Source organism: Actinoplanes flavus (assembly GCF_017592555.1).
Lineage (GTDB): Bacteria > Actinomycetota > Actinomycetes > Mycobacteriales > Micromonosporaceae > Actinoplanes > Actinoplanes flavus.
In genome coordinates, this window is record NZ_JAGFNS010000004.1 from 231,481 (window position 1) to 289,151 (window position 57,671).

The 57,671-nt window shown below is 70.3% G+C and carries 46 protein-coding genes and 3 pseudogenes (1 of these 49 running past the window's edge); 26 read left to right on the forward strand and 23 right to left on the reverse strand.

Going from position 1 to position 57,671, the window contains the following annotated elements; genetic code table 11:
- Window positions 1-630: 630 nt before the first annotated feature.
- A complete protein-coding gene (locus J5X75_RS08280; RefSeq protein ID WP_238487523.1) occupies window positions 631-999 on the forward strand; it encodes a response regulator transcription factor in 369 nt (122 codons plus the stop codon).
- Window positions 1,000-1,017: 18 nt separating this feature from the next.
- Here J5X75_RS08280 and J5X75_RS08285 read toward each other — a convergent pair whose 3' ends face one another.
- The 5 genes from J5X75_RS08285 to J5X75_RS08305 form a co-directional block, all read right to left on the reverse strand.
- Complete coding sequence (locus J5X75_RS08285; protein ID WP_208466717.1) at window positions 1,018-2,697, reverse strand: ATP-binding cassette domain-containing protein; 1,680 nt, start codon at window positions 2,695-2,697, stop codon at window positions 1,018-1,020.
- Entirely contained in the window at window positions 2,694-4,343 is a 1,650-nt protein-coding gene (locus J5X75_RS08290) for an ABC transporter ATP-binding protein (RefSeq protein WP_208466718.1), read from the reverse strand. Before J5X75_RS08290 ends, J5X75_RS08285 begins: the two co-directional genes overlap by 4 nt.
- Window positions 4,344-4,456: 113 nt before the next feature.
- Complete coding sequence (locus J5X75_RS08295; protein WP_208466719.1) at window positions 4,457-4,606, reverse strand: SapB/AmfS family lanthipeptide; 150 nt, start codon at window positions 4,604-4,606, stop codon at window positions 4,457-4,459.
- An 11-nt stretch (window positions 4,607-4,617) separates the two neighbouring features.
- Window positions 4,618-7,218 carry a class III lanthionine synthetase LanKC gene (gene lanKC / locus J5X75_RS08300; protein WP_208466720.1) on the reverse strand — a complete coding sequence of 867 codons (2,601 nt, stop codon included), beginning with the start codon at window positions 7,216-7,218 and terminating at the stop codon, window positions 4,618-4,620.
- A 167-nt stretch (window positions 7,219-7,385) separates the two neighbouring features.
- Window positions 7,386-8,045, reverse strand: coding sequence for a Bax inhibitor-1/YccA family protein (locus J5X75_RS08305; protein WP_208466721.1), 660 nt, complete (start codon window positions 8,043-8,045; stop codon window positions 7,386-7,388).
- A gap of 391 nt (window positions 8,046-8,436) precedes the next feature.
- Between J5X75_RS08305 and J5X75_RS08310 the strand changes: the two genes are divergently transcribed.
- Window positions 8,437-11,214 (forward strand): AfsR/SARP family transcriptional regulator, encoded by a 2,778-nt coding sequence (locus J5X75_RS08310; protein ID WP_208466722.1) that lies wholly within the window; start codon window positions 8,437-8,439, stop codon window positions 11,212-11,214.
- Between the two features lie 785 nt (window positions 11,215-11,999).
- A pseudogene (locus tag J5X75_RS08315) lies at window positions 12,000-12,539 on the forward strand (transposase family protein); the annotation flags it as partial.
- A gap of 309 nt (window positions 12,540-12,848) precedes the next feature.
- On the opposite strand, the gene J5X75_RS08320 reads toward J5X75_RS08315, so the two are convergent.
- From J5X75_RS08320 to J5X75_RS08345, 6 genes and pseudogenes are all read right to left on the reverse strand, one after another.
- Window positions 12,849-14,087 carry an IS701 family transposase gene (locus J5X75_RS08320; RefSeq protein ID WP_208466836.1) on the reverse strand — a complete coding sequence of 413 codons (1,239 nt, stop codon included), beginning with the start codon at window positions 14,085-14,087 and terminating at the stop codon, window positions 12,849-12,851.
- Between the two features lie 355 nt (window positions 14,088-14,442).
- Window positions 14,443-15,224, reverse strand: a pseudogene (locus J5X75_RS08325) (transposase family protein).
- A 136-nt stretch (window positions 15,225-15,360) separates the two neighbouring features.
- A complete protein-coding gene (locus J5X75_RS08330) occupies window positions 15,361-15,711 on the reverse strand; it encodes a hypothetical protein (protein ID WP_208466723.1) in 351 nt (116 codons plus the stop codon).
- A gap of 268 nt (window positions 15,712-15,979) precedes the next feature.
- Window positions 15,980-16,507 (reverse strand): SMI1/KNR4 family protein, encoded by a 528-nt coding sequence (locus tag J5X75_RS08335; protein WP_208466724.1) that lies wholly within the window; start codon window positions 16,505-16,507, stop codon window positions 15,980-15,982.
- 105 nt (window positions 16,508-16,612) lie between these two features.
- A complete protein-coding gene (locus J5X75_RS08340) occupies window positions 16,613-17,233 on the reverse strand; it encodes an SUKH-3 domain-containing protein (RefSeq protein WP_208466725.1) in 621 nt (206 codons plus the stop codon).
- A gap of 339 nt (window positions 17,234-17,572) precedes the next feature.
- Entirely contained in the window at window positions 17,573-18,262 is a 690-nt protein-coding gene (locus J5X75_RS08345) for a hypothetical protein (RefSeq protein WP_208466726.1), read from the reverse strand.
- A 336-nt stretch (window positions 18,263-18,598) separates the two neighbouring features.
- Between J5X75_RS08345 and J5X75_RS08350 the strand changes: the two genes are divergently transcribed.
- From J5X75_RS08350 to J5X75_RS08375, 6 genes are read left to right on the forward strand one after another with little or no spacing between them, the layout of a single operon-like run.
- Window positions 18,599-19,696: a CgeB family protein gene (locus tag J5X75_RS08350; RefSeq protein WP_208466727.1), complete on the forward strand. Its 1,098-nt coding sequence runs from the start codon at window positions 18,599-18,601 to the stop codon at window positions 19,694-19,696.
- A complete protein-coding gene (locus tag J5X75_RS08355; RefSeq protein WP_208466728.1) occupies window positions 19,693-20,697 on the forward strand; it encodes a thymidylate synthase in 1,005 nt (334 codons plus the stop codon). Before J5X75_RS08350 ends, J5X75_RS08355 begins: the two co-directional genes overlap by 4 nt.
- Entirely contained in the window at window positions 20,694-21,209 is a 516-nt protein-coding gene (locus J5X75_RS08360; RefSeq protein WP_307797984.1) for a nucleoside-diphosphate kinase, read from the forward strand. Before J5X75_RS08355 ends, J5X75_RS08360 begins: the two co-directional genes overlap by 4 nt.
- A complete protein-coding gene (locus J5X75_RS08365; protein WP_208466730.1) occupies window positions 21,206-22,450 on the forward strand; it encodes a hypothetical protein in 1,245 nt (414 codons plus the stop codon). The genes J5X75_RS08360 and J5X75_RS08365 overlap by 4 nt, the downstream gene beginning before the upstream one ends.
- 26 nt (window positions 22,451-22,476) lie before the next feature.
- Window positions 22,477-23,112, forward strand: a complete 636-nt coding sequence (locus J5X75_RS08370) for a 3'-5' exonuclease (RefSeq protein WP_208466731.1) — start codon at window positions 22,477-22,479, stop codon at window positions 23,110-23,112.
- Window positions 23,113-23,136: 24 nt separating this feature from the next.
- Window positions 23,137-23,916 carry an aldo/keto reductase gene (locus tag J5X75_RS08375; RefSeq protein WP_208466732.1) on the forward strand — a complete coding sequence of 260 codons (780 nt, stop codon included), beginning with the start codon at window positions 23,137-23,139 and terminating at the stop codon, window positions 23,914-23,916.
- A gap of 677 nt (window positions 23,917-24,593) precedes the next feature.
- Here J5X75_RS08375 and J5X75_RS08380 read toward each other — a convergent pair.
- Window positions 24,594-25,469 carry a phosphotransferase enzyme family protein gene (locus tag J5X75_RS08380; protein ID WP_208466733.1) on the reverse strand — a complete coding sequence of 292 codons (876 nt, stop codon included), beginning with the start codon at window positions 25,467-25,469 and terminating at the stop codon, window positions 24,594-24,596.
- Between the two features lie 39 nt (window positions 25,470-25,508).
- The gene (locus J5X75_RS08385; protein WP_208466734.1) at window positions 25,509-26,786 is read right to left on the reverse strand and encodes a hypothetical protein; all 1,278 of its coding nucleotides are present in this window, start codon (window positions 26,784-26,786) and stop codon (window positions 25,509-25,511) included.
- A gap of 497 nt (window positions 26,787-27,283) precedes the next feature.
- On the opposite strand from J5X75_RS08385, the gene J5X75_RS08390 reads away from it, so the two are divergent.
- From J5X75_RS08390 to J5X75_RS08400, 3 genes and pseudogenes are all read left to right on the forward strand, one after another.
- Window positions 27,284-27,994 carry a GOLPH3/VPS74 family protein gene (locus J5X75_RS08390; protein ID WP_208466735.1) on the forward strand — a complete coding sequence of 237 codons (711 nt, stop codon included), beginning with the start codon at window positions 27,284-27,286 and terminating at the stop codon, window positions 27,992-27,994.
- A gap of 32 nt (window positions 27,995-28,026) precedes the next feature.
- Window positions 28,027-29,531: pseudogene (locus tag J5X75_RS08395) on the forward strand (APC family permease).
- Window positions 29,528-30,133, forward strand: a complete 606-nt coding sequence (locus tag J5X75_RS08400; RefSeq protein WP_208466736.1) for a GNAT family N-acetyltransferase — start codon at window positions 29,528-29,530, stop codon at window positions 30,131-30,133. The pseudogene J5X75_RS08395 and the gene J5X75_RS08400 overlap by 4 nt, the downstream one beginning before the upstream one ends.
- A 100-nt stretch (window positions 30,134-30,233) precedes the next feature.
- On the opposite strand, the gene J5X75_RS08405 is transcribed toward J5X75_RS08400, so the two are convergent.
- The gene (locus J5X75_RS08405) at window positions 30,234-30,977 is read right to left on the reverse strand and encodes a hypothetical protein (RefSeq protein ID WP_208466737.1); all 744 of its coding nucleotides are present in this window, start codon (window positions 30,975-30,977) and stop codon (window positions 30,234-30,236) included.
- Between the two features lie 138 nt (window positions 30,978-31,115).
- Window positions 31,116-31,337 carry a type II toxin-antitoxin system HicA family toxin gene (locus tag J5X75_RS08410; protein WP_208466738.1) on the reverse strand — a complete coding sequence of 74 codons (222 nt, stop codon included), beginning with the start codon at window positions 31,335-31,337 and terminating at the stop codon, window positions 31,116-31,118.
- 444 nt (window positions 31,338-31,781) lie between these two features.
- On the opposite strand from J5X75_RS08410, the gene J5X75_RS08415 reads away from it, so the two are divergent.
- Together J5X75_RS08415 and J5X75_RS08420 are read left to right on the forward strand one after the other, a co-directional pair.
- On the forward strand, window positions 31,782-32,243 hold the full coding sequence (locus J5X75_RS08415) for a hypothetical protein (protein WP_208466739.1): 462 nt from the start codon (window positions 31,782-31,784) through the stop codon (window positions 32,241-32,243).
- A gap of 116 nt (window positions 32,244-32,359) precedes the next feature.
- A complete protein-coding gene (locus J5X75_RS08420; RefSeq protein ID WP_208466740.1) occupies window positions 32,360-32,935 on the forward strand; it encodes an ATP-binding protein in 576 nt (191 codons plus the stop codon).
- Here J5X75_RS08420 and J5X75_RS08425 read toward each other — a convergent pair whose 3' ends face one another.
- Complete coding sequence (locus J5X75_RS08425; protein WP_208466741.1) at window positions 32,936-33,508, reverse strand: transglutaminase-like domain-containing protein; 573 nt, start codon at window positions 33,506-33,508, stop codon at window positions 32,936-32,938.
- A 16-nt stretch (window positions 33,509-33,524) separates the two neighbouring features.
- Between J5X75_RS08425 and J5X75_RS08430 the strand changes: the two genes are divergently transcribed.
- A complete protein-coding gene (locus J5X75_RS08430; RefSeq protein ID WP_208466742.1) occupies window positions 33,525-33,827 on the forward strand; it encodes a hypothetical protein in 303 nt (100 codons plus the stop codon).
- A gap of 7 nt (window positions 33,828-33,834) precedes the next feature.
- Here J5X75_RS08430 and J5X75_RS08435 read toward each other — a convergent pair whose 3' ends face one another.
- On the reverse strand, window positions 33,835-34,803 hold the full coding sequence (locus J5X75_RS08435; RefSeq protein ID WP_208466743.1) for a DUF1152 domain-containing protein: 969 nt from the start codon (window positions 34,801-34,803) through the stop codon (window positions 33,835-33,837).
- Between the two features lie 48 nt (window positions 34,804-34,851).
- Between J5X75_RS08435 and J5X75_RS08440 the strand changes: the two genes are divergently transcribed.
- Window positions 34,852-37,179, forward strand: a complete 2,328-nt coding sequence (locus tag J5X75_RS08440; RefSeq protein ID WP_208466744.1) for an SDR family NAD(P)-dependent oxidoreductase — start codon at window positions 34,852-34,854, stop codon at window positions 37,177-37,179.
- On the opposite strand, the gene J5X75_RS08445 is transcribed toward J5X75_RS08440, so the two are convergent.
- Complete coding sequence (locus J5X75_RS08445) at window positions 37,173-38,336, reverse strand: serine hydrolase domain-containing protein (protein ID WP_208466745.1); 1,164 nt, start codon at window positions 38,334-38,336, stop codon at window positions 37,173-37,175. The two genes, J5X75_RS08440 and J5X75_RS08445, sit on opposite strands and share 7 nt — an antisense overlap.
- A 126-nt stretch (window positions 38,337-38,462) precedes the next feature.
- On the opposite strand from J5X75_RS08445, the gene J5X75_RS08450 reads away from it, so the two are divergent.
- The 4 genes from J5X75_RS08450 to J5X75_RS08465 all read left to right on the forward strand — a co-directional run bounded on the left by J5X75_RS08450 (window position 38,463) and on the right by J5X75_RS08465 (window position 44,166).
- Window positions 38,463-39,698: an alpha-amylase family glycosyl hydrolase gene (locus J5X75_RS08450; protein ID WP_208466746.1), complete on the forward strand. Its 1,236-nt coding sequence runs from the start codon at window positions 38,463-38,465 to the stop codon at window positions 39,696-39,698.
- 80 nt (window positions 39,699-39,778) lie between these two features.
- Window positions 39,779-40,150 carry a YciI family protein gene (locus J5X75_RS08455; protein WP_208466747.1) on the forward strand — a complete coding sequence of 124 codons (372 nt, stop codon included), beginning with the start codon at window positions 39,779-39,781 and terminating at the stop codon, window positions 40,148-40,150.
- Window positions 40,147-41,343 carry an RNA polymerase sigma factor gene (locus J5X75_RS08460; RefSeq protein ID WP_208466748.1) on the forward strand — a complete coding sequence of 399 codons (1,197 nt, stop codon included), beginning with the start codon at window positions 40,147-40,149 and terminating at the stop codon, window positions 41,341-41,343. Before J5X75_RS08455 ends, J5X75_RS08460 begins: the two co-directional genes overlap by 4 nt.
- Window positions 41,344-41,385: 42 nt before the next feature.
- A complete protein-coding gene (locus J5X75_RS08465; protein WP_208466749.1) occupies window positions 41,386-44,166 on the forward strand; it encodes a hypothetical protein in 2,781 nt (926 codons plus the stop codon).
- 20 nt (window positions 44,167-44,186) lie between these two features.
- Here the strand turns inward: J5X75_RS08465 and J5X75_RS08470 are convergent, their stop codons facing one another.
- Entirely contained in the window at window positions 44,187-44,645 is a 459-nt protein-coding gene (locus tag J5X75_RS08470) for a MaoC family dehydratase (RefSeq protein ID WP_208466750.1), read from the reverse strand.
- A gap of 116 nt (window positions 44,646-44,761) precedes the next feature.
- Window positions 44,762-48,739, reverse strand: a complete 3,978-nt coding sequence (locus J5X75_RS08475; protein ID WP_208466751.1) for a tetratricopeptide repeat protein — start codon at window positions 48,737-48,739, stop codon at window positions 44,762-44,764.
- A 231-nt stretch (window positions 48,740-48,970) separates the two neighbouring features.
- Between J5X75_RS08475 and hppD the strand changes: the two genes are divergently transcribed.
- From hppD to fahA, 4 genes are read left to right on the forward strand one after another with little or no spacing between them, the layout of a single operon-like run.
- On the forward strand, window positions 48,971-50,176 hold the full coding sequence (gene hppD / locus J5X75_RS08480) for a 4-hydroxyphenylpyruvate dioxygenase (RefSeq protein ID WP_208466752.1): 1,206 nt from the start codon (window positions 48,971-48,973) through the stop codon (window positions 50,174-50,176).
- Between the two features lie 18 nt (window positions 50,177-50,194).
- A complete protein-coding gene (locus tag J5X75_RS08485) occupies window positions 50,195-51,391 on the forward strand; it encodes a homogentisate 1,2-dioxygenase (protein ID WP_208466753.1) in 1,197 nt (398 codons plus the stop codon).
- The gene (locus J5X75_RS08490; RefSeq protein ID WP_208466754.1) at window positions 51,388-52,152 is read left to right on the forward strand and encodes a hypothetical protein; all 765 of its coding nucleotides are present in this window, start codon (window positions 51,388-51,390) and stop codon (window positions 52,150-52,152) included. The genes J5X75_RS08485 and J5X75_RS08490 overlap by 4 nt, the downstream gene beginning before the upstream one ends.
- The gene (gene fahA / locus J5X75_RS08495) at window positions 52,149-53,348 is read left to right on the forward strand and encodes a fumarylacetoacetase (protein WP_208466755.1); all 1,200 of its coding nucleotides are present in this window, start codon (window positions 52,149-52,151) and stop codon (window positions 53,346-53,348) included. Before J5X75_RS08490 ends, fahA begins: the two co-directional genes overlap by 4 nt.
- 50 nt (window positions 53,349-53,398) lie before the next feature.
- Here fahA and J5X75_RS08500 read toward each other — a convergent pair whose 3' ends face one another.
- The 3 genes from J5X75_RS08500 to J5X75_RS08510 all read right to left on the reverse strand — a co-directional run bounded on the left by J5X75_RS08500 (window position 53,399) and on the right by J5X75_RS08510 (window position 55,979).
- Complete coding sequence (locus J5X75_RS08500; RefSeq protein ID WP_208466756.1) at window positions 53,399-54,175, reverse strand: ABC transporter permease; 777 nt, start codon at window positions 54,173-54,175, stop codon at window positions 53,399-53,401.
- The gene (locus J5X75_RS08505) at window positions 54,172-55,119 is read right to left on the reverse strand and encodes an ABC transporter ATP-binding protein (protein ID WP_208466757.1); all 948 of its coding nucleotides are present in this window, start codon (window positions 55,117-55,119) and stop codon (window positions 54,172-54,174) included. Before J5X75_RS08505 ends, J5X75_RS08500 begins: the two co-directional genes overlap by 4 nt.
- Window positions 55,120-55,346: 227 nt before the next feature.
- Window positions 55,347-55,979 carry a PadR family transcriptional regulator gene (locus J5X75_RS08510; RefSeq protein WP_208466758.1) on the reverse strand — a complete coding sequence of 211 codons (633 nt, stop codon included), beginning with the start codon at window positions 55,977-55,979 and terminating at the stop codon, window positions 55,347-55,349.
- Window positions 55,980-56,112: 133 nt separating this feature from the next.
- Between J5X75_RS08510 and J5X75_RS08515 the strand changes: the two genes are divergently transcribed.
- Window positions 56,113-56,766, forward strand: coding sequence for a response regulator transcription factor (locus J5X75_RS08515; RefSeq protein WP_208466759.1), 654 nt, complete (start codon window positions 56,113-56,115; stop codon window positions 56,764-56,766).
- A 12-nt stretch (window positions 56,767-56,778) separates the two neighbouring features.
- Window positions 56,779-57,671, forward strand: partial view of a sensor histidine kinase gene (locus J5X75_RS08520; protein ID WP_443607139.1) — the 5' portion only. 289 nt of this gene lie beyond the right edge of the window; the window shows 893 of its 1,182 coding nt (coding positions 1-893); the start codon lies at window positions 56,779-56,781; its stop codon lies beyond the right edge, outside the window.

The following is a 57,671-nucleotide window of genomic DNA, read 5'->3' on the forward strand; positions in this document are numbered from 1 at the left end:
GGGGTGCGCGCGGGGGGGCGGGCCGGTTTGCGGCCGGGCCGCGGAAGCGGGCCGATCGTGGATCGGCCCGCTTCCGCATTTCCGGGCCGGAAGGAATTCCGGCGGGCAGCGCAATCGGATTGCCGACAACCGGCCCCACCGGTCTGGATATCCTCGATCCGGTCTCCTTTATCTGATTACTTTCCGTGCCGCAAGCTTTCCTGCGGTGCGATGTGCGACTCGCCAATAGCGACAGTCGAACACATGCGGTCACTCATAGATGACGGTAAGTTGCAAAGTTGTAAACGCAGGCGGCCGGGCTTGGGGGGTATGGGAAGTCACCTGCCTCGACCTGGTCGGTCGCCGTCAGCTTTGTTTCCTGATCCCGATCTCGGAGATAGGCCTGTGATTCGCGTCACCATTGCGCACAGAGGCATGCTCATTCGCCGCATGCTCGCCCAGGTTCTGGACAGGGAGAGCGACATGTGCGTTGTTGCTGAACTGGACAGCTGTGAGGAGATTACTCCGGCAGTCCAACGAGAAGCGCCGCACGTCGCCGTTCTCGATTACGCGATCCAGGAGAAGTTCGCCATATGCGACACCTGTGCGACATTGAACGAGGTCGTTCCCGAATGCCGGATACTCGTCATTATGGACCGGGCGACCCCCAGTCTTCTGGGCGCGGCCCTGGCCCGGATGGTGCCCCGGGTCGGACTGCTCACCACCGATGCGTCCCCGGCACAGTTCATCGACAGTGTGCGCCGGCTGTCCCGCGGCCAGAGCGTGCTGGACACGGACATCGCCGTCGCCGCTCTGACCGCGACCGCACACCCACTGACCGACCGCGAGCGTGACGTGCTGCTGCTGGCCGCCGACGGCACGCCTGCCAAGGACATCGCGGCCCGGCTCTTCCTCACCGACGGCACCGTTCGCAACTACCTGTCACGCATCACGGCGAAGACCGGCGGGCGGACGCTGGTCGAGGCGATTCGGCGCGCCCAGGAGGCCGGCTGGGTCTGACCGGCCGCCGGGACCCGCTCACCCCGACGGGGTGAGCAGGTCCCGGTAGAGCGCCGACGACCGGAGCACCTGCTCGTGGGCGCCGAGCACGGCCGAACGGCCGTCGAGGACCAGCACCCGGCGGGCCCGCAGCGCCGAGCTGGCGCGATGCGCGATCACGATGAGCGTTCCGCCCCGGGCCGCGAACGCCTCCTCGGCCCGTCGCTCAGCGGCCGGATCCAGGTGGCAGGTGGCCTCGTCGAGGACGGTCACCGGTGCGGCGGCCAGATAGGCGCGGGCGAGCGCGAGCAGTTGCCGCTCGCCGGCCGACAACCGCTCCGGGCTCACCGGTGCGGTCACGCCACCCAGCCGGGCCACCAGCTGATCGGCGCCCACGGCCCGGAGCGCGGCGGCGATCTCCGCGGGGCCGGCGTCGGGACGCAGGTAGGTGACGTTCTCGTGCACCGTGCCGGTGAAGATGTACGCCTCCTGTGGGATCAGCACGCGTGCGCTGGAGAGTTCCCGCGGGGGCGCCTGCCGTACCGGCACGCCGCCGAGCTTGATCTTGCCGGACCCCGGGTCCAGCAGACCGCAGATGAGCCCGGCGAGCGTCGACTTGCCGACCCCGCTCGGCCCGACGACGGCCAGGTGGTCCCCGGGCGGCACCCGCAGATCGAGGCCGCGCAGAACCGGTTCGGCGTGTGGCCCGTACGCGAAGGTCACACCGGTGAGGACGATGTCGTGTCCGGTGGGGGGCCGCGACAGGGCCGGAGCGCTGGACGACGGCACGGCGCCGTCCAGGATCCGGCCGAGCGTGATCACCAGCCGCAGACCGCTGCCGCCGACCCCCTGCACGAGGGTGCCCAGCGCCGGTTGGAGCCCGCGTAGCACGTAGGTCAGGCCACCGACCACGGTGCCCGTGGTGAGACCGTGGGCGACCAGCGCGGGGGCGGCGGCCAGCAGCGCCACGAGCGGCAGCCAGCCCCCGAGCGCGTACGCGACGGTGCGCACCGCGGCCATCCGGGCCAGCGCGCGTTCGGCGGCGGCCTGTTCACGCACCGGCGTGTCGACAAGGGCCGCGCCGTGTGCCTCACCGCCGAGCGAGCGGAGGTCGCGGATGCCGGCCAGCACCATGCCGGAGACGGTGGCCAGCCGTTCGTCGGCGGCGATGTAGGCCCGCTGGCGGGACGCGGCCAGGCCCAGCGTGCCGGCGAACGCCGCGACGCCGAACAGGAACAGCGGCAGGATCAGGGCGACGATGACGGGAGCCAGCGCGAGTACGCCCATGAGCGCCGCCAGCGTCGTGACGAGGAAGGTGCGGATGACCACGATGAGCCCGGCGTACGAGTCACGGATGATCTCCACCTGATGGGTGACCCGGGCTACCGCGCCGTCCTCGGGGTGCCCGGACATCCGGCGGCTCAGCGCCCCGTGCACCACCATCCGGACCAGCCGGTCACGGAACGGCTCGACCAGGTCGCCGAGGTGCCGGTACACCTGGCGCGCGCCCACGGCGCCCATCGCCGCGGCCAGCATCAGCGTCGCCAGCCAGGCCAGCCCGGTCACCGGCCGCCCGGCGAGGAAACCGTCGTCCAGCGCCCGGGCCACGGCCAGGCCGCTGACCGCCGTCGGAAGAGCCTCCGGCACGGACCACGCGGCCAGCGCGGCCAGCGGCCGGCGGGGCAGGGACGACACGCACAGGCGCAGCTCCCGCCTCATCCGAACACCTCCCGGTAGGCCGGGTCCGTCCAGAGCGAACGGTGCGTGCCGACGGCGCGTACCCGGCCGGCATCGAGCCAGACCACGGCGTCGGCCCGCGCCGCTACCGAGCCGCGGTGGGTGATGATCACCCGGGTGCGGCGGCCGTCGTCGCGGTCGAGTGCCTGCTGGATCCGCATCTCGGTGACGGCGTCCAGGCTGGAGGTCGCGTCGTCGAGGACCAGCAGGCGGTCCGCGCCCCAGGCGCGCGCCAGTCCCAGGCGCTGTGCCTCGCCACCGGACATGGGCGCCCGCGACAGCGGCGTGGCGTACCCCTCGGGCAGTCGGCTGATGAAGTCGTGTGCCTGCGTCGCCCGGGCCGCCGATTCGGCGTACCGGGCACCACGGTCCAGCGAGATCGCGTCGCCGAGCGTCGATCCCACCAGTGCCGGCCGCTCGAACGCGCACCCGATGGCCTCGCGCTTGGCGGCGTGCCCCAACGAGGGCAGCGGTACCCCGTCCAGGGACACCGTCCCGGAGTCGGGATCGCGCAGCCGGCACGCGAGCGCGGCGAGAACCGACTTGCCGGAGCCCGAGCGGCCCACCACGGCGACCGAGGTGCCCCCGGGGATGTCGAGCTCGACACCATCGAGCACGGTACGTCCGGCGTCGACGACCGTGACGGCGTCGAACCGCAGCGTGCCCGTGCCGGGCGGGAGCCCGGCGGCGCCGTGCTCCAGCGGATCGACGGCGAAGACCTCGGCCAGCCGGCCGACCCCGGCGCGGGCCCGGGCCAACCGGCTCAGCACTCCGGTCAGGGTGCCCAGCCCCGCCCCGAGCATCGCGTACTGACTGGCCGCGAAGAGCTCGCCGGCGCTGATCCGGCCCGCGTCCAGGGCCAGGCCGCCGGCGGCGAGCACGGCGACCAGCACCAGCGGTCCGGCGATCCCCGCCTGTGCGCTGGCCCGCGCCAGGGCGCGCCAGGTGAGCAGCCCCTGAGCGTGCAACTCGGGCAGCGGATCGAGAATGCGCCGGCATTCCCGCTCCAGGGTGCCGGCGGCCGCGATGGTACGGGCACCGGTCAGCGACTCGCCCAGTCGTGCCGCGATGGTGCCCTGGACCCGCTGATAGCCGGACAACAACCGGGAGGTACGCCGGGCGAAGACCACCAGCACGACCGCCACCAGCGCCACGCCACCGAGGAAGGCGACCGCGAGCCAGGGGTCGATGACGGTCAGCAGGACGAGGCTGCCCACCGGTGGCACCAGGGCGGTGGCCATCAGCACGGCACCGGGGCCGGCTTGCGCGGCCTCGGGGGCGTTTCCGGACGCGCGGCCCACCAGGTCACCCACCTCGAACCGGCCGGCGCCCCGCGCGTCCAGCCGGAGCATGTGGCTCACCAGGCGCCGGCGCAGCCAGGCGGTGGTGTCCGCGGCACAGGCGCCGGCGATGAACGCGTCGGCCACGTCGACGAGCACCCCGACCATGATCAGCGCACCCGCCCAAAGGAGCCAGCGGCGGTCGTCGCCGCCACCGATCACCGCGTCGACCGCCCGGCCGAGCACGGTGGGCAGCGCCAGCGTGCCGGCCGAGCCGGCCAGCGCGGTGAACGTGATCAGCGGGAGCCAGAGCCGGCTCCGCCACACCACGGCGCCGAACGTCAACATGTCTGTTCCTCTCCCCGGGACGATGCGTGCACCGCCGAGCCGTCTGCCGCGGGATACGGCGGGGCGGCCGCGAACGGAAGATCCCGTTCGCGGCCGCTGCCTGCCGGGAACCGTCAGTGGCAGGTGACCAGGCTCAGCGAGCTGGCGGCGCAGACGACGAGGCTCGCCGTGCTTTCGACGCCGCAGCCGGCACTGCTGCTGCTTCCGCCGCCGGTCTCCGGGCCGCCGGTCATCTCCAGGCCCTGCAGGTCGAGAAGTGCCATCTGTTCCTCCTTCAGAGGATCGGGGATACCAACCCGTGCCGTCCGGACACGGGAACCTGTGACCGCGCCGCCTTGGCGGGCGGGATCAGCGGCAGGTGGATCGCGGCGCCCGAGCGCGCCGCGCCGACGGCGAGCAGTACTCCCGCGGTGCCGGTGGCGACATCCATCGACAGCCGCAGCAACTGGTCGCCCGGGAAGGCGAGCCCGTCGGCGTAGGGCATCGCGTGCCAGCCCAGGCCGCGCACCTGGGCGGCCACCGTGGGGTCGGTACGCGGGTCCGCGGAGCGGCCGGCCAGGTAGAGGACGATGCCGGCGCGACCGGCGAACACGCCGGACTGGATGTACATGCGCGCCTGCGCGGCCTGGTGGACGGCCTCGGCGGCGGTGGCGAACTCGTCGTCGGACCGGCGGTCGAGGTACTGGTCGAGGGCGATGCCGATGCCGATGCTGCCGGCGGCCAGGTAAGGCATGGTGCGCCAGCCCTCGTCGACCTCCATCGCGCCGTTGTCGCGGGTGACGCAGCGTCGCAGGTCCTGCCGCAGGGCGACCGCGGCCCGGTCCAGATAGTCCCGGTCACCGGTGAGGTCGTAGGCCCTCATCAGCAGCAGGGCCGGTCCCGACGAACCGCGGAACAGCCCGGCGTAGGGGTTCGCCAGCCCGCTGGTGGTAGGAACCGACTCCACGTCCCCGAGCCGCTCGCCGACCAGCTGTGCCGCCCGTAGAGCCAGCTCCCGCAGGACGGCATCGCCGGTGTTCTCGGCGAAGTGGGCCAGGTTCAGGCCGATGCCGGCCAGGCCGCCCATCAGGTCGAGGCCGAGACTCTGCCAGTCGTCGCTGAGGCACATGTCCAGCAGATCCAGTGCCTGCTGACGGTGGCCGAGGTGGTCGAGGGTGAACGCGACCCCGTGCAGGCCGTCGTACAGCCCCAGCATCGTCCCGTGCGGCGGCTTCTTCACCCGGTCCAGCAGCCATTGCTCCAGTTCAGGTTGCCGCGGCGCGCCGGTCACCGCCAGGGCGTGCAGCACGCCGGCGGCGCCGTAGGCGAGCCCGAGGCCGTTCAGCCGGAACTGCTCGATGTCGCCCGGGAAGAGCCGGTCGTCCCGCTCCGGGGAGGCGGCGGCCAGGATGCCGCGCACCATGCGGTCACGCAGATCCGGCCACTCGTCGTCGAGGGCCATCGATGGCAGCGCCCGCGGCGACGGCGACGGCGGGGCGATGACCTTCACCGCCTCGGCGAGAAATCCGTCGGGTAGCGGGAAGTGCTCGGCGATGATCTCGGCGAAGTGGTGCGCCTTGTCCCGGGAGAGCCACAACAACGGGGTCATCGGCAGGAACAGCGCCAGCCGCAGGCACGCCAGGGCGTACCGGTCGACGTCGGCGCCGGTGGTGCCCGACGGCGCGGCGAAACCCTGGTTGCCCAGGCCCGGACGGGCATTGTCGGAGACGAGCGAGGTCACCTCGAAGTCCAGCAGGGTCACCGTGTCGTCATCGTCGATCATGATGTTGAACAGGTGCAGGTCGCCGTACACCACGCCGCGTTCGTGAATGCCCCGCAGCGTCGTCTCGATCTGCCCGTGCACCTTCACCGCCCATTCGGCGTACGCCGCGAAGTCGTCCGGGACCGCACCGACGTCGATCAGCGGGTAACGCCGCACCAGAGCGCGGTGCAGTGGCCTGCCCGCCACGTGCTGCATCGCCATGAACCGGTGGTCGCCGACGTCGAACACGTCGTACACCTCCGGCACGCCCGGCACGCCGGCGAGCTGCCGCAGCACATCGTGCTCACGGTTGATCCGGCCGACCGCGTCCGCGCCGGTGCTGTCCAGGCCGGCGTGCGGGCGGCCCTCCTTGAGCACCACCTGCCGGCCGGTCCGGGTGTCGCGTCCGAGGTACACCCCGCCGCCGTTGGAGAAGTGCAGCACGCTCTCGATGGCGTAGGGCAGGTCCGCGACCGTGACGGCGTTACGGGCGGCCAGGTGCGGGCCGAGGAAACCGGGCACGGTGATCCAGGGCGGCACGTAGAAGACCGGGTCGCGGCGGTCGGGCACCAGATCGCCCTTGTCGTCCGCGATGGCCAGCACCACCTGGCCGCCGTCGGCGACGCAGTACCGGGAGGCGAACCCGCCGTAGCGCACGTACAGAGGTCCGTCGCCCCAGCGTAGGTCGCTGAGGATGTACGGGCCGGGCTCGCCGTGGAGCAGCTCGCCCAGCTCGGTCAGGACGCGCTCGCAGGCGTCCTCGTCCGGCGGGTAGATGGTGACCAGCTTGCCGCTGTACCCGCGCGGGGCGTACTTCGAGCTGCGCAGCCAGAGAGCGGGACCGGAGCGCAGGAACTTGAACTCCAGACCCCGCGGCACGCAGTAGTCCCACACCTTGTCGAGCACGCGTTCCGCGTTGTCGAGGCAGGCCGAAACATGGATCTTCCACCCCTGCATCGGCAGGTCCAGGTTCTCGGGGAGGAAGACCAGCCAGTCGTCCTGCTCCTCCCGGCGCCAGCCGGCGGGAAGCGTACGGCCGGCGGTGGAGAACGAGACGCCCGCGTTGGCCGCGGACCGGAGCGCATCGTAGAACACCGGGCTGGCCATGCAGAACGCCTCGTAACGGCTATCCATCGCGTTGACCCCCTCGATCCGCCGGCATCTCGCCAATGACGATGCGGCAGTGGGGGAGACATCACTAGGCGTCTATCTCACAACCTGTACCCGGGTTCCGCGGCGGCGGCGTCGGGATTGTGTGACCAGCTGATGTGATTCGTGCGTTTGTTTTGCATGAGCGCAGGTCAGCGGTTGCCGCCGCGGAAGATGCGCAGGAAGAAGAGGAACACGTTCAGGATGTCCAGGAAGATCGACGCCGCCAGCAGCGGGGCCGAATCGATGTCCCGCGAGCGCCGCAGCCGCTGGAAGTCGAACATGATGAACCCCGCGAAGATCACCAGGCCGAGGATCGAGTAGATCAGCGCGCCACCCGGGATGTTCACGAAGATCAGTACGATGCCGAAGACCAGCAGGCCGACCAACGCCCAGAAACACAGCCGGGCCAGCGCCGACAGGTCCCGGCGGGTGGCGTACCCGGCGGCTCCGAAACCGGCGACGAACAGCGCCGTCGCCGCGCCCGCCTGCCACAGCGCCTGCGGGTCGGTGTTCGCGTAGTAGACCAGCGTCGGCGCGAGCGCGACACCCATCAGCAGCCCGAACGCCCCGAGCAGCGCGACCGTCGTCTCCTTCGACTTGCGGACCGTGAACTGCATGGCGATCAGAGCCGCGAACGACGCCAGATAGGCCATGAACGCGGCGAAGCTCGGCAGGTTGCGGCCGAGGTAGGCGCCGAGCGCGAACAACGCGGTGGTGCCCGCCACGTACCCCATCGTCTGCGCGAACAGGGTGTGGGCGCGATCCCGGGTGGCCATCGCGGCCGGACGGTACGGATAGGCCTCGTCCATCGGAAGTCCTCCGCGGTCGTAGTCGTCTGGCCCTACTCTGGCCCCGCGCGATCATCCTGACCTCCTTCGCCAGGGATGAGATCCGGCGTCACCTACGGTCGCGGACCTTCACGTGCTTGGTGCAGTGCCCGGCTCGCGCCGCCGCTCCGGTGGAGAGATCCGGGTAGCGGTCCCGGGACCGTGAACAGGACCGAGCCACCCCCGTTTCATGTGGCCCGGTCCGTCCCCGGTTCCGGCCTTTCCGCTGGCCGGTTCGATCGTGTGACACCAAGCGTGACTCAGCGCTGTTAATGAACTGTTGTCGCCGAGGCCCGCCGGATGTGAGGCTGGTCGTCGGGCGAGTGACGGCATGCCGTCGCGGCTTGAAGACGTTCGAGGACGGGAGGCCGCGGTGGAGGTCCGCCTGCTGGGTCCGGTGGAGACATGGGCGGACGGCCGGCCGGTCGAACTCGGTCCACCGCAGCGACGGCACACGCTGGTGGCCCTGGCGGTCGATGCGGGTCGCCCGGTCACCATCGACGCTCTCGCCGCCCGAGTGTGGGACGAGCCGCCACCGGCGGCGGCCCGGATTCTGCAGGTGCACATCACGCATCTTCGGCGGCTGTTGGCCTCCGCCGCGGGCACGCCACCCGCCCGCCTGCTGCGTCGCTCCAGCGGCTACCTCCTCGACATGGCGCCCGAACGAGTCGACGCCCACCGGTTCGCCGAACAGGTCCGATGCGCCCGTGGCGCCGACCCGTCCACCGCGCTGACGCTGCTACGCGCCGCCCGGGAACTGTGGCGGGCCGAGCCGCTCGGCGGGCTGAAGGGGAGCTGGGTGGAACGGACCCGGCACGCGTACCGGGAGCAGTACCTCGCCGCCACGATGGCTTGGGGGCTCGCCGAGTTGCGGGCCGGTAATCCGCTCGTGGTGATCCGGCCACTGGCTGAGCTCGCCATGGATCACCCGCTGACGGAGCCGCTGGCCGATGTCGTGATTCGGGCTTATGCCGCCGTTGACCGGCCCGCCGAGGCCTTGGCGTATTACGCCACGTTCCGCCGACGGCTCGCCGACGAGTTGGGTGCCGATCCGAGCGCGACGCTGCAGGCCCTGCACCAGGCCATTCTGCGTGGCGAACCGGTGACGCCGCGGGACACCATCGAGGTGGCAGCCAAAGCGCAGGTCACTGTCGTCGTGCCGGCCCAGCTACCGGCGGATGTTCCCGGGTTCGCCGGCCGTGCCTCGGCCCTGCGTGCCCTCGACAATGTGCTGGCGGAGACCGCGATGGCGGTCGCGGTGGTGTCCGGCACCGCCGGAGTGGGCAAGACTGCCCTTGCCGTGCACTGGGCGCATACGGTGCGGTCCCACTTTCCGGACGGTCAGATCTTCGTGAGCCTGCGCGGCTTCGACCCCACCGGACAGGCCGTCTCCCCACAGGAGGCACTCCGCAGCCTGCTCGACGGGCTGGGTGTCGCCCCCGAGCGGGTGCCGGCCACCCTCGACGCGCAGGCCGCCCTGTACCGCAGCGTGGTGGCCGGTCGGCGGCTACTGCTGGTGCTGGACAACGCCCGCGACGTCGAGCAGGTCCGGCCATTGCTGCCGGGCACCGCTACCGTTGTCGTCGTAGTGACCAGCCGGGCGCAACTCACCGGTCTGCTGGCCAACGGGGCGTCCGCCGTACCTCTGGGTCTGCTGTCCCGGGGGGAAGCCGAAGAACTGCTGACGAACCGGCTCGGACCAGGGGTCGTCGCCCAGCGCGACGCACTCGACCAGGTCATCATGGCCTGCGCCCGGCTGCCACTGGCGTTGAGTATCGCCGTGGCCCGGACCCGGCAGACGAACTTTCCGCTGACCGCGCTCGCCGCCGAACTCAGCGAGGCCAGTGACCGGCTGACCGCGTTGGACGTCGGCGATCCGGCCGGTGATGTCCGGACGGTGCTCTCGTGGTCGTACGCTGCCTTGAGCGAATCCGCCGCCGAATTGTTCCGGCTGCTCGGACTCGTCGTCGGACCCCACTTCGACGTCCCCGGGTTGATCAGCCTCTCCGGGTTGCCGGAGCGGGACCTTCGCAGGCCCCTGCGCGAGCTGACTCGGGCGAGCCTGGTGACCGAAGACGCTCCAGGCCGCTACAGCCAGCATGACCTGCTGCGCGAGTACGCCGCCGAACTCGCCCGCCGCGACGATTCGGAGGACGTACGCCGGTCCGCTGCCGTCCGCCTGCTCGATCACTACCTGCATACCGCGTACGCAGCGGATCGCCTGCTCAACCCGCCCCGCGAACCCATCGTCCTGCCCATGGGCCAGCCGGCAGCCGGCGTGTGCCCGGAGCGGTTCACGGACCTCGGCGACGCGATGGCTTGGTACGGCGAGCACCACACCGTCCTGCTGGCCGCCCTACGGCACGCCGCGACGGTGGGACTCGACCGGCTCACATGGCAGCTTGCCTGGTCGATGGACACCTATTTCTCCCGGAAGGGTCAACTGCACGATCAGGTCGAGGCCTGGCAGATCGCCATCGAGTGCGCGTGCCGTCTCGGTGAACTGCCGGCCCGCGCCTACGGGCACCGTAACCTGGCTCAGGCCGACACCAGGCTCGGCCGATACGGCGAGGCGCACGGCAACCTGAGTCGCGCGCTGGAACTCTTCACGAAGGCGGGCGACCGCATCGGCCAGGCCCGCACCCAGCACCACCTCGCCTACCTGTGTGGCCAGCAGAAGCAGCCCGCGACGGCCCTCGATCATGCCCGGCAGGCCTGGGCGCTCTACGCCGGCACCGACGACCGGACAGGGCAGGCCGAGGCTCTGAACGCGATCGGGTGGTACCACGCGCTGCTCGGCGAGTTCGAACAGACTCTGACGTACTGCCGGCGGGCACTGGAGATCTTCGAGGCGGACGGTGACCTGCACGGCGCCACCGGCGCCTGGGACAGCCTGGGGTATGCCCACCACCACCTCGGTCACCTCACCGAGGCCATCGACTGCTACCAGCACGGCCTTACGTCGGCCCGAAGCCTGGACCACGACCTGTTCGTCGCCGAGTTGCTGGTGCACCTTGGCGAGTCCCACCTTGCGGCCGGGCAGCCCGCTGCAGCGCGCATCGCGTGGACGGAGGCGGACCGACTGCTGACAGCGCTCGACCACCCGGGCGTCGCCAGCGTCCAGGAGTCGCTGCGGCGGCTCGATGACTGAGCCGCCGCAGCCGATCGGGTGAAATGACGTATTGCTCGAAAGATGCTGAGGAGCGCAAGCGCTTGGGGCTGACGCGGAAGCAGGTACGCGCGGGCGCCGGTGCCCGGATGCGGATCATCTTCGACGGCGGCAGCGACGTCCGGCAGATCGCCTGATTCGCTGTCCCGCTTGTTCTTCGAGCGGCGGTCGGTTGGCCGTCATCACTGCCTACGCTGGACTGGTCAAACGTCCCGGCAGAGGGTCACCGCCAACGGTGACCGGGTGGTTCGCATGGTGCAACGTTCGGCCCACCACTTCCGACCAGGGAAGATAGCCGAACATCGGCGTCTTCCGTGGGCGATGTGAGGCAGATGTGGGGCACGGTTGTGTCCCACATTGCCGCGTTGTGGTGATCGTTAGGGTTCGGATCTTGAACCGCTGGTTGAGAGTCTGCTCTTGTCAAGGAGTAGCAACTTGATCAACCAAGACGATCCTGAGGTTGGCGTACTGGGGGCGGCCTCGCAGGCTTGATGGACCAGCTCATGACGTCCGCGGGCTCGGTGTGATGCCTTCCTGACAGATTCCTCCGATTACCGCGTCCTCGACGAGGTCATCGGGCACCCAGCGATCCGCGACGGGACGCCGGGTGCACGACTCGACGGGTTTGTCCGAGCCGGAGCCCCGGCGGTGGGGGGGGGGGGGGGGGGGGGGGGGGGGGGGGGGGGGGCGGGGGGGGCGGGCGGCCGGAAGCGACCCGTGGGGGGGCCGGTGGCCCCCCGCGCTCCCCCCCCCCCCCCCCCCCCCCCGCCACCGTCGACGACCTGAACACCGTCATGACCAGGATCCGGCAGCTGGCCTACGCCATCCTCGACGGCACGCTGATCCCCATCGACCGAGTAGCCGACCAGAAGCCCTACTACTCCGGCAAGCATCGCCGACACGGCGTGAACATACAGGTCATCGCCGACCCGGCCGGCCGGCTGATCTGGGTCAGTGCCGCCTTGCCCGGCTCGGCTCATGACCTGACAGCGACCCATACCCACGGCGCCATCGACGCGCTGACCAGCGCAAAGGTAATGATGTTCGCCGACAAGGCCTACCAAGGAGCCCGCGGCAGCATTCGGACCCCGTTCAAACCCCACCGCTACCGGCCGAAACTCTCCGCCTTGCAGAAGAAGGTCAACCGCGCACACGCCCGGATCCGCGCCATCGGTGAACGCGCCAACGCGACCCTCAAGACCTGGAAAGTCCTCACGAAACTACGCTGCAGCCCACACCGGGCCACCGCGATCGCGCAGGCCATCCTCGTCCTGCACCACGTCGAGAACCCGCTCTACGCAGGATGAAATGGCTCACTGCTCCATCATGGTGGAGTTCGTACAAATGAGGGGAAGGGTGACCGTGGTTAACGGGTCGGGGCATGAGTCGACTTGGCCGGGTCAGCGATCCAGCGATGGAGTGATGCGGGAGTACGTGGGAACGGTAGAAGCCGAAGGGCAAGAAACTGTCCACGTTAGAGTCAATGCTCTTTCACTTCAAGAGGCGTACGACCAAATTTCCGAGGAGTACAAGGACTGCATCGTATCTGTTTGGAATGAAGAGGACGCGAAAAGGCGCCGTTAAGAATCTCTAGTACTCCAGCAGGAGATCCGTTTCTACGGTTCTGTGAGGGCTTGGCGGGCGTAGTGGCTGGTTCTCGCTGTGGCTTGATGGCGGCGGCGGAAGATGGACCAGGCTATGAGGTCCGCGATGCGGCGGGCGGGCTCGATGATCAGGGCGTGAAAGAGCCGGCGGAGTTCGTTGGCGGTGATCGCGATCATGTCCTCTGCGTTGGTGGTGCTGACGGTGGCTGCGGCGGCCAGGAACGCGTGAGCGGCGATGACCAGGGTGGTCCAGCGGTGCCAGGCTCGCCAGCGGCGATGTTGATGCTGGTCGAGGCCGAGACCGGTCTTCGCGGCCTGGAACGACTCCTCGACTCGCCACCGAGATCCAGCGACAGTGACCAGCTGTTGCAACGGGACGGGTTGCGGTGACCAGCATCGGTAGAACGCCAGTTCACCGGTGCTGCGGGTGCGGCGGATCAGCAGCCAGTGGTGTCCGGCGTGCTGGTCGGCGGCCAGCGGCAGGGTGATGAACGCCCAGTCGTAGTAGCGGTGGCCTTTGGCACCGTCACCTGCGGAGATCCGCTGCCATGCGTGTTTGGGGAGTCCGGCTGCGATCTGGTCGGCACGGTGTTTGCCGAGGCCGGTCGGCACGTGGTGCGAGCAGGCGACCGCGAGGACGTAGCCCAGGCGGCGGCCGCGTAATGCGGCGGCCAGGTGTGGGTCACCGCCGTAGGCTTCGTCGCCGGCGACCCACCGACACGGCAGCCCGCCGGCGAGGGCGGTGTCGATCAGGCGGCGCGCCAGCTGCGGTTTGGTGGCGAAGGTGACGGTTTCGGGCACGCCTGCCTCCGCCCGCCGGCCGGGGTCCTCTGCCCAGGATCTCGGCAGGTAGAGGGCAACGTCGACCAGGGTGTGCCCGAGCGGGGAGGCATACGACAGGTGCACCGCGAGCTGGCAGTTCTCGATCTTCCCGGCGGTGCCGGAGTACTGGCGTTGCACGCCGACGGTCCGGGTGCCCTTCTTCAGATCGCCGGTCTCGTCGACGACCAGGATCGCGTCCGGATGGCCGAGGTGGGCCGTCACGAAGTCGCGGACATCGGCTCGGACGAGCGTGTCGTCCCAGCTGGCACGGCCGATCAGGTCCTGCATGCCGCCGGGCCCGTCGTCGCCTGCGTGTTCGGCGATCGTCCAGCAGTTCTTGGCCGGCAGCGGCGCGAGCAGCCCGGCCACGAAGTCCCGGACCCGGCGCCGTGGTTCCGGCCGGGTGAAGCGTGCCCCGATCGTGTCCATCAGCTCGCTGAACAGCTCAGACCATCGCTGAGCGTCTACTCTGTAGGCGGCAGCCACCGCCGCAGTTTCGGTAGTCCACACAAACCACTGAGACTTGGCGGTGGCTGCTTGCTGTCCACGGACAAAACCGCACCGTCACTGCAGGTCAGAACGGATCTCCTGCTGGAGTACTAGTTGGCGGCAAAGGTGCGGGCGCCCTCAGCAAACTTGGCCGGGCGGGTGGAGGTGCCGCTAGCCGGGCAGGCACAGGTGCCGCTGCACGCGTCCGCGACTTGGTTCCTGAAGAAGGTTTTGACCCGGATGCACTGGATGGCATAGAAAGAGGGTACTTTCTTCCTCCAAGATGGAGGCCTTTTCATCCTGCGTAGCGGTTGGCTTCGACGTGGTGCAGAACGAGGATGGTCTGCACGATCGCGGTGGCGCGGCGCGGGCAGCAGCGAAGCTTGGCTAGGACTTCCAGGTCTTGAGCGTGGCGATCGCGCGCTCGCCGCGGGCGCGGATCTTCGCGTGAGCCCGGTTCACGGCCTTCTGCCGGCGTGACAGCTTCGGCCGGAAGCGGCGCCGTTTGAATGGGGTGCGCACGCTGCCGCGGGCGCCCTGATGGCCCTTGTCGGCGAAGGTCATCACGTCGGCGCTGGTCAGCGCGTCGATGATGCCATGGGTGCGGGCGGCGGTCAGGTCATGCGTCGCGCCAGGAAGCGCGGACGAGGCCCAGACGAGTCGTCCGGGGGCATCGGCGATGACCTGCACGTTCACGCCGTGGCGTTTGTGCTTGCCGGAGTAGTACGGCTTCTGGTCGGCGACTCGGTTGATCGGGATCAGCGTGCCGTCCAGGATCGCGTAGGCCAAGGTGCGGATGCGTCGCATGGCGGTGTCCAGATCCTCGGTCACGGCGCTGAGCAGGGCTATCGCTTCTGGGACATAGCGCCAGGCGGTCGCGATGCCGATCTCGAAGCCGGCGGCGAGGCGGGTGTAGGTGTCGCCGTTGCGCAGGTGGGCCAGAGCGAGCAGGGCCTGGCGTCCGGGGTCGAGTCGCCGCCATCGGGATCTGCGCTGCTGGCGGTGGCTGCGGATGCGATCGGCGAGGTGGTTCAGGGTCCGACTGGACAACGCGATCGTGGACGGGTAGGACAGCATGGCGAGGCTCCCGGTCGGGGCATCGGGTCTTGGTCGATTTGCTGTCCTACCTGGAGCCTCGCCCTCATCGATCAGCGCCCCCTGCCGACCCGCGCTGACCTGCAAGATCAGGTTGGAAAAGGCTCGCTGTACGGGACTACCGGCCGATGCTCTCGATCACGGCGAGGGCATCTCTCCCCAACTGGGCCGACTCGTCGTCCCCGAGTTCCTCGTAGATCGGGATACCGTTGCGGGCCTCATCGGCAGCGAACGTCCATTCGGCCACGGTCAGTCGGATCGAGATCACCTGGTCCATGGGAGGCCATGCACCGTTGACCCAAGGTACTTGATCCCAGCCGGCCTGGCGGATCCGCTGACCCACCTCGACCGCTGCCTCGTAACCGTTCTCGGCCGCCGATGAGATGACATTGTCGATTCCCGCGTCGATGCCAGCCCAGATCCGCGCTGGCATGTCCAGCGTCACCAGGTCGTCATTTCGTGCCTCCACGAAACAATCGTCTCGTACCCGCCTCAAGGAGATCGTTGCGGGTCCGGGTGGCGGCCGTTGGATCCCGCACCCCCGATCAGGACGTGACTACGCGACCAGCTCAGCGAGCCCCGCAGGCGTCCGCCCGACGTCCTCTTCTAGCCGCGGAAAATGCGTTCGGGTCCGGCTCTGTCCGCACCGTGCTCGCTCGGCCAGCACTCGCCCTGGCCACCTCCGGTGACGTAGGGCTGGTTCACGGCGGCGCCGGAGGGGTGAACGTGAATCTGACTCAGGTCAGCGCGCCGTCGTCGAAGAAGGGACCGTTGCAGGTCTCCTCGACGAACTCCTCCAGTTCCTTGAGCAGCCTCTCGGCATCCGCAAGGATGGCCTCGCTGGAACGCGGCTCGCCGGGTGCAAGAGCGACGAGTTCGGGGATCGGTTGAGGCTCACGATCCAGGCCGGCGACCGGCTCCAGTGGCCCGACCCCGTTGGCCAGCAGCCGCAGGTAGTCGCTGAGGCTCTGGGCGAGTACGGCCATTTGGCCCTCAGAGCCGAGGAATACGACCGGCTGAGACTCGATCGGTGTGTCCGGGTTCCGCAGCCAGATGGCCGCCTGACCGCCGGAGCCGTCCTGGCCGAAGACCCGCAGAGGCGGCTCGCCGGCGTCTTCGTTATCGGTCCACGCCCGCCACCAGTCCGTGATCTCCTCGGCTGAGTCGAACTCATCAAGCGGCTCGAAATCATGCCCTTCGTGATCGACGGCGAAGGGCGCGTTGAGGGCTGCGGTCAGCAGTGCTGGAAATTTCTGATCGAACACGGCCGCAGCCTAAGCTGCCGAGCCCGCCGGGTGTCGATGACACCCGGCGGGCTCGGTGTGATGCCGTACTGACAGATTCCTCGGATAGCCGCGTCCTCGACGAGGTCATCGGGCACCCGGCGATCCGCGCCGGGACGCCGTTCGCACGACTCGACGGGTTTGTCCGAGCCGAAGCCTCTCGGCCTTACCCGGCCGGGGGTTCAGCGGCGCGAAGTCCTCGAGAAGCGGCTGCGGCGTCCCCTGTGCGAGCGTTACCAGCGCCTCCGGCATCGGGCCGTAACCGGCGATGCTCTCGCCAACGTGATAGAGCTCGCCGGTCTCGTCGATGGCCAGCACGAAAGGGTGCCCGGTGATGAAGGCACCCACCGGGAACAGGGATCGCCCGAGATCGGCGCCCCAGTCCGCGAGCCGCCCGCCGTCACCCTCACCGTGCAGGGGATCGAACTCGAACGCCATGACGGACCGCTCGGCCAACTGCCCGCCGATCCGCACCCGGAGTCCACCGAACTCACCGAGGAACTCCTCGGCGGCCCGGTGCATCACGTATTCGTCACCGAGATCGGTGCGCCATGACTCGACGTCGACCTTCCGTCCGGGACGCCATCCGGCCCGGAGGAGGATCTCGGCGACCTTGGCGGGAAAACGATCAGCCGGTTCGATCCCCTCAGGCATCACATCCCCTTGTTCTCGCGGATGCTCCACGAAAATACGGAACCATATCGACAAAAATAAACATTTCGGACAAGTGCCCAAGGGTCGGGCCGCCACCGGTCCTCGGCACCGGGCGACACGAGACCTTCGAAGAGTCGACCCGACCTTTTCGTCGCCTTGCCGAAGCGCGGCCTCGGGCTCTTCCCGTTCATCGTCGGGTTCCTTGCTCCGGCGCCGGATGTAGTCGGGTCGCTCCGCCTCAACCGGTTACGGCCAGGGCGGGTGGTCCGGTCGCTCCGTGGTGCTTCGGCTCGGCCAGGTTGGTGGCGGATCAGCTTGGGTCAGCGGCCAGGCGCGGGGGTCGTCGCCGGGCCGCGCCTGCCGGACCTGATGGATATCGTCGTGCCGTTGCGGTCAGACGTAGACGCGGGCGGTCCAGGACTGCACGGCGGACGCGGTCCACCTCTCCGCGTTGACGGAGTAGACCTCGACGGTGCCCCGGCTCGTTTCGTATACCTCGAAGGTATCGATGTCGGAATACTTTTCGTCCCCGGTCATCGCGGAAGTGAGATCAGCCAGAATCGCCACGGTGGCGTAGCCGTACTCGAAACACGGGTCGATTAGCGGAGCCGAGTCCGTGCAGACCCTGTCGTGCGTCGTGACCTTCACGGTGATCGAAGCGCCCTTGCGGAACGTCACCGTCTTGGACTTGAAGGTCCCGACGCCGCCGTCGCTCCCGGAGTAGAGGGTCTCGGAACGTCGCTTGTTCACGTAGACCTTGACTGCGTCGGCCTTGCTCCTACGCCCAGCCGCGGTGGCGGTGAACGCCCCACCTTTGGTGGCCTTCACGGAGGTTGAGAACCGGCCGGACTTGTTGGCCTTGGTCTTCTTCACCGCCTTGCCGTTGAACTTGATGGTCACCGTGGCGCCCTTGCCGGCTTTGCCGACGATTTTGATCTGGGCGCCCGCCTTGGTCACCTCAGCGGCGTTGATCGTTGGCGTGACCTTGGCCGCAGACGCGGGAGCGGCGGAGAAGACCAGACCGGAGACGACGACGGCCAGGGTTGTGGACAGTGAAGCAGCGGCACGCGCTGTGCGGGTCAACGAGAACTCCCATCCGTGTCTCGCGCGGTCGCGCGCAAGACATCCAGGCTGTACCCAGACAGAAAGATGATCAAGGGGTGACTGGGTCAGGTTCGGCTGGTCGGACGGCCAGATGTCCTTTGCCAATGAAGTCTTTCCGTGCGCCACTGAACAACAAGTTCGGCGCCGAGTTCGCGGAGGTCAACCAGGCGGCCCCCAACCTGCTGCTGGGATGGCTGTCGGCAGAGCGCACCCATGGTGGGGGTACTGGATGGGGTCTCAGCGGGTTCTTTCGGCCGAGTTGAGCGGCGCGTGATTGTCGGGCTACGTAACCGCCCGCTCCGGCAGGAGGCGCCGATGACCATCTCTTCCACGATTCGCCGACAAGTGGTGTCGCCTGCCGCCGGGAGGCGGATCGGCTACAGCGCATGGGGTTTCCTGACCGAAGGGGTCTTGGACACTCCCGACGGGGCACGTGCCTACCGCCGTGCGGTGGTCGACGCGCTCCAAGCCGCGGGGAACGAGGTCGTGCTGATGCAGGCCGACCGGGACCGGTTGGAGGCTGGGGCCGATCTGGACGACCGGTACCGGTTCGCTGCCGGTTTGCCGGAGCTGGACGCGTTGGTGTTCGAATGGCGGTGGCCGCTGCCGGGCCGCAACACCACCGCGTGCGGGGCGCCGGGTCACACCTGCGACCTGCATCGGCAGCGGGAGCTGATCGAGCACTACACGATCGGCCTGGCCACACCGACGGTGATCTGGGACATGGACCGGCGACTACCAGGCGATGACCCGCTGCGGGCGCGGGCGAACGTGCGCGTCGGGGAGTACGCGCTGCATCCCACGCCGGGCGCGTTCACGCTGCCCTGCCCGGTCCCTGACACGCTGCTCGACCACGCCGACTCGTATCGGCTCGCGGCAGCGGAGCGGCCGGTGTCGCTGGTGTACGTCGGGAACCAGTACGGCCGCGACGACGCGTTCGACCGGTTCTTCGCGCCAGCCGCCGCCCAGGTGACTCACCGAGTGGCCGGGAAGTGGACGGACATCGGGCCCTGGCCGCACGTGAACTTCACTGGTCGCTGCGGCTTCGACGAGGTCGCCGACATCCACCGCGGGGCGCTGGCGACGGTGTTGTTACTGCCGGAGCGCTACCGCACGGTTGGGCATCAGACGTCACGGCTGTTCGAGGCCGTCACCCAGGGCTGCCTGCCGCTGACCCCGGCCGACACGGTGGCCGCCGACCGGTTCACGCCACCGCAACTGCATGTCCGCGACGGACGCGAGGTCGTCGAGAAGCTGCGCTGGCTACGGTCGATCGCCGGGACGCCGGCCCACCGGGACCTGATCCGAGCGTGCCTGCGCCTTTTGGAGCCATACCGGCTCAGCACCCAGGTCGCGGTCCTGCTCGACAGCCTGTACACGCTCGGCATGCCGGCGGCGAGGAGATCGCGATGACGCTCACCCCGGCCACCTTCGACACCTTCGGCGACGCGTACGTGGCGGTGCTGCGCCGCATCCACGACCAGCCGGAGTACGACACCCGAGGCCGCGGCAAGGACGCCGTGGAGGTCCCGAACATCAGCTTCCAGCTCACCGACCCGATCCGCCGATCGCCGTACCTGGTAGCTCGGCGCACGAACATCGTCTTCAACTACGCCGAGGCGCTGTGGTACCTGTCCGGGCGCGACGACCTCGCCATGATCGGCTATTACGCGCCGCGACTGGAGAAGCTCTCCGCCGACGGTATCCGGCTGACCGGCACCGCCTACGGACCGCGCCTGTTCGCCGCCGACGGCACCGACGGCCGGTCACAGTTCGACCGGGTCATCGACCTGCTCCGACACGACCCGGACAGCAAGCGTGCCGCCATGCTCGTCATGCGGCCCGATGAGCTTGTCGATTCGGGGAACCCGGATGTGGCCTGCACTCTCGCGCTGCAGTTCCTGCTGCGCGATGGCCGGTTGCACGCGACCGCCTCCATGCGCGGCAACGACGCACTCATCGGCCTGCTGTGCGACACCTTCTCGTTCACCATGATCCAAGAGCTGGCCGCCCGTCGTCTCGGTGTCGACGTCGGCACGTACACCCACCACGTCGGGTCGATGCACATCAACGTCCTCGACGCCGCCAGGGTGGAGGCGATCCTGGCCGAAGCCGACCGGGCGCCGGCTCCGATGTTCCCCTGCTCGGAGATGCCGGACACTTCGCCGGAGGAGTTGGCGACCGTGTTGTGGTGGGAGCAGGCGATCCGTCATGGCGGCACCACGCTGACCGTCGATGCGGTCGCTCGGATTCCGGTGTCCGGCTATTGGCGGCAGGTGCTGCTGCTGTTCGAGGCGTACCGGCAGATCCGGCACATCGGCGACCCGGTCACCGCTGGCATCACCGCAGCCCTGACCGCAGGCAACCGGTGGCTGATGGCCGCCCGCTGGCCCGACCGGATCGGCATGCCGTGAACTCCGACGGCTGGCGCTGGTGGACGGTGATCCTGCTCAAGCCCGACTGCCTCGCCCGTGACCTGCTCGGCCCGGTCCTGACCGCCGTCGAGCAGCAACTTCAGGTGGTCGATGTCTGCTACGTCTTTCCCACCGAGGAACAGATCTTCACGCACTACGCCGACATCCTGCCGCTGTCCGCGCAACTCGGCCGGGATGTGCCCGCTGAACTGCGGCGCATCTACGTCGGCCGGCAGGCCGCCGTCGCCCTCGGCTACGGACCCAATGCCGCGCCACGGCTGCGGCGGCTGCTCGGCCCGACCGACCCGGCCGCCGCAGGACTGGACACCATTCGCGGCCGGTTCGCTGCCGACAGCCTCGACAAGGCGATGGCCGAAGGCCGGCTGGTCGACAACCTCATCCACAGCTCCGACAGCACCGAGGTCGTGCCCCGAGACTTCGGCATCTGGTACGGCCCGGCCAAGAAGCACCTGCTCCGTGCCCCGCGCCCCTCGAACGGAGACCCTCTATGACCGCCACCCCGAACCTCGACATCGGCCCGAGAACACTGCGCTTCATGCCGGACGAACTGCAAGCCGGCCTGGACCCGTACATGGCGCAGTATGTCGGCTACCGCAAGAGCGGCCTGTCGCTCAACCACATCATCGGCTGCCCGCTGGACTGCGGATACTGCGTACGCCACTTCTGGGGCAACTTCGATGTCAAACAGCCCCAACTGCTCGTCTCAACCGAGCAGGCGATCGAAGACCTGATCGGCCACGAGGCGTTCCAGCCGCACGTCACCCCGATCCAGCTGTTCAACAAGGCCACCGACCCGTTCCTGCCCGGCGTCAAACCACACCTGTTCCAGGTGCTGCGCAGCCTCGACGAGCGCGGCTACACCAACCAGGCCCTGATCATCACCCGGTTCAAGGTCACCGCCGCCGACATGGCCACCCTCGAACAGCTGCGCCATCTGCGGGTCACGCTGCTGTTCACCTACTCCGGGATCACCGACCCCCGGATCGAACCGATCGCCAAGACCGCCACCACCGTCACCTCGATCCGCACCGCGGTCCAGCACCGCGAGCGCACCGGCGTCATCCTCTACTGGCGGCCGATCACCCCGGGCTGGAACGACGGCGACCAGACCATGGCCCACGTCCTCGACATCGGCCGCGACGTCGACGCGATCGTCTTCACCGGCCTCTACCACAAGGCGGAGAACGCTGCCTACCTGCAAGAACAAGGTGTCAGCGTTCCGTACGGCGAAGACGAGTTCCACCGTCGCAAGACCATGCCGCACGACCTGGACGCCCGCGTCGTCGCCGCCTGGCGCGCCTCCGGCATCACCACCCCGCTGTTTCGCAAGACCTCCTGCGGCGTCGCCTACGCCCACCAAGCCGCCGACTACAACGGCCACTGGGGTGTACGAGAGATCTGCGACATCTGCCCCTTCGACCAGCAGAAACGCTGCGCCGACGCCTACCGCCCACCGACCGGGCAGGACATGCGCGAGGTCCTCGACCGCTTCGGGTACGACAGCGACTTCCTCATCGAGGACGGCCACGTCTGGACCCACGGCCTCGGCGAACAACGCCGCTACGCTCTGCAGCACACCCTGCAATTCCAGATCTGGGAACTCGACCAGCCGCACTTCCTGCACGCCCACGGCCGATCACTGACCGGCCACGGCACATCCGAGGATCAGGCTGACGCGTTCGACCAGGTGCGGGCCCGGTTCGCGCACGCGGCCCGCTTCAATGACGACTGATCCATTCGTACGGCGTAGGCGGTGTCATGGAAACGACCTGGCGGGAGGCGACCAACCTGGTCGCCCTCGACCTCGAAGGCAGCGGCGCCCAGGACGGTGACCAGGAAGCCATCCTGGAGATCGCCGCCGTCCGTCTCATCGCTGGCCGACCCGATGCGGCAACCGCCTACGCCACCCTCATCGATCCCGGTCGCCCCATCCCCGCCCGACCCTGGATCTCACCCGGACTCGCCGGCACCGCCCTGTCCGGTGCGCCGACCCTCGACGACGTCGAACCGCAGTTGGCCCGCCGACTCGACGGCGCCTACCTAGTCGGACACAAGATCGGCGTCGACTGGCGGCTGCTGTACCGCCGCTGCCCCTCGATCAGCATCGCCGGACTCATCGACACCCACCGCCTCGCCAAAGCCTTGCCCGCCACCGGCAAGAACAGCCTCACCGAGCTGCTCGCCCGCCACCGGCTCACCGACGCCGTCAACGCCGTCGCCCCAGCCAGCCGACCCCACCGCGCCCTCTGGGACACCATCGGCGCCTCCCTCCTGCTCGACACCCTCATCCAGCAGCACTGGACCGGCGATCCGAGCCTCGACGACCTGCTCGCTGTCGCCGCCCCACCCGGCCCCAAGACCACCCCGGCGGCGCAGGCGACGCTCTTCGACTGAACCGCGCCGAGAGGAAACCGCACGATGGAACCGCTCACCGTCACCATCGGCGGCGACATGCCCGTGCGCCGCATCGGCTACGGCACCATGCAACTCACCGGCCCCGGACACTGGGGACCACCCGCTGACACCGGCAACGCCCTACGGATCCTGCGCCACGCCGTCCACGACCTCGGCATCGACCACCTCGACACCGCCGACGCCTACGGACCACACACCGTCGAAGACCTCATCCGCCAGGCCCTGCACCCCTACCCGGACCATCTCGTCATCGCCACCAAGGGCGGCATGCTGCGGCCCGGACCCAACCAGTGGACACCCTGCGGCCGGCCCGAATACCTGCGCCAATGCGTCGAACTCAGCCTCCGCCGCCTCGCCGTCGACCGCATCGACCTGTACTACCTGCACCGCATCGACCCAGCCATGCCCCTTGCCGACCAACTCGGCGCCCTCGACGACCTCCGACAAGAAGGCAAAATCCGCCACCTCGGCCTCTCGAAGGTCACCATCGACCAGGTCGAAAAGGCCCGCAGCCACACGGTTATCGCGGCCGTGCAGAACCAGCACAGCGTCGACACTGACGACCCCGTCCTTGCCTACGCCGAGCGGCACGGACTCGCCTACATCGCCCACCAGCCGTTTCGAGCAGGCGCAGATCTTGCTCGATTACCTGCGAGCGATCACGCCGCGCGAGCCCAGGACATCCTCCGTCGGCTGCTTGGGCGATCCCCGGCCCTGCTCACCATCCCGGGAACCCATTCCCTTCGGCACCTGAACGAGAACAGCACGGTTCTCCTGGCCTGAACCGCAGGTCACGCCCCGTCTCGGGCGAAGCCGTCCGGCAGATCCCGACGCCAGATTCGATCCCAGGGCACGTCCGTGTACGTAGTCCGCCATCGCGCGGCGCGGCCATCCGGGTGGACGCCACACGTTGGGCAGAGGCGACCTGGCCTGCGGCGTTCGGTGCCACATGCCAGGCAAGCCGTGTCATTGCCGGAGGCGAAACCATCGAGAACGCGGCGGACCACGGCCGCGAGCGGACCGGCCGGATGACGAACGGGATCCGGACAGTAGGCGATCCCGGACCAGCCCCAAGAGTTCCACGGGGCCGCTGACCGGGGAACGCGCAGGCCGGCCGACTTCTCCCGGCGTCGCTGCTGCGCGTAAGCCACAGCGCGTGGCAGAACCACCTGCCGTACCTGCTCCAACTCGGCGACCGCCCGAACGAGGGATCCCGGGTCGGCGTCGAGCTGGCGGGGGACACCGGCGAAAACGACGAGATGATGCCAGGTTGCCCGGAAGCCGTACGGAGAGCAGTGCAGGGTGCACTCCCGCAACGCATACAGTCGCCGCTGTAACGGGAGTTGCACATCGCGTACACGGCGGGCCTGCGCGGGGAAGCTGCTCACCACGGGATCGTGACTGATCAACAGTCCAGCGGCCACCGGTTTCGGGCGGCTCCGCGCACCCGTCAGGGCGTACTACAGGATGCTCCAGGCGGTCAGTTCCTGCAGGTCTTCGCGGAGGCCTGCGATGCGATGGTGGACTTCGGCCGCGGCGGGGCTGCCGGGCGCTGATTTGCGGGCATTGGTGGCGATCATCTGGAGCTCGCGGAGCAGGCAGAGGTCCTCGAAGCGGTCCCAGTCGCGGGGGTCGCGTCCATATGCGGTGACGAAGTCGCCGAAGTCGTGGCTTCCGAAGCGGCGGCAGTGAACGGCCACGGTGGCGATGTCCCACATGCGGGGTCCGGTGGAGGCGCTGTCCCAGTCGGCCAGAACGGGTGTGCCGTCGTCGCGGCGTAGGGCGTTGCGGACCTGCGGGTCGGACTGGATGAGGCCGCTGCCGAACGGCATGGTCGTGTCCCAGACCGGTGCGAGGTCGTGAAGGCGGCGAACCAGCAGTTCACGGTCGTCGCCGGTGAGGATCGTGGAGGCCTCGATCGAGCGGCGGATCCCGGTGATCGGGTCGAGCGCTGTGGGCACGCCTGTCGGCGGCAGGGGCAGGGCGTGCAGGCGACGAATCAAGTGACCGAGTTCGGCGGTGGTGATCGGCTGCGTGATGGAGGCGTCGAGCCGCTGCCACACGGTGACGGCGTGCCCGTCGACGTCCAGCGGTTGCGGTACGCCGGGGTGCAGCGGGACGGTCGGAAAGTCCTGGTCCTGCAGCCATTCCACGAGATCGACGACCCGGCGTACCCGGTCGAGGGGGACCGCTGGCGGGGAGATCTTGACCACCACGTCGCCCACGGCGTACACCGCGTTCGTGTGGTGCCGGAGCAGAACCGCCTCGTGGGAGGAACGGTCGATGAGGTGGCAGATCTCGTCGAGCACCGGTCGGGTCCGTTCCTCGACGAACATGGACGCTCCTGACGGCCGGGTGTGGTGCCCTTACCCGACTCAGGTTAGAGCTGCCCGTCGGCCGCACTCGCGCAGGTAGTCGTCCAACTCGATAACGGCGCCTTGCCGCTGGTCGGCGGGGACGGTGGCGACAACGTCACGCGCCCGAGACAGGACGATCTCGGTCCGCTGCGGTTCGGGCAGGCAGGAGACGGCCTCACGGGCCACCGCCGCGGCTTCGCTGGTCCGGTGTTCACGGGCCAGGCACATCGATCGGTCCATCTGGATAAGTGCCGGATCGATCGCGGGCACGGGGCTGGCCCGGTAGAGCGTGAGCGCCTCGTCCTGCAGGTGGTAGGCGGTCGGCAGGTCGCCCGCCCAAGCGGCGGTCCCGGACAGGTAGAACAGCAGGCGTCGTTCCGGAAACTCGAATGCCGCATTCGTATCGCTCTCGCCCGCCTGGTCGAACAGATGGCGCGCCTGCAACATCGCGGTTCGTGCCTGATCGGTGGCGCCGATACGGGCCAGCGCCCTGGCTCGGGCGGCCGCAGCCAGAGCGGTCAGCGGGCATGGCGTCGTGGACAGCGCGAGCGCCTGGTCGGCCAGGGCAACGGTCTGCCGCGGGTCGCCGAAGTAGTAGGGAAGCATCGCGGCATGCGCCCGAACCAGCACCCGCAGCCGAGTTCGGCCGCTGTCGTCGGAGGCCACCGCTGCCGTGCGGTACCAGAGCCGGGCGTGGGTGGCGTCGCCGAGCCGGAGCAGGGCGTCAGCGGACAGGGCGGCCAGTAACGCTGCGGCGGCCGACAGCCGGGCTTGGACCGCGGCGGGTTGCCGCCGCCGCGACAAAGTGAGCACCTCAGCGCACTCGGTGGCAATGTCCCGCAGCACCGTCAACGGCGGGGAGGACAAATAGCTCCGGACATGATCGTGAGTCGCCTCTTCAATCATCTCCAGCTGGTCCGCGGTCACCGTCGAGGATGCCAGCGCCTCGTCCAGTTGGGCGCGCAGCGTTGCCAGCCCGACGGTAGGGGCGTCAGGTTCGGAGGGACCCGCCGAGGCGGGCTCACAGCCCAGCCCCATGACGGCCCGGGGGATGCGCAGGCCGACGGCGACGCGTTCGAGGACTTCGTATGCGGTGACCTGTCGACGATTCTTGGCGATCTCGGCGGCCCGGTTCGGAGAGATACCCACCAGCCCGCCGATGGCGCCGTACGAGACGCCGCGGGCGTGCAGGAACCGGAAGATGGACGTGACGTCGCGGCGCTCCAGGAAGTCGCGGATCGGCCGACCTTCCCAGGAACCCGACACCCACCAGGTCGGGTCGATCTCGACGCGCACCGGTACACCTCCCGTCACCACCAGCCCCGTACGGCCAGGCCATCGATCCAGCGTGGCATCGAAATCTGGTGATCTCAACGATGCCGGTGCGGTTCACCCACCATGGGCACTCACGGTGAGGTCGCACCATCGGGCGACACCGCACCCACCAGTTCCGGCGCCGACCGGGACCGCGTGGTGGGGTCCGCGGTGCGCCCCCAGCGTGGTCCTTCCGGCCGTACCACCGGCACGGGATCGTCGATGCGCGCCGCCGTGATCGCCGACGTCACCCGAGAACGTCCGGGCTGGTCAGCGGCGCACCGGTAAGGCCCCGAGACGCACATGGCGGGCGATGCCGCGTAGGTCCCCCTACCACGCCCGGCATCCGCTACCACCACGCGTCTCGGGGCCGCACCCCACAGATATCGCGACCCCTGAGGAGGCAACCATGCACACCACGTCACCCAGCCACCTGGAACTCGCCAGCGGCCACCCGCATCGGTAGACGGGACCCGCTCATGGCGTACATCGACGATGTCGCGACGGCCCGAGGCCGGCATGCCGTGGCCGCATCGTGGCAAACCGGTCCGCGACGGCCGACCTGGCCGCTGGTCGCTGACGACCTGTTCCGCCTCGCTCACCGTGACCACGACGGGCGGCCGCTGCTCGACCAGCACGTCACCGGCCTGGGCCTGGCCGCCGCCTTGCTGGCCGAGCTGGTGCTGGCGCGACGGCTCGCTGTACCGGGTGGTCAGGTGATCATCGTGGACACGGCGCCGCCGATCGACGCGCTCGCGCACTCGACTCTGGATCGGCTGGCCGCCGAACGAGCCGCCCTGCCGGTCCGGACCTGGCTGGCCTATCTCGCCCGGACCGCCCACCACGACGTCGCCGATCGGCTCACTCGGGCCGGACATCTCCGCAGGACGACCGAGCGACGACTGCTCGGGCGGCGGGTGCGCTATGTGCCCACCGACATGAACACCGCCGCCTGGCCCTGGGCCCGCCTCTCCGGGCGCCTCCAGAAGGGCCGACCCTTGGACAGGTTCGACACCGTCCTCGGCGGCCTGATCCTAGCCACCGACCTGTACCGGACGGTGCTGCTCGGCCACGCCGCCGACCTGGAAGCCGGGCTCCGCGCCGCCGTCGTCAACGCTCCGGCCCCGGTCCGGGAACTGCTGGCCCACACCGAGGCCGCCGTCGGCGACGCGATCATCACCCGCCGCTGACCCGATCCGACCTGCTCGAAGGGGATTTCTGCATGCCTGCTCAGCATTCCGCCGACACGGTCAGCGCTACCCTCGCGCGTAGTCGTCTGGGCGTGTGGCCGCTGGTGTTCACGGTGATGGCGGCCGCCGCCCCGCTCACCGTCGTCGCGGGCGGCGCGAGCACCGGGTTCGCCGTCACCGGGATCACCGGCATCCCGATCGCGTACGTGCTCGTCGCCCTGCTGCTCGCCGTCTTCTCGATCGGCTACGTCACCATGTCCCGGCGCGTGCTCAACGCCGGCGCCTTCTACACCTACATCACCCACGGCCTGGGCAAACCCGTCGGCGTAGGCGCCGCGTTCGTCGCCGTGCTGGCCTACAACACCATGCAGATCGGCCTCTACGGCGGCTTCGGCGCCGTCCTCGCCCAGTTCCTCGACGACCGCACCGGCCTGGACCTGCCCTGGTGGCTATGCGCCTACACGGCGTGGGCGATCGTCGGCCTGCTCGGCGTACGCCGCATCGACCTCAACAGCCGCATCCTGGCCACCCTGCTGGTCGCCGAGATCGCCGTCGCCGCGATCTTCGCCGCTGTCCAGGTCACCCATCCCGCAGCCGGCGGCGTCTCGTTCGCCACCCTCGATCCGGGCAACGTGCTCACCGCCGGGATCGGGGCCGCCCTCGCGGTAGCCATCGCCGGATTCGTCGGCTTCGAAGGCACCGCCGTGTTCAGCGAGGAATCCAGAGACCCGCACACGACCGTCGCCCGCGCTACCTACCTGGCCCTGACCATCATCGGCCTGCTCTACGCCTTCTGCGCCTGGGCCATGTCGGTGGCCACCGGCCCCACCCACATCGTCGAACAGGCCCGCGCTCAGGGCACCGAACTGATCTTCACCCTGGTTGCGCCCGTCTTCGGGCAGACCGCCGTCGTCCTCGGGCACCTACTCTTCGTCGCCAGCCTGTTCGCCGCGCTGCTGGCCTTCCACAACACCGCCGCCCGATACTTCTTCGCCCTCGGCCGCGAAGGCGTCCTACCCGCGATCCTCGGCCGCACCAGCCCTCGCTCGCGGGCACCGCTGACCGGGTCACTCGTGCAGACCGGACTCGCGGCGATCGTGCTGGCCGTCTACGCCATCGCCGGCTGGGACCCGATCGTCCGGCTGTTTTTCTGGCTCACCGTCCTCGGCGGCCTCGGCGTGCTCATCCTCATGACCGCCACCTCCGCCGCGGTCGCCGCCTACTTCACCGCACCCGGAACCGCGACCACCTCGGCGCCGGACGCACCCTGCTCGCCCCGTTCACCGCCGCTGTCGGGCTCGCCCTGGTGCTGCTCGTGACGCTCGACGAGTTCGCCACCCTGCTCGGCGTCGACCCCACCTCCAACCTGCGCTGGCAACTCCCCACCAGCTACGCCGTCGCCGCGGGCGCCGGGATCGGGTGGGCACTCGTCCTCAAGAACACCAGGCCACCGGCGTACGCGGCAATCGGACGCGGCGCCAACAGCGCCACCCTCGACCTTCGACCGCCGACACGGGCCGGACGGCGATCACAATGACCACCCAGCCACAGCCGGCCATCTGCACCGCGCCTTCCGCCGATCCACGAACGATTAGCGAACTGCTGGCCGAGGCATTCCTGCACGGCGACCTCGCCGACTGGCTCATCCCGCACCTCGACACCCGCGCCCGCATTTGCCCGCGCTACTTCGCCCTGCACGTCGAACACGCCATCACCCACGGGCAGATCGACATGACCACGGACGCCGCAGCCGTCTCCATCTGGTACCCCATCGCTGGCGAACCGCTCCCGGAGCTGCCGGATTACTCGCAGCGACTCGCGGAAGCCGTCGGCCGATTCCGGCCTCGGGTTGCCGCCCTCGACCAGGCCATGAACGACCATCAACCGTACGGCCAGCCGCACTTCTATCTGGCCTTCCTTGCCGTCCACCCGAACCGGCAGCGACGTGGGGATGGGAGCGCCCTGCTGTGTCATCGCCACGATCAACTCGATGGGACCCGGACAGAGGCCTACCTGGGAGCCACCGGACCACGAAACCGGCGCCTCTACGCCCGGCACGGCTACCTTCCACAGCCAGCGTTCCATCTCCCGGGTGGACCACGGCTGTACCCGATGCGGCGCCCATCAACAGGTGAATGAGCAAGTAGCTACCGGTACTGACGCTGCTGCGCCGCCCGCACCCTCTCCCGAACCTCGAGAGGAAGGTCGACCACCGCAATCGTCACGCCGAGATCCCGTCCTAGTTGTTGGATCTGAACGCCCGATATGCGCGGCTCAGACGTGTAGTAAGACTCCGAGCCGGTGGTGATGTGCTGGCCGGTGCATGCGGCGATGGCCGGAGCACCACTTCCGCAGCGCGGCGCAGGTGGGCATGACGCAGCATGCGCCGATGCCGTGGATTGAGAGTTCCGAGTAGATGCCAGTCGCTGTCAGGGTGGAAGCCCGCCCATTCGACGGTCTGAGCGACGCGCTCGGTCAGTCCGGTCGTGATCGCGAAAACGAGCTGGATTGTGGCCACCACCAGGCCGCCCGATACTCCAGCGATGAATCCGAACGCCCGGTCCGACGTCAGCGAAGTCGCATCATCGAGAAACCAGAAAGCCAACACCAGTGCGGCTGTCGCGAACACGCAGCTTATCGCAGCGGTGGAAGCGGTGACGTATCGCCGCTGGGTGGTTGCAAGCCGCTCCCGGTCGAACGCTGCAATGGCGACCTTCAGATAGCGGCAGTCACATGATCGCCCGTTGCCGATCTCGGAGTTGAGATGGGGCAGCCTGGCTCTTATCACCGCATGGAGACGTTCGCGAGTGAGGGCAACGCCGGATGGATCCGGGGACGGAACTCCATATCGCTCGCCGTATCTATCCTGGTACCACACGAGGCCAGCCCACTTGGTCAACGTCTTCCGCGCTTCTTCGGGCCGGTGAAGGACGTCGTGTTCGAAGCGTTGTAGTTCAACGTCCGACAGTGCATCGAAGGTCATTATCGCGAGAGTAAGGGTCGCGTTCCAGTGGTAACCGCATCGACTGGATGTGCGGTAGCGGTTGCCCTCTTGATCGTCTTGCTGGCCCGGCCTCCGATCGCCGTGGCTGCGGTGCATCCGTCCTGGGGGAGGACGAGATCAGGGGGCGAGTTGGTCGATTGTCATGCCGACGTCGTTGAGAATGCCGCGCAGGGTTCCTTTGGCGACGTCGCGGTTGCGGTGCACTGGCACAGTGGTTCCACGTCCGTCCGGGTGTTGCAAGATGATGTGGTGGCTGCCAGCCACTCTTGCGACCTTGAAGCCATGTCGTTCCAATGCGCGGACGATGCGTGTGCCAGAGACGGATGGTAGCGGAGGCATCAGGCCGCGACGGTGATGGAGAGCTCGCGCGGTACACCGAACTCCTCGACGAGGTCGGTCAGCGCCTCGCGGACATCCTCGAGTGCGGCTTCCTCGGTGTCGCCTTCCCCGTGCGCTTCCAGGTTACCGTGCGAGATTCGGCCACGTGGCCACCCTAGCGCGGTTCGGTGATCAGTGGTCAGGGTACGCCGACAGCACTTTTCTGCCTCGTGAGCTGGTCAAACGTCCTGGCAGTGGACGACGGCGACGATGGTCAGGTGGTTCGCATGGTGCAACGTCCCCCCAGGGAGGCATTGCGCGAACCGGATCCGTTCGCCTGCGTCGCCGATGGGTGTCGCGGTGTGGACCGTCCGCGCGGATACGTTTGCGATCAGACTGTGCAGGAGTCGTGTAGGTGGCGGACGGAGACCACGACGAGGCGGGGAGCGCTGTTACGTTCCGCGGGTGTTCCAGCAAAGTCAGCGCGGTCTGATCTCGGCGTCCGCGGTCCTCGTGGCGGTCGTCCTCGCCGCCGACGCCGTCGCCGCCCTGGCGACGACCATCGCCTCGGCCCTGATCCTGCCGTTGTACCTGGCCATGACCGGCGCCGAGTCCGTGCCCGGCCACGGCGTTCCCGTCCTTCTGGCCGGGTCCGCGCTGACGGCCCTGAGCTGCCCGGTCGTGGCCACTCTGGTCGCGGGCGTGCGTACCCCGGCGGCCCACCTGACCGGCTGTGTGGTCACTGCCCTGATCATTGTCGGAGTGGCCGGCCTGGGCGCCCTGGCGCTGCGGTACGACCTACCGAACCGGGTCACCATGATCACCGGCGTGCTCTTCGTGGCCAACGTGGTCGCATTGACCTTGGTCATCGGTCTGCTGCGCCCGGCCGAGAGCGTCCCCGATCTGCCCTGGCCGGCCTCCGAATAGGCCCGGTGTGACCGGGACCGCCCGGCGCCGTGGCGAAGCGACCGGACCCACCCGTTCGGAGGTGCATCTGCGGCCGCTGGCCGGCTCCGCCGCAGATCATCGGTATCTTTGCGCCCGTGACCGGAACGCTGCTGTTCATCGTCGGGCCACCCGCCGTCGGGAAGATGACCGTGGGCGAGCGGATCGCGGCCCGGACCGGGTTGCGGCTGTTCCACAACCATCTGGCGATCGAGCCGGTGCTGCGCTTCTTCCCGTTCGGCAGCCCGCCGTTCCACCGGCTGGTGGAGGGTTTCCGCCGGGAGATCGTCGAGGAGGTGGCGGCCAGCGACCTGCCCGGCCTGATCTTCACCTACGTGTGGGCGTTCGACGAACCGGCGGACGAGCAGGCGATCATCCGGTACGCCGAGCCGTTCCGCAGTCGCGGCGGCCGGGTGCTGCACCTGGAGCTGGAGGCCGCCCAGCAGGAGCGGCTACGGCGCAACGAGGGCGCGTCCCGGCTGGCCGAGAAGCCGTCCAAACGGGATCGGGACGCCTCCCGGCGCAACCTGCTCGCCCTGGACGAGCGGTACGACCTCAACTCCGGCGGCCGCTTCGACGGCCGCCCCGACTACCTGCGGATCGACAACACCCGTCTCGAACCCGCCGAGGTGGCCGAAATCGCCATCGCCCATTTCCAGCTGGCCACCGTCTGATCAGGGTTCGGCGGGCAGCCCGGCACGGCACAGCTCCAGCACGTCGTCGGTGCCACGCAGCGCGGCGACCACGGCGGGTGACGGCGACACGTGCACCTCGGGCAGATCCCCCTCGCCGGCCGGGAAGGCGAGCCGCTCCTCGCCGAGCCGGAACCGCGCGTCGATGCCGGGCCGGTTGCCGCGCGGATCCTGCCGGTGCCACCGGCCGTCGAGGTGGACGGCGACCAGCCCGTGCAGCACCGGCCCGGACTCGCCGGCCAGCCGCTGGTAGCACAGTCCGGTGGGAACGCCACCGGCCCGGGTGACCGCCGCCAGCAGGTGCGACTTGGCGTAACACAGCCCGACCCGGGCGTCGAGCACCTCACTCGCGGTGAGCGTGACCCGCGGGTCCTGCGCGTCGATCGAATGCTGGACCCGGTCCCGCACCCACTCGAAGGCGGCCCGTGCGAAGTCCGCGTCGGAGGGGTGGGCCGCGCGTAGTTCGGCGGCCAGCGCGCGTACCCCCGGATGGTTGGTCTCGACGATGTCGTCGGCGCCGAGATATCGCGCGGGGTCGCCAGCTCGAAGATCCATTTCTAGAGTGTCGCGGATGGGGTACGAATTCCATATCACCCGGGCGGAGAACTGGTTCGAGAGCGAGATCGATCCGATCAGCCGACGGGACTGGGAGGAACTCGCCGACAGCACGCCTGAGCTGCGGTTCACCGGCTATGTGGACTGGAGCGACATCGGGCCGCAGCGGATCTACGAGCCGCACGGCGACGCGACGAGCTTCACCTGGCGCGGCGGCAAGGTCGACATCAAGGGCGTCTACTCCGGCGACACCGAGCGCCTCGCCCACCGGCTCGCCGAAGCCCTGGGTGGCAGGATCCAGGGCGACGACGAGGATTGAGCCGGCCTCAGTGGGGATAGGCGCGAGGGATCCGGACGGTCACCTCGTTGCGGAAGGCCTCGATCCGGGTGATCACCTGCCGCCTGCCGACGGTGTTCTCCAGCCGGTCCAGATAGAGGCAGCGGGCGGCGAGTCTGTCCAGGTCGACGGTGAAGTAGACGGCCATCAGCGGGTTCACGAACAGGGTGCTGCCGCTGGTGCGCCGGGTGAACTGCACGTCGCCGAACTCTCCGCCGACGGCCGCCGCGATCTGGCCGTTGACGATGCTCGGCCGGTCCGGGGTGGCGGCCTGCGCGTCGGCGACCGCCTCCCGGTAGAGCGCCGCCTCCCGGCTGGCGCCCGGAATCGACAGGGCGCCCAGATAGCCGCCCTCCCGGTCGAGGGCGGCCAGGTTCTCCAGCACCTGCACGTGGTTGACGCCGTGGTAGGCGTCGATGCCGAAGCCGAGGCAGGTGACCAGCTTGACCGGTACGTCGATGCCGGCCACCGCGCCGAGGCTGGTGATGTCCTCGACCGGGGTGCCGACGCCGTTCTCGTCACCGCGGCACAGGATGTCGGTGCCGCCGTCGACCAGGACGATGGCGTCGATGTCCAGGCGGTCGACGAGAAACCGGTACGCCTCCCGTAGCGTCTGGACACCGAGTGGCGGGAAGGCGTGCACCGTCGACGGCAAGCCCTGTCCGGCCAGCCAGCGGGCCAGCGTGCCTTCCGGGAAGTACCAGTCCGGGGTGGTGGTCGCCGCGGTCACCGCGACCACCTGATCGGAGATCCAGGCATCCCGGTCGATCAGTTCCAGTTCGGAGAACGACAGGTTCGCCAGGTGCACCTCGGTGCCGTTGTTCCACAGGGCGAGGGCCAGCGGCAGCCCGGCGTAGATGTCGAATCCGCCACCCGCACCGGCGATCAGCACGCGGCGGGCCGACGAGAGCGCGGCGAACAGGGGAGGGGTGGCCAGCGATGCGGCGAAATCCGTCACCCGCCAATGATCACCAACATGCGGCGATCGATGCCACACAATGGCCCGGTGAAACTCCTCGGGCGCTGTTTGCGGATCATGGCGGGCATCACCGGGCGCGGCCCGCGCGAACGACGGTTGCGGGCCGCCGTGGCCGGCCGCACGGTGCTGATCACCGGCGCCTCCGAGGGGATCGGCGCCGCCACCGCCCGCCGGCTCGCCGCGGCCGGCGCGACCGTGCTGCTGGTCGCGCGCACCGCCGAGCGGCTCGACGAGGTCCGCGCGGAGATCGAGGCGGCCGGCGGTCGCGCCGTCACGCACCCGGCCGACCTGTCGTCGCCGGAGGCGGCCGCCGCCCTCGGCGCGGAGCTGGTGGCCGGCTATCAGCGGATCGACGTCGTGGTGAGCAACGCGGGGCGGTCCATCCGGCGGTCGGTCGCGGACACCGCCGACCGGTTCCACGACATCCAGCGGACCATCGGCGTCAACCACCTGGGCCCGGTCCAGCTGCTGCTCGTGCTGCTGCCGGCGATGCGAGCGGCCGGCGGCGGGCACATCGTGAACGTCTCCACGGCCGGATTGTCCCTGCACACCCCGAACTGGTCGGCCTACCACTCGTCGAAGGCCGCGTTCGACACGTGGCTGCGCGGCGCCGCCGTCGAGCTGCGGCGCGATCACGTCACGGTCAGTACGGCGTACCTCAATCTGGTCCGGACCCGGATGAGCGCGCCGACCGCCCACTATGCGCGGGCCCCGATGATGTCGGCGGCCGAGGCCGCGGAGATCGTCTGCCGGTCGGTGGCGCACCGCCGTTCGTGGTCGCCGTGGTGGGCGCGGCTCGGCGCGGTGATCTCGGCGATGATGCCCCGCACCGTCGAACGGGCGCTGGCCGCCGGGGTGCGGGCGATCGACGCCGCCGAGCCGTTGCGGGTGCTGGCCGCGACCGGGCTCTGGCGGCCCGCCCGGCTGTTGCGGCTGCTGCGCGCCGGCCGCCGGCACGGGCGCAGTCTCGCCACCGCGCTCGCCGCCGGGCCGCCCGGCGGGATCGCCCTGGTCGACGCGGACGGGCCGGTCACCTACCCGGAGCTGGACGTGATGGCCGCCGCCTGCGCGGCGGGCGCGGCCGCCGCCGGTGTGCGGCCCGGCGACCGGGTCGGGCTGGCCTGCGGCGGCCACCGCGGTTTCGTGGCGGCGGCCGCCGGTCTGTCCCGGCTGGGCGCCGACGTCGTCCTGCTGCCGCCCGACCTGCCGGGCGAGCGGCTCGAAGCGGTGGCGCGCCGGGAACGCATCGGCCGGCTGGTGCACGAGCCGGGCGCCCTCACCGCCGGCCTTCCCGCGACACCGTGGCCGGATCTGATCAGCAGTGAGGGCGCCTCACCCGGCGGGCGGGTGCGGCCGGGGAACGTGTACGTGCTGACCTCCGGTACCACCGGCGTGCCCCGCGCCGTCTCCCGCCCACTGCCGCTGCGCATGCTGCTCGGTCCGGTCACCACCCACCTGCGGCTGACCCCGGTACGCCCCGGCGAACCCATCGTCGTGGCCACCCCGCCGCACCACGGGTACGGGCTCACCTACCTGTCCGCCGGCCTCACCCTGGGCGCTCCGGTGGTGCTCGTGCCCGGTGGCGACCCGGAGCGCATCCTGAACGCGGTCGCCGCCAACCGGGCCGGGCTGCTCTTCGCGCTGCCGGTCCAGCTGCGCCGCGTCTGCGACCTGCCGGACGCGGCGTGGCCGGATCTCGGCTCGCTGCGGGCGGTGGTCAGCGGCGCCGCCCCACTCGACGCCGGCCTGTGCCGGCGGCTGCGTGAACGGCTCGGGGACCGGACGTTCAACATGTACGCCACCACCGAGGCCGGCTGGGCGGCGATGGCCACCCCGGCCGATCTGCGGGCGGCGCCCGGCACGGTCGGACGGGCGCCCCGCGGCGTACGGGTCCGGATCGCCGGCGCGGACGGCGTACCGCTGCCGCTGGGCCGCATCGGCGAGATCCGGGTGCGTGGTTGGCATCCGGACGGCCGCTGGCATCCCACCGGCGATCTCGGCCACCTCGACCCGGCCGGGCGGCTGTTCGTCGACGGCCGGCTCGACGACATGATCGTCTCCGGTGGCGAGAACGTGTACCCCGGCCCGGTGGCCGCCGTGATCACCGGCCACCCCGACGTCACGGATGTGCTGCTGGAGCCGGTGGCGGACAGCGAGTTCGGCCGGCGGCTGCGGGCCACCGTGGAGATCGGCCCCGGCCGTACGCTGACCGCCGGCCAGCTCCGGGAGTGGCTGACCACCCGGTTGTCCCGCGCCGAGCGACCGAAAGAGATCATCATCGTGACCGAGTTGCGCCGCACCGCCACCGGCAAACCGCTGCGGGACGGCCCTCGCCCCGCCACCGAACCTCAGTGACCGGGCCCGCAGAGGACGTCGTCGACGAGGCGCATGGTGCGCCGGTGCACGCCGAGGGCGGCCTCCTCACCGGCCAGCTGCGAGTTCAGGGCGAGCACCGCGACCCGGTCACCGTCGGCGGTGACCCCGTTGACGGTGCTGACGCCGGGCACGTCGCCGCCGTGTCCCCAGTAGCCGCCGCACCGGTTCGGGATGAACATGACGCCCAGCCCGTACCGTCCTCCGGGAATGAAATCCTGGTAGGTGGTGGCGAGGACGGTCTCGTGCATCTGGGCCATCTGCCGTGGCTTGAGCAGCCGCCCGTCCTGGAGCGCCTGCCAGAATCGCGCGATGTCCGACGGCGTGCTCACCATGGCGCCGGCGGCGCTCGCCGCGCTCGGGTTCCACCGGGTGACGTCGGACAGCGCCGCGCCCGGCTGCCACTGCTGGTAGGCCTTGGCGTGCGGTCCCGGCAACGTCGACCGGTCGCCGGGCGCCGACGTCTCGGACAGGCCGAGCGGGCGCAGGATCCGGGTACGGACCTCGGACTCCCACGGCCGCCCGGTGACCTTCTCGATCACCATCCCGGCGAGAATGTAGTTGGTGTTGGAGTAGTCCCAGCTCGTGCCGGGCGCGAAACCCGGCTCGTGCCGCATCGCGAGGGCGACCAGGTCGGCGTCCTCCCAGTGGTCGAAGCGGTGCTCCCGGAAGCCCTCCTCGGTGAACAGCCCGGACATGTCGCGGGTGTAGTTGTAGAGGCCGCTGGTGTGCTGCAACAGCTGCCGGACGGTGATCCGGCGACCGTCGTTGCCGTTGCCGGCGACCACACCCGGCAGCCACCGGTCGACGGTGTCGTCCAGGCTCAGCCGGCCCTCGCCGACCAACTGCAACACGACCACGGCGACGTACGTCTTGGTGTTGCTGCCGATCCGGAAATAGCCGTCCATCGGCACCGGCGTGCCGCGCTCGAGATCGCCGACCCCGGCGCGCGCCCGGCTGACCACCCCGTCGACCCGGGTGAAGCCCTGCACCCCGGTGATGCCCAGCTCGTGCAGATCGTCGACGGCGGCCGGTAACGGGCCGGGCCGGGTGGCGGCCGAGACCGGTGCCGCGGCGACCCCGACGGCGATCGCGGTCAGAGCGGCGGCCGCGCCGAATCGACGCAGGTGTACGCGCATGTTCATGCCCTCCATACGGATGCGGGAAATGCTGCCCATCGACCGTATGAAGGTTCATGAATCATTCCCATCCGGCTAGCTCCCGGACCAAGGTGGTGCTGACCCCACCCGGTTACCGTTACCAGGATGAGCAACTGGGCCGATCACGCCATCTGGTGGCACGTCTATCCGCTCGGCTTCACCGGCGGGCTGCACCGGGGTCCCGGCCACCGGTTCGGTCACCTCGTCGACTGGCTGGACTACGCCGTCGAGATGGGTGTCAACGGCCTGCAACTCGGGCCGGTCTTCGCCTCCGGGACGCACGGCTACGACACCGTCGACCATTTCGCCATCGATCCGCGCCTCGGTGACGACGCCGACTTCGATGAGCTGGTCGCCGCCGCCCAGTCGCGGGGTGTGCGGGTGATGCTCGACGGTGTCTTCAATCATGTCGGCCGCGGCTTCTCGGCGCCCCGGCACTGGTTCCGGCACACCGGCCCCGGACCGGACGACGTCGAGGTGTTCGAGGGCCACCACGCGCTCGTCGCCCTGAACCACGACGAACCCGAGGTCCTCGACCACGTGGTCCGGGTCATGAACCACTGGCTCGATCGCGGTGTCTCCGGCTGGCGGCTGGACGCCGCCTACGCGGTGCCGCCACGATTCTGGCGAGCCGCCGTCGACCGGGTGCGTTCACGCCATCCGGACGCCTGGTTCACCGGCGAGCTGATCCACGGCGACTACCCGGCCTATCTGCGCGAGAGCGGCCTCGACTCGATCACCCAGTACGAGCTGTGGAAGGCCATCTGGAGCAGCCTCAACGACCGCAACCTGTTCGAGCTGGTCTGGGCCCTGGAACGGCACGGCGACGTCCTCGACGCCGGGCTGCCGCTGACCTTCGTCGGCAACCACGACGTCACCCGCCTGGCCAGCAAGCTCGACGACGTACGCCATATCGGTCACGCCCTGGCCGTGCTGTTCACCACCGGCGGCGCCCCGAGCGTCTACTACGGCGACGAGCAGGCCTACCGCGGCGTGAAGCACGATCGTGCCGGTGGCGACGACGACGTCCGCCCGCTCTTTCCCGCCAAACCCGAGGACCTTTCGGCGTACGGGTGGCCGACCTATCGCCTGCACCAGCGGCTGATCGGGATGCGCCGTCGGCATCCGTGGCTCACGCACGCGCGTACCGCGTCCCTGTCCTTGACCAACACGGCCGCCGCCCTGGTCTCCACCGCACCCGGAAACCGCCTGATCACCCTGCTCAACGTCGGCGACACCGAGACCACGTTCGACGTCGACGTGGCCGGGCTACGGGTGCTGGAGGGTGACGGCGGCACACCGGCGGCCGTCCCCGCGCACGGCTGGCAGATTCTCGGCTGAGATTTCCCGGGGGAGGATGTCAAGGCGACGGGAACGGCTCCGACCAACGGTCGACAGCAACCCCGAAGAGGAGAACGACGATGCGTTTCCTGATCAGCCTGCACATCAACCCGGCCGTGCTGGACGCCCTGACCGAGGAGGAGAAGGCGGCCATCGGCGATGGCCACGGAAAGTTCATGGAGGAGATCAAGGCGTCCGGCGAGCTGATCACCACACTCGCGCTCGCCGACCCCTCCCAGGCCGCGGTGGTTTCGGTACGCGGTGCCGCGCCCGTCGTCACCGACGGCCCGTACGCGGAGGCGAAGGAGTTCCTCGGCGGCTTCTACCTGGTCGACTGCGAGGACCGCGAGCGCGCCGTCGCCCTGGCCGCGAAGATCCCGGACGCCGCGATCGAGGGCCTCGGTGTCGAGGTGCGCCCGGTGATGTTCGCCGACGGCAACCTCGACGCGTGACCGAACCGGCCATCGAGGACCTGTTGCGCGAGTTCGCGCCACAGGTCCTCGGCGCGCTGGTCCGCCGGCACGGCCGCTTCGAGGACTGCGAGGACGCCATGCAGGAGGCCGTCCTCGCCGCGACCGTGCAGTGGCCCGGCGAGGGCGTGCCGGAGAGCCCGCGCGCCTGGCTGACCACCGTCGCGTCCCGCCGGCTCGTCGACCAGGTGCGCAGTGAACAGGCCCGCCGGGTACGGGAGGCGGCCGTCTCCGCCGAGACGCCGCCGGAGGTGCCGGACACCGACGACACGCTGTCGCTGCTGTTCCTGTGCTGCCATCCGGCGCTGACCCCGGCGTCGCAGACCGCGCTGACGCTGCGGGCGGTGGGTGGCCTCACGACGGCCGAGATCGCCCGCGCGTTCCTGGTGCCGGAGGCGACCATGGCGGCCCGGATCAGCCGCGCCAAGCAGCGGATCCGGGCCGCCGGAGGCTCCTTCCCGCCGCCCGGCCCGGACCGGCTGACGGTCGTCCTGCACGTCCTCTACCTGATCTTCAACGAGGGCTACACGGCCTCGTCCGGTGACCGCCTGCATCGCGCCGACCTGGCCCGGGAGGCGATCCGCCTGACCCGGCTCGTGCACGCCCGGCTGCCCGACGACAGCGAGGTGACCGGGCTGCTGGCGTTGATGCTGCTCACCGACGCGCGCCGGAACACCCGCACCACCGCGTCGGGCGACCTGGTGCCGCTCGACGAGCAGGACCGCACCGGCTGGGACCGGGCGCAGGTGACCGAGGGCATGGCGCTGGCGAAGGCGTCGCTGGCCGGGACGGCGCTCGGGCCGTACCCGTTGCAGGCGGCGATCGCGGCCACCCACGCCGACGCACCCACCGCGGCCGGCACCGACTGGCGCCAGATCCACGCCCTCTACCTGATCCTGGAGCGGATAGCCCCGAACCCGATGGTCACCCTGAATCGCGCCATCGCCCTGGCCGAGATCGACGGCCCCGCCGCCGGTCTGGCCCTGCTGGCCACGCTGGACGGCGACGACCGGATGGCCGGCCACCACCGCCTCCTGTCGGTCCGTGCCCACCTGCTGGAACGCTCCGGCGACCGGGCCGCCGCCCACGACTGCTACCGCCGGGCCGCGAAGGCCACCGCCAGCCTCGCCGAACAGCGCCACCTGGAGTCACGGGCCCGCCGCCTGCGCCGGTGACCGGCCTTCTCGCCGGGCGCCCGTCTCGGCGACGATGACCGGATGGACGACAGCCGGGCGCTCACCCTCCAGGCCATCGCGATCCTGCGGAACCCGGGGCGTACCCCGGACCGCGCCGCCCTGGACACCGCCATCGACCTGCTGCGCCAGGCGCTGGCCGGAACACCGGCGGACAGCCCCGATCGCGCCGGCGGCCTGGCGAACCTGAGCGGCGCCCTGCACCAGCGGTTCACCGCCTTCGGCGATCCCGCCGACCTGGACGCCTGTGTGGACTACGGGCAGGCCGCCGGGGACGCGGCGAAACCGGGCAGTGACGCGTACGCGATCTCCCGTACCAACCTCGCCGCCTCGCTACGGCTGCGCTTCGACCGGCGGCAGGACCCGGCCGACCTGGAACGGGCCATCGAGACCGGACGCGACGCGGTCCGGGCCACCCGCGACGACGATCCACGCCTCGCGGTCCGGCTGGCCAACCTGGCCAACGGCCTGCGCACCCGGGCCGAGGAGACCGGCGACCCGCGCGACATCCACGAGTCCGCCGAGCTGGCCGCCGACGCCTACCGGCGGTGTCCGGCCGGTGATCCGAGCCGCCCCGCGATCGCGTCGAACGTCAGCATGAGCCGGTACGCCCGATATCGCGCCACCGGTGACCTCACCGACCTGGAGGCGGCCGTCGCCGCCGGCCGCGAATGCCTCGCCCTCGGCCCCGGCCCCTCCGTGGCGGCGGCGATCCGGCTGTCCAACACCGCCCTGATGCTGCGGGACCTCGGGCGCCACACCGGCAGCACGGACCGGTGCGCCGAGGCGGTGACGATGGCGGAACGCGCCGCCGACCTGGTCGAGCGGGTGGGCGTCGAACACCCCGCGAACCGGGTCTCGGTGCGGCAGACGGCCGGCGTCGCCCGCCTCGAACACTTCGAGCGCACCGGCGACCCGGCGGACCTGGACGCCGCGTCACGCTGGGCGCGCGCGGCCGTCGAGGCGGCCGCCACGCTCGGTCCCTCGGGCCCGGTCGTGGCCCGGGCCTGGCACCACCTGAGCAACGTCCTGCAGGCGCGAGCCGAGGCGCTCGGCGACACCAGCGGCCCGGACGGCGTGGACGCCGCGGTTCGCGCCGCGGAGACCGCGGTGGCGGCGGCCCACGAGCGCTACCCGGAGCGGCCCGCGCTGCTCACCACCCTCAGCGCGGCCCACCGGCTGCGGTACGAGGAACACGGGACGGCCGCCGACCTCGACCACGCCGTCGCGCACGCGCGTACCGCGCTGCGTCTCGCCGGTGACCGGATCCGGTCGCGCCGCACCGCCCTTGCCACCCTGGGTGTGGCCCTGCAGTCCCGGTTCGAGTCCGGCGCGCCGGACGGCGACATCGCCGAGGCGGTCACCGTGCTCCGCGAGGCCGCGACCACCACCTCCGGCCGCGCCAACCTGGCCGCGGCGCTGTTGCGGGCGTACACCGTGCGCCGGGAACGCGCGCTGCTCGACGAGAGCATCGCGACGGCCGACCGGGCGGTGGCCGAATCGGCGGCCGGCGACCGCTGGCTGCCGGCCCGGCTGAACACTCTGGCCATGGCACTGCGGGAACGCGCCGAACGCGACGGCAGCCGCACCGACGCGGACGCGGCCGTCGACCGGGCGCGGCAGGCGACGGCCGCGGCGGGTCCGAGCGCCGGCCAGCGACGGCCGGCGCTGGCCGGCCTGGCGGTGGCGTTGCAGACCCGGTACACGGTGACGGCGGCCGCGAGCGACCTCGACGACGCGATCCAGGCCGGGTGGGAGGTTCTCGCCGGCCTTCCCGCCGACCACCCGGACCGGCCCCGCTACCTCGGCAACCAGGGCAGCGCGCTGCACGAACGGTTCACCGCCCGCGGGTCGGCCGCCGACCTCGCCGCCGCGGTGTCCTGCCTGCGTGACGCCGTGGACGCCACCCCGGACAACGACCGGGACGTCCCCGGCCGCCTCGGCAACCTCTCCGCGGCGCTGCGCGAGGCGGGCGACGCCGACGGAGCCGCGTCCGCCGCACGCCGGGCCGCCGGTCTCGTGCCGGCCGGTGACCGCGAGGCGCCCCGCTTCGAGGAACTGCTCGCCCTGGCACTGGAGCATCTGGGCCGGCTCGACGAGGCTCGCCGGCATTTCGCCGCGGCGATCACCGCGACCGCCGCGGAGGACCGCGCCGACCGGCGTTCCAACCAGGGCGGCCTGTTCATCCGGATCTTCGACCGCACCGGCGAGGCGGCCCACCTGGACGAGGCGGTCGCGGCGGCCCGCGAGGCGGCGCGGATCGCCCGGCCCGGCGATCCGCGCCGCCTGATCTACCGGTCCAACCTGGGCGTGGCGCTCATGCGCCGGCACGGCGAGACCGCCGATCCGGCGGACATGGCCGAGGCCGTCGCCAACTTCCGCGAGGTGGTGGCGAGCACGATCACCCCCACAGCGGTACGCGCGGCGGCCGGCCGTGGCTGGACCATGCTCGCCGCGGACCGCGCCGACTGGGCCGACGCCACCACCGCCGCCCGCCACGGTCTGGAGCTGGCCGCCCGGGCCGCCGACCGTGGCGTCGCCCGCTCCGACCAGGAACGCCTGCTGGCGCCGAACCAGGGGTTCGCCTCCCTGGCCGCCGCCTGCGCCCTCAACGCCGGGGACCGTGCCGAGGCGATCGAACTGCTGGAAGCCGGCCGAGCCGTCCTGCTGGCCCGCTCCCTGGACCTGCGCACCGACCTGACCGCCCTCGCCGTCCTGAATCCCACTCTGGCGGCCCGTCTCGCCGATCTGCGAGCCGGCCTCGACACCCCACCCGTCTCCCCGATCACACCCCCGGCCGTCTGATCGTCCACCGCCCGGCCATCTCAGCGGGCGGTGGCGTAGAGGGCCAGGACCTGGTCGGCGACGCAGGCCGGGCGGGTGACGCCCTCGATCTCGGCCCGGGTGCGGACCACCAGGCGAGCGCCGCCGTCGATCCGGCGGAAGTCGCGGAGGGTGACCAGGCCGCGCAGGCGGGAGCCGGCCGGAACCGGCGTCTGGAAGCGGACCTTGTCGAAACCGCCGTTGACCACCAGCGAAACGCCATCGACCTGGACCACCTCGGTCAGGAACGTCATGCACAGCGACAGGGTGAGCGCGCCGTGGGCGATCGTGCCGCCGAACGGGCTCTCCCGGGCGGCCCGCCGCGGATCGGTGTGGATCCACTGATGGTCGCCGGTCACCTCGGCGAACCGGTCGATGCGGTCCTGATCGACCGGATGCCAGTCGCTCACCCCGAGGTCGGTGCGGTCGAGCAGGTCGTCGATGCCGGTGAAGCGGGTCATGGGGCTCCTCGCGACGTGGGCAGATTGTGCAGTGATCGGGGCTCCAACCTAAGGGGCCCGGGCACATCGCCCTGTCCGGGATGGAGACGGTGCGCACCCGTCCCGCGCCGGTGATCCTACGGAGACTGCCTGTCGCTCCGGTCGAGCCGACGGATCAGTTGCCGCGCTTCGCCGGCGCGGCCCAGCCGGTGGAGGATCTCGGCGTGAGCGCGGATGAGCTGCGGCAGGTGGGAACGCCCGGCGGGTGACCGGCACATGTCGATCACGTCGGTGACGGTTTCCAGTGCACGTGGCAGGTCGCCACCGGAGGCCGCGCATATCGACGCGTAGTTCGCGGTGGACTTCGCGAGCGCGCCGAGGTGTGCCGCCGGATTCTCATCAGCCAGCCGACGGTGGATGCCCACGGCTTCCTCGGCGAGGGCTTCGGCGAGCTTCCGCTGTGGCCAGCCCCACCGGTACTGATAGACCGCGAGGTCGGTCAGCGAACTGGCCAGAACGGGTAGGAACGTGGCCGGTTCGGTCTCGGCCATCTGCCGGTTGACGGCGACGGCCTCCTCGGCGGCCTCGATCGACCGGGCCGCCTGCCACCATCCGCCTTCGGCCCGATGGGCGGCGAGCGTGGACAGGGACACGGCGAGGGCGGGCAGGAAGGTGTCCGGATCCGTTTCCGCCAGTCGCCGGTGGATGGCCACCGCCTCCTTCACCACCACCCGTGCCCGCTTCCGGCGGCCCTGTTCGTGCCGGACGACGGCCAGGTCGTGCAGGTAGCCCGGTAGCCCGGACAGGAAGAGTTCCGGCTGTGCCCCGGCCATTCTCCGACGGAGGTCGACGGCTTCCTCGGCGGCGGTCGCCGCTTCGCGCCCACGCCCCAGGGCGACCAGGAGCCGCGCGACCTGACGGAGACGCTCCGAGAGGCCGGGAAGATAGGCGTCGGGAGCAGCCTCGGCCAGCCTCCGGTAGATCGCCACGGCTTCCTCGGCAAGACCCAGCGATTCCTGCCAGCGGCCGAGCCGGGACGACGCCATCTCGAAGCCGGCCAGAGCCGCCGCGAGCGCGGGCAGGTGAGCGTCGTGATCCACCTCGACGAGCCGCCGGAGGACGGCTACGGCCTCGGCGCCCACGTCGAAGGAGTCCTCGTGACGGTTCAGTTCGCCGAGCAGGACACCGAGGCCGGTCAGCGACGCCGCCAGCTCGTGCAGGTACCCACCCGGGTTCACCCGGGCGAGCTCGCGGCGGACGGTCACGGCCTCCTCCAGTCGCTCGAGGGCTTCACCGTGGCCCATGGCGCCCTGATACATCCCGAGAGCGGACAGCGATGTGGCGAGCGCGGGCAGGAAGCCACCCGGATTCGTCTCAGCCAGCCTCCGGAACAGCTCGGTGCCCTCCTCAGCGGCCTCCAGGGCCTCCGCGAAGCGCCCCTGTTCGGAGTGGGCCTTGCTCAGGTTCGTGAGCGCCATGGCCAGGGTCGGCCGGTGGGCTTCCGCGCTGGTTTCTATCAGGCGGCGGGCAATCGCGGTGGCCTCCTGGGCGGTATCCAGGGATTGCTGCCGGCGCCCGAGAGCGGACAGCGGGGTGACGAGATTGTTCAGTGCGGTGACGAGAGCGGGAAGGTGGGCGTGTGGGTTCACCGTCACCAGCCGCCGGTACAGCTGGACGCCCTCGTCGCCCACCTCGACGGCCTCCTTCGATCGGCCGAGCTGCCCCAGGTTGAGGCTGACGGCGCCCAGGGCCAGGGCAAGCATGGGCAGGTGAGCGGCCGGATTGGTCTCGGCCATCCGCCGGCAGATCGCCGCCGCCTCCTCCGCCGTGCTCAGGGCGCGCTCGCGGTGTCCCTGCGCGGCCAGCGAGGTGGCGAGGTTCGTCAGCGATACCACCACACCCGGCAGATGGCCGTCCGGGTTGACCTCCATCAGTCGCCGGAAGGCTGCGACGGCCTTCTCGGTGACGTCCAGGGCACGTTCTGACTGGCCCATGCCGAGGAGGAACTTTCCGAGGTTGGCCGATGATGCCGCGAAATCGGGCAGCCACGAAGTGGGGTTCGTCTCGACGGCCCGATGGAACAGCTCGGTTGCCTCCTCCGCCGCTGCGAGCGCCTCGGGCCAGCGGCCCACTTCGGCTTGGAGGTTCGCGGACCAGGCCAGTGCGCTTGCATAACCGGGGGCGAATTCGTTCGGGTGGGTTTCCGCCAACCGCCGGAAGGCCACCACGGCCTCCTCATTCAGGCTCCGCGCCTTGTCTCGGTTGCCCAGACCGTACAACGCCATGCTGAGCACGACCGACGACGCCGCGTATTCGGGAAGGAAGGCGCCGGGATTGACATCGACCATCCGCTGGTAGGACTGGTGCGCCTCCTGGGCGGCGGCCAGCGCCTCCGGCCAGTGCCCCATCTCGGTCAGGGCATCGGCGTAGGCCATCGACGACCTTGCGAAGTAGGGCAGATCGTCGTCCGGGTTCACCTCGGCGAGTCTCCGGAAGATGACCACGGCTTCCTTGATCGCGGCCACGGCCTCCCCGGAACGGCCGGTTAGCAGCAGCCGACGGCCGTGGGCGAGATGGATGTCGGCTCGCTCGGCGGGCTCGTCGGTGGCGGCGAGGCGGTGCCGGGTCAGGCGGGTGGTGATCGCGGCTGCGGCGACGTCGAGGTCGGTGTGCGGAGCGGCGGGCAGCAGCGCGTCGATCGCCTCGAGCACCGCCGGATCGATGCCGGGGATGTCCGCGAGGCGGGTGAGTGCGGCCCCGCCCGCATCGAGGGCCAGGCGCGGACTGTCGAGCAGCAGCGGGCCGAGAATCCGGTCGGCGACGTGCGGCCAGCGGTGCGCGGTCTCGATGAGGACCGTGACGGCGCCCGGCGTCCAGGCCGGCCGCGTGTCTCCGGCGGTGAGGAGGGCGGCCGGGGCGGTCAGCGCCCAGTCGTCGGTGAGGCCCGTGTGGTGCCCGTGGCCGGGAGTCGTGAGGCCGATCAGGTCCTCGCCGAGCCGGTCGGGACGCAGTGGCTCCAGCACGGTGCCCGGATCCGTGGCGGGGTGGCAGGTGAGGTGGTCGTCGATGAGCTGATCGGCGGCCGGGGTGGTGCCGGCCAGGCCGGCCAGGCCGGCCCGGCCGAGGACGTCGCGTGCGGCGGGCCGGGACAGCGGCCCGGTCAGGGTCGCCGCGTAGGTGGTGCGGTGCATCATCCGAGGTGGGGTGGGCGTTCGCCGCCAGGTGTCGGCTTCGCGGCGCAGCAGGTACGCCGAGATCGCGTGTGGCTCGGCCGGGACCCGGTGGCCGTGCCGGTGGGCGTCGACCGTGGCGAGAGCGGCCATGTGCACCGCCAGCACCTGGGCGTACCCGGGCCGGTCGAGGCCCGGCGGTGGGGTCCAGTCGCCGCCGTCGAGGTCGAGGGCGGCGGCGAAATGTGCCGCCGCGGTGCGGAACAGCCCACCGCGGTCCAGCGCCGCCGGAAGGGCAGGAAGCGGAAGGTCGTCGGCGGTGACGCCGAGATCGCTGTCCAGCCGGGCGGTCACGGCGGGCCACCAGTACCCCACCGAGCGGGCGAGCAGCAGCACCCGGATCGTCAACGGCGTCCGTACGGCGACGTTGGCCAGGTCGCCGAGCAAGGCCAGCAGGTGCGACGGCGGCCATCGGTCGGCGTAGTCCAGCACGATCAGGGCCCGCCCGGCGGCGGGCAGCGCCACCCGGCTCGGCGTGGTGACTCCCGGCGTGCCGGTGTGGGCGGCCCGCCACACGGCCCAGCCGCGCTCGGCGCAGCGGGCGGCGAACTCCAGCGCCAGCCGGGTCTTGCCCTGGCCGCCGGCGGCGTGCACGAGACGCACCGGCCCCGCGTCGCCGTCCGCCCACGAATCCAGCCCGGCCAGCCAGTCGTCGCGCCCGGCGAACGGCACGATCCGATGGCGGGGCAGCAGCAGCCGGCTGGGCTGGGTCCGGGCGGCGGCCGGCGACAGCGGTTCGGCCGCCACCCGCAACGGCTCGACCCGGTACGGCGGAAGTGCCCGAGGGCGGATCGTGACGTCGCCCGCGACTCCGCTGATCAGGATCACGTCGCCGAACACCAGGCTCCCGGAGACCACCTGTTCCGGCGTCGTCCCGCTCGTCATCCCGCCATAGTGGACCGCGTCATACGCCCCGGGCCATCGGTCCATCGGGTCGGCGGCCGGTCCGGATGGTGGTGTACGACAGAACGGCGAATGCTGGGCAGATTGTGCAGCCGAAAGGCGTACCGGAAAGTAGATTTGGGCAGTTTGCCTTTGCCGGAATGGACTTGTTGCGCACTGAGGACTCCCTTAGCAGGCTGCCTTCCAACAGCAGCCCGCGGAGAAGGGAGCAGGATGTCTGTCAACGACACGCTGACCGATGAGGAGAAGCTCGCCGAGCTTGACCTCGCCACTCTCAAGCAGTTGGTGGGGCTCGTCGAGTACGACTCCGCCGGCGACCCCTTCCCGGTCACCGGGTGGGACGCGATCGTGTGGGCGGTCGGCAACGCCACCCAGACGGCGCACTTCTTCCAGTCCGCGTTCGGTATGGAGCTGATCGCGTACTCGGGGCCGGAGACCGGCAACCGTGATCACATGGCGTATGTGCTCAAGAGCGGCGCCATCAAGTTCGTCATCAAGGGCGGCGTGGACCCGGACAGCGAGATCATCGCCCACCACGCCCGCCACGGTGACGGCATCACCGACATCGCGCTGACCGTGCCGGACGTGGACAAGTGCGTCGAGCACGCCCGCGCCCAGGGCGCCATCGTGCTGGAGGAGCCGCACGACGTCTCCGACGAGTTCGGCACCGTCCGGATCGCCGCCATCGCCGCGTACGGCGAAACCCGGCACACCCTGGTGAACCGGACGCACTACACCGGCCCGTACCTCCCGGGTTTCGTGGCCCGGACCTCGACGCACCGCAAGCGCCCCGGCGCGCCGAAGCGGATCTTCCAGGCGCTGGACCACATCGTCGGCAACGTCGAGCTCGGCGCGATGGACCAGTGGGTGGACTTCTACAACCGGGTCATGGGCTTCACGAACATGGCCGAGTTCATCGGCGACGACATCGCCACCGACTACTCGGCGCTGATGAGCAAGGTGGTGGCGTCCGGCAACCACCGGGTCAAGTTCCCGCTCAACGAGCCGGCGCTCGGCAAGAAGAAGTCGCAGATCGACGAGTACCTGGAGTTCTACCGCGGCCCCGGCGCGCAGCACCTGGCGCTGGCCACCAACGACATCCTGCAGGCCGTCGACGCGCTGGTCGAGGAGGGTGTCGAGTTCCTGGCGACGCCGGACTCCTACTACGAGGACCCGGAGCTGCGGGCCCGTATCGGCAATGTCCGGGTCCCGATCGAGGAGCTGCAGAAGCGCGGCATTCTGGTAGACCGGGACGAGGACGGCTATCTGCTGCAGATCTTCACGAAGCCGATCGGCGACCGGCCCACCGTCTTCTTCGAGCTGATCGAGCGGCACGGGTCGCTCGGTTTCGGCAAGGGCAACTTCAAGGCGCTGTTCGAGGCGATCGAGCGCGAGCAGGCCAAGCGCGGCAACTTCTGACCTGATCGGGAGGGTCCCATGGCGCACTACCAGAGGGCGGGCGACATCCCGGCCAAACGGCACACCCAGCACCGCGACGGCGACGGGCGGCTCTACTACGAGGAGCTGATGGGGGAGGAGGGCTTCTCCTCCGACTCGTCGCTGCTGTATCACCGGCACGTGCCGTCGGCGGTGATCGGCGCCCGCCTCTGGCAGTTGCCCGACCAGTCGACCGAGCCGAACCAGCCGCTGCTGCCCCGGCACCTCAAGCTGCACGAGTTGTTCGAGGGCGAGGAGTGGAAGTCCTGTGACGCGATCCGTGACCGGCGTCTGGTTCTCGCCAACGCCGACGTCCGGATCGGGTACGTGGTGGCCGGCGCCGCCTCCCCGCTGTACCGCAACGCGACCGGCGACGAGTGCGTCTACGTCGAGGCGGGCGCCGGCACCGTGGAGACGATCTTCGGGGACCTGACCGTCGGGGCCGGCGACTACGTGATCATCCCGCGGGCGACCACCCACCGGTGGGTGCCGTCCGGGACCGAGCCGCTGCGGCTGTACGCGATCGAGGCGAACAGCCACATCGCGCCACCGAAGCGGTACCTGTCGCGATACGGGCAGTTCCTCGAACATTCGCCGTACTGTGAACGCGATCTGCGTACCCCGGATGCTCCCCATGTCGTCGAGGGGGAGAACGTCGAGGTCTACATCAAGCATCGCGGCGACGGGCCGGGCGGCCTGGCCGGAACCGTGCACGTGCTGCCGCATCACCCGTTCGACGTGGTCGGCTGGGACGGCTGCCTGTACCCGTACGCGTTCAACGTCGACGACTTCGAGCCGATCACCGGACGGGTGCACCAGCCGCCGCCGGTGCACCAGGTCTTCGAGGGCAACAACTTCGTGATCTGCAACTTCGTGCCACGGAAGGTCGACTACCACCCCCTCGCGGTGCCGGTTCCCTACTACCACTCGAACGTCGACTCGGACGAGGTCATGTTCTACGTGGGCGGCGACTACGAGGCACGCAAGGGATCCGGCATCAACATCGGCTCGGTGTCGCTGCACCCGGGCGGCCACTCGCACGGACCGCAGCCGGCCGCCATCGAGGCCAGCCTGGGCGCCGAGCGATTCGACGAACTGGCGGTCATGGTCGACACGTTCCGGCCACTCGGCCTGGGCGAGGCGGGACGCCTCTGCGACGACGGCGTCTACGCCTGGACCTGGGCGAAGAACCGATGAACCCGCTGTTCACCGGCCTGTTCGACGACGCCGCGATCTTTCCGCCCGGCAATCTGCCGATGGCCGATGCCGTTGCGGCCCACCGGGAGCGGGCGGAATCCGGGTTGGCGCCGCTTCTCGGCCCGTTCATCTGCTCGCTGGCCCGCTGGGACGAACTGGTCGCCGCCACGGCCGGCGGGCCGCGGTTGCGGGTGTCGCTCGTCGTTCCCGATCTCGGGGCTGACCTGCCCGAACACCCCTCGGTGGAGATCGTCGCGGTGGAGGGCCCGGCCGCGTCCGTCAACGGCGGTACGCTCACCGCGTACCACGAGATCGCCTGCGACGAGATCACCGCGACGCGCGTCGCGGCTCTGCGCGACGCGGGCGTGCGATTGAAGATCAGGACCGGAGGGGTACGCGCGGACGCGTTCCCCACGGAGAAGCAGCTGGCCGGTGCCCTGTGGGCGGCGGTGCGCGGCGGGCTGGCGTTCAAACTGACCGCCGGGCTGCACGATCCTGTCAGGCACCGGGATCCCGCCACCGGGTTCGAGCACCACGGCTACCTCAACGTCATCCTGGCGACCGCCCGCGCCCTGCAGGGTTACGACATCGAACGGGCGCTGGCCGACCAGGACGGCGAACGGGTCGCGGCCGCCGTCGCCGGGATCGACGAGGTCCTGGTCAAGGCGGTCCGGCACCACTTCGTCAGTTTCGGTACGTGCAGCATCAGCGAGCCGGTCGGCGGCCTGCTGCGTTTCGGCCTCCTGGAGGATCCGCGTTGACCTGGCTCGACATTCCGGCCGGCCATCCGTTCGGCGTCGCCACCCTGCCGTACGGGGTGTTCCACACCGCGGCCGACCCGCACCCGCGCGTGGGTGTCGCGGTCGGTGACCAGATCATCGACCTGCCGGCGGCCTGCCGCCGTCTCGCCCCGGAACTGGCCGGCGCGGTGGCCGGCCCGGCGCTGGACACGCTGCTCGCCGCGGGCCCACGGGTGTGGGCGACGCTGCGCGGCGCGCTGACCACCTGGCTGTCCGACGAGGTGTACCGGGATCTGCTCGGCGGCCACCTGATTCCCGCCAGCGACGCGATCATGCACCTGCCGTTCACGGTCGCCGACTACGTCGACTTCTACGCCTCCGAGCAGCACGCCACCAACCTGGGCAAGATGTTCCGGCCCGGGCAGGAGCCGCTCACCCCGAACTGGAAGCACCTGCCGATCGGCTACCACGGCCGGGCCGGGACCGTGGTGGTGTCCGGAACCGAGGTGGTCCGCCCTTCCGGCCAGCGCCGTTCGCCGTCCGGGGAGATCACTTTCGGTCCCTCCCAGCGGCTCGACATCGAGGCCGAGCTGGGGTACGTGGTCGGCCGCCCGTCCACGCTGGGCCGCCCCGTCGCTCTGGAGGCGTTCGACGAGCACGTCTTCGGCGTGTGCCTGGTCAACGACTGGTCCGCCCGCGACATCCAGGCCTGGGAGTACGTGCCGCTCGGCCCGTTCCTCGGCAAGTCGTTCGCCACCTCGATCTCACCGTGGATCGTGCCGCTGGCCGCCCTGGAGCACGCCCGGGTGGCGCCACCGGCCCGGACCGTGCCGCTGCTGCCCTACCTCGACGACGAGAAGACGCCGCTGTGGGGCCTGGACATCCGCCTGGAGGTGCGGCTCAACGGCCACGTCGTGGCCCGGCCGTCGTTCGCGGGCATGTACTGGACCGGCGCGCAGATGCTGGCCCACCTCACCGCCAACGGCGCCTCGCTGCGCACCGGCGACCTGTACGCCTCCGGCACGATCAGCGGCGGCGAGCCCGGCTCCCTGATCGAACTGTCCTGGAACGGTCAGCAGCCGCTGACCCTGCCCGACGGCTCGGTCCGCACCTTCCTGGCCGACGGCGACGAGGTGGAGATCACCGCGACCGCCCCCGGCCCGGACGGCACGCTGATCGGCCTCGGCACCGTCCGCGGCCGGATCAGCGCCGGCTGATCAACTCCATCGACCCGGCCGGCGGGACAACCCGCCGGCCGGACCATTCCTCAGACCGATTTCTGGTACGCGCGGAACGTGCGCGTCGACAGCAGCAGCATCGCGACCGCCGCCGCCAGCAACCATCCGCCCCGGATCAGCACGGTCTCCCCGTCCGGATCGGTGCTCATCGCCGCCCGGGCCGCGTCGAGCGCCCAGTTCACCGGATTGGCCGCCGCCACCGTCCGCATCCATTCCGGCATCAGCGTCTCGGCCATGAACGCCGACGACAGGAACGTGAGCGGCAACAGCAGCATCGAATTGATGCCGATGATCGTCTCCCGTTGCCGGGCCAGCATGCCGATCGTGTTGGAAAGGGCGCTGAAAATCGTCCCGAGAAGGATCGCCGCCAGGGTCAGAACCGTCAGCCCGGCCGGCCCGCCCGGGTATTCGGCGCCCGCGACCAGCCCGAGCAGAATGATCGCCACCACCTGCACGGTGGTGCTCAGCGCCTGCTCGACGACTGCCGCGTTCATGATCGCGCTGCGGGCGACCGGCGTGGTGAGCAGCCGGTTCATGGTGCCGCGTTCGATCTCCTCGAGCATGCCCATGCCGGCCCACATGTTCGACGACACCGCGGTCATCACCACCACGCCGGGAACCAGGTAATCCAGATAGGAGGCCGCCCCGAAATGGGGAAGCTCGACCACCCGGCGGAACAGATTGCCGAACAGGAACAGCCAGATCGCCGGCTGCACCAGCAGAATCAGCACGAACGCCGGCTGCTTCACCAGCACTTTCAGCCGCCGATTGGTCATCCAGAAGGTGTGCGAGACGAGCGTCGTCACGCCGCGAACCGCCTTCCCGCGTGGCGTAGATACACATCGTCCAAGGAGGGCCGGGCGACGGTGACGGTCGCGACGCCCACTCCGGCGGATTCGAGGGCGGCCAATGCGGCCGGAACCGCCGCCGCGCCGTCGTCGGCCCGGGCGCTCACCAACCGGCCGTCGAATGAGACCTCCCGCAAACGGGTGACGGTCCCGATCGCCTGCCGCGCCCGCGGCTCATCGGCGGCTTTCGCCAATTCCAGGTGTACGGCGTCGCCGCGCAGTTCACCTTTCAGTTCCGCCGGCGTCCCCTCGGCGACGATCCGCCCGCCGTCGACGATGGCGAGCCGGGCGGCCAGCCGGTCCGCCTCGTCGAGATAGTGGGTGGTCAGCAGGATCGCCATCGACTCCTCGGTGGCGAGCCGCCCGATCTCCGCCCACATGGCGCCACGCACCTCGGGGTCGAGCCCGGTCGTCGGCTCGTCCAGGAACAGCACCTCGGGCCGGTGCACCAGGGCCATCGCGACATCGAGGCGCCGTTGCATGCCACCCGACCAGCCGCGCACCACCCGACCGGCGGCGCCCGTGAGGTCGAAGCGTTCCAGCAGGTCGTCGACGCGGGAACGGAGCGCGCGTCCCCGTACCCCGAAGAGTCTGCCCTGAAGGGCGAGATTGTCGCGGCCGGAAGCCATCGGGTCGAGGCCGGAACGCTGCGCGACCACGCCGATGGCGCGCCGCACCCGGTCGGGGTGGCGCAGCACGTCGTGGCCGGCGACCGTGGCGGTGCCGGAATCCGGCCGGGCCAGCGTCGTCAGGATCTTGACGGTGGTGGACTTGCCGGCGCCGTTCGGGCCGAGCAGCCCGAACACCTCGCCGGCGCGGACGGTCAGCGAGAGCCCGTCGAGGGCCCGGACGCCGCCGGGATAGGACTTGCCGAGGTTATGCGCGGTGACGGCATCTGTCATGGGGACTCCATGCGGACGGCCGCGGTCCCGGTCCCGGCTATCCTCGATGCTGCGACACGCCTCGGATGCGCCGGCCCGTTCCCGCGGATCGGTGTGTTGGGGTGGCGGTTTCCGGATCGGGTGTTCCCGCACCCGGTCCGGAATCCGTCGTTTCTCCCGGATTCCGCCAACGGCGGCTCCGGGAACCCGGTTCACGCCTATGGCGGTTCCGGGAATCCGGTCTCCGCCTACGGCGGCTCCGGAAAACTCGTGAAGTCCGGCGTCTCGCCGGTCTCGTGGAAGTGCCGCCACAGGTCGAGGCCGCCGAGTGTGCCGTCGCGCAGCTCCTTGAGGAGCCGTTCGATCCAGGCCGCCTCGGCCTCCCGCATGGCCAGCTGGAACTCGCCCTCGACCAGGAAGACGCGGGGCACCTCGTGGGCGGCGCCGCGCAGGTCGGAGCGCTGCGAGTCGTTCTCCACGGTGAGCACGCTCAGCCGCTGCTCCAGCAACTCGATGACCTCGTCGGGCGGCAGGACGCCGATCACCGACAGCGCCGTCTGCAGGCGCGGGAACTCGCGGGCCGGGTGGCCGACCAGCTCCCGCAGCCAGTCCTTCATCTCCTCGCGGCCGGCGTCGGTGAGCCGGTAGACCGTCCGCTCGGGGCGGCGACCGGCCCGGACGGTCTCGGCCGCCTCGATGAAGCCGTGCTTCTCCAGGTTCTGCACGACGGTGTAGAGCGAACCCCACTGGATCTTGAGGTCCTGGTCCTTGTTGCGGGCGCGCAGGTGGGCGGCGATCTCGTACGGGTGCAGCGGCGTCATCGAGAGCGTCGCCATGATGTGCAGCCCGAGCAGGTTGCCCACCTTCCGTCGCTGCGCCATCCCCACTCCTCGCCGCCGTAATACTCGGGTACGAGTATTACGCATCCGAGTGTGAAAGCAAAGTCGAGAATCGCTGTGACGACCGTGTGACCGTCGCCGTCGTAGGCTGGCGGCGAACGGCGGAGGTGGCGTGGTGAGAGTCCTGGTGGTCGAGGATCAGATCCGCCTCGCCGACTCGGTGGCCCGGGTGCTGCGCCGCGAGGGCATGGCCGTCGACGTGGCCTACGACGGAACGGTCGCGCTGGAACGCGCCGCCGAGACCGACTACGACGTCGTCGTGCTCGACCGTGACCTGCCCGGCGTGCACGGCGACGACGTGTGCGGCGAGCTGATGCGCGAACCGCAGCGCACCCGGGTGCTCATGCTGACGGCGGCCGGGACGCTCGCTGACCGGGTGCTCGGCCTCACCATGGGCGCCGACGACTATCTGCCCAAACCTTTCGCGTACGCCGAGCTCGTCGCCCGGATCCGCGCCCTGGGCCGCCGCACCCAGCCCGCCGTGCCGCCCACGCTGGCGCACGGCGATCTGACGCTGGACCCGGCGCGGCGGGTCGCGACCCGCGCCGGGCGGCGGCTGCCGCTCAACCCCAAGGAACTGGCCGTCCTGGAGTATCTGCTCACCGCGCGGGGCCGGGTGGTGTCCGCCGAGGAGCTGCTGGAACGGGTGTGGGACGAGGCCGCCGACCCGTTCACCACGACGGTCAAGGCCACCATGAACCGGCTGCGCGCCAAACTGGGCGAGCCACCCGTCATCGAGACCGTGCCCCGCGCCGGTTACCGGATCTGAGAGGGGACCCTGGTGGGCTTGACGGTCCGGTTGCGGCTCACCCTGCTGTACGGCCTGCTCTTCCTGTTCTCCGGCGCGCTGCTGCTGACCATCACCTACGCCCTGGTCGCCTACAACCGGGGCGCCTCCTCGCTGTCGGTCGAGAAGTCGGCGGACGGCCGTGAAATCGTCACCGCCGTCGTGCTGGGCGACATCGAACCGGCGGCGAACGACGATCTGCCGCCGGAACTGCGCCAGGTGGTCGAGGCCGCCCAGAAGCAGGTCCGCATGGAGAAGAGCGAGATCATGCGCCTGCTCGTGGTGCAGTCGTGCGTGGCGCTCGGCGTCATGTCGGTCGTCTCGATCGGCCTCGGCTGGGTGGTGGCCGGGCGGCTGCTGCGCCCGTTGCAGACGATGACCGGCGCCATCCAGCGGATCTCGGCGCACAACGTGCACGAACGACTCGACGTCCCGGGCCCGCGGGACGAGCTGAAGAACCTCGCCGACACGGTCGACGGCCTGCTCGGACGGCTGGAATCGGCCCTCGACTCGCACCGGCGGTTCGTCGCCAACGCGGCACACGAGCTGCGTACGCCGCTGACGCTGGAACACGCCCTGCTGGAGGAGGCCGTCATCGACCCGGACGCGACGGCCGAGGACTTCCGGGAACGGTTCAGGGAGCTGATGACCGTCAGCGAGCAGCAGGCGCGCCTGCTGGAATCGCTGCTGGTGCTGGCGACCAGCGAGCGCGGCCTGGACCGCCGGGAGGGCATCGACCTGGCCGGGCCGGCCGGCGACGTGGCGCGAGCCTACGCCCGGCGCCACGGGTTCACCGTGGAGACCGACCTGCGACCGGCCCGGATCACCGGCGATCCGGTGCTCGTCGAACGCCTTCTGGCCAATCTGGTCGACAACGCGATCAGCTA

Excerpts from the sequence above, each read along its gene's own strand:
- J5X75_RS08390 (WP_208466735.1), top strand. The coding sequence starts at position 27,284 with ATGGCGTACATCGACGATGTCGCGACGGCCCGAGGCCGGCATGCCGTG.
- J5X75_RS08305 (WP_208466721.1), bottom strand. The coding sequence starts at position 8,045 with ATGGACGAGGCCTATCCGTACCGTCCGGCCGCGATGGCCACCCGGGAT.
- lanKC (WP_208466720.1), bottom strand. The coding sequence starts at position 7,218 with ATGGATAGCCGTTACGAGGCGTTCTGCATGGCCAGCCCGGTGTTCTAC.
- J5X75_RS08380 (WP_208466733.1), bottom strand. The coding sequence starts at position 25,469 with ATGTTCGTCGAGGAACGGACCCGACCGGTGCTCGACGAGATCTGCCAC.
- J5X75_RS08285 (WP_208466717.1), bottom strand. The coding sequence starts at position 2,697 with ATGAGGCGGGAGCTGCGCCTGTGCGTGTCGTCCCTGCCCCGCCGGCCG.
- J5X75_RS08295 (WP_208466719.1), bottom strand. The coding sequence starts at position 4,606 with ATGGCACTTCTCGACCTGCAGGGCCTGGAGATGACCGGCGGCCCGGAG.
- J5X75_RS08375 (WP_208466732.1), top strand. The coding sequence starts at position 23,137 with ATGGAACCGCTCACCGTCACCATCGGCGGCGACATGCCCGTGCGCCGC.
- J5X75_RS08485 (WP_208466753.1), top strand. The coding sequence starts at position 50,195 with ATGGCGCACTACCAGAGGGCGGGCGACATCCCGGCCAAACGGCACACC.
- J5X75_RS08290 (WP_208466718.1), bottom strand. The coding sequence starts at position 4,343 with ATGTTGACGTTCGGCGCCGTGGTGTGGCGGAGCCGGCTCTGGCTCCCG.
- J5X75_RS08410 (WP_208466738.1), bottom strand. The coding sequence starts at position 31,337 with ATGCCTCCGCTACCATCCGTCTCTGGCACACGCATCGTCCGCGCATTG.
- J5X75_RS08475 (WP_208466751.1), bottom strand. The coding sequence starts at position 48,739 with ATGACGAGCGGGACGACGCCGGAACAGGTGGTCTCCGGGAGCCTGGTG.
- J5X75_RS08280 (WP_238487523.1), top strand. The coding sequence starts at position 631 with ATGGACCGGGCGACCCCCAGTCTTCTGGGCGCGGCCCTGGCCCGGATG.
- J5X75_RS08350 (WP_208466727.1), top strand. The coding sequence starts at position 18,599 with ATGACCATCTCTTCCACGATTCGCCGACAAGTGGTGTCGCCTGCCGCC.
- J5X75_RS08445 (WP_208466745.1), bottom strand. The coding sequence starts at position 38,336 with ATGCGCGTACACCTGCGTCGATTCGGCGCGGCCGCCGCTCTGACCGCG.
- J5X75_RS08405 (WP_208466737.1), bottom strand. The coding sequence starts at position 30,977 with ATGACCTTCGATGCACTGTCGGACGTTGAACTACAACGCTTCGAACAC.
- J5X75_RS08450 (WP_208466746.1), top strand. The coding sequence starts at position 38,463 with ATGAGCAACTGGGCCGATCACGCCATCTGGTGGCACGTCTATCCGCTC.
- J5X75_RS08320 (WP_208466836.1), bottom strand. The coding sequence starts at position 14,087 with ATGGACACGATCGGGGCACGCTTCACCCGGCCGGAACCACGGCGCCGG.
- J5X75_RS08400 (WP_208466736.1), top strand. The coding sequence starts at position 29,528 with ATGACCACCCAGCCACAGCCGGCCATCTGCACCGCGCCTTCCGCCGAT.
- J5X75_RS08430 (WP_208466742.1), top strand. The coding sequence starts at position 33,525 with ATGGGGTACGAATTCCATATCACCCGGGCGGAGAACTGGTTCGAGAGC.
- J5X75_RS08355 (WP_208466728.1), top strand. The coding sequence starts at position 19,693 with ATGACGCTCACCCCGGCCACCTTCGACACCTTCGGCGACGCGTACGTG.
- J5X75_RS08465 (WP_208466749.1), top strand. The coding sequence starts at position 41,386 with ATGGACGACAGCCGGGCGCTCACCCTCCAGGCCATCGCGATCCTGCGG.
- J5X75_RS08370 (WP_208466731.1), top strand. The coding sequence starts at position 22,477 with ATGGAAACGACCTGGCGGGAGGCGACCAACCTGGTCGCCCTCGACCTC.
- J5X75_RS08425 (WP_208466741.1), bottom strand. The coding sequence starts at position 33,508 with ATGGATCTTCGAGCTGGCGACCCCGCGCGATATCTCGGCGCCGACGAC.
- J5X75_RS08365 (WP_208466730.1), top strand. The coding sequence starts at position 21,206 with ATGACCGCCACCCCGAACCTCGACATCGGCCCGAGAACACTGCGCTTC.
- J5X75_RS08455 (WP_208466747.1), top strand. The coding sequence starts at position 39,779 with ATGCGTTTCCTGATCAGCCTGCACATCAACCCGGCCGTGCTGGACGCC.
- J5X75_RS08505 (WP_208466757.1), bottom strand. The coding sequence starts at position 55,119 with ATGACAGATGCCGTCACCGCGCATAACCTCGGCAAGTCCTATCCCGGC.
- J5X75_RS08510 (WP_208466758.1), bottom strand. The coding sequence starts at position 55,979 with ATGGCGCAGCGACGGAAGGTGGGCAACCTGCTCGGGCTGCACATCATG.
- hppD (WP_208466752.1), top strand. The coding sequence starts at position 48,971 with ATGTCTGTCAACGACACGCTGACCGATGAGGAGAAGCTCGCCGAGCTT.
- J5X75_RS08470 (WP_208466750.1), bottom strand. The coding sequence starts at position 44,645 with ATGACCCGCTTCACCGGCATCGACGACCTGCTCGACCGCACCGACCTC.
- J5X75_RS08490 (WP_208466754.1), top strand. The coding sequence starts at position 51,388 with ATGAACCCGCTGTTCACCGGCCTGTTCGACGACGCCGCGATCTTTCCG.